We start from the raw sequence: 54,905 nt of genomic DNA, 5'->3' as shown, positions 1-54,905 counted from the left end.
GCGTCGCCATCGACTTGACCTTGACGACCTCCCACTCGCCGGTCTCCTCGACCAGCCGGGCGACGATCTCGTTGGCCTCGTCCGCGTCGGCCGCCCAGTGCACGGTCCCGCCGGCGGCCGTCACCGTCTCCTCCAACCGCACCAGGTACCGGTCCAGATGACGCAGCGTGTGGTCCTTGATCTGCTTCCCGGCCTCGCGCAGCGCCGCCCAGTCGTCCAGCTCGGCGACCGCGCGGGCCCGCTTGTCCCGGATGGTGCGGGTGGCGTGGCGCAGATTGCCGCGCAGCGTCGCGTTGCCCACGGCCGCCCGCGCCGCCTCGGGAAAGGCAGGCATCCCCAGATACGTCCCGCTCATACGGCCACCGCCTCCTCCGTGCTCGCCAGGATCTCCGCGATGTGCACCGGCCGCAGGCCCGTGCGCAGCCGCGTCATGGTGCCGCCGATGTGCATCAGACAGGAGTTGTCGGCCGCGCACAACACGTCCGCGCCGGTCGACTCGGCGTTGCGCACCTTGTCCGCGCCCATCGCCGCCGACACGGCGGAGTTCTTCACGGCGAAGGTGCCGCCGAAGCCGCAGCACTCCTCGGCGCCCGGCAGCTCCACCAGCTCCAGCCCCCGCACCGCCTCCAGCAGCCGCCGCGGCCGGTCGCCCAGCCCCAGACCCCGCAGACCGTGGCAGGCCGGGTGGTACGTCACCGTGCGCGGGTAGTACGCGCCCACGTCGGTCACCCCGAGCACGTCCACGAGGAACTCCGTCAGCTCGTACGTCTTCGGCACCACCGGCGCCAGCGTGGCCGCGAGCGCGTCCCCGCGCCCCTCCGCCCGCGCCCGCTCTCCCATCCGCGGATACAGCTCCCGCACCATCGCCCCGCACGAGCCCGAGGGCGTCACGACGGCGTCGTAGTCCGCGAACACGTCGGCGAAGTGCCGGGCCAGCGGCTCGGCCTCGTGCCGGTAACCGGTGTTGTAGTGCGCCTGGCCGCAACAGGTCTGGGCCATCGGGAAGTCGGCCTCGACGCCCAGTCGGGTGAGCACCTTCACCACGGCACGGCCGGTGTCCGGATACAGCGTGTCGTTGACACAGGTCAGGAACAGGGCGACACGCATCGCGGCTCCTCGTGTTCGGTCATCGGGTGAAGGGTGGGTGAAGGGTAGTCGGCCGAACGGGTCCCGGGCAGGCCCGGTTCACCGGTCGGCGAGTCTGGCCGCGGCCGCCCGCCAGCGTGCCGTGCCGCCGCTCGGTTCGTACCGGGTCAGCGACTGCGTGCGCGCCAGCAGGCGGCGCATCCCGGCGAGGTCGCCGACCGGACCGTGGGCGCGGGCCTGCACGAGGACGTTGCCGAGCGCGGCGGCCTCCGTCGGCCCCGCCACCACCGGCAGCCCGCAGGCGTCGGCGGTCAGCCGGCACAACAGCGCGTTGCGGGTGCCTCCGCCGACGACGTGCACGACGTCGACCGGATGCCCGGCGAGCCGCTGCGCCTCCTCGACGGCGCCGCGGTGGGCCAGCGCCAGCGAGTCGAGGATGCACCGGGTCACCTCGGCGGGCGTTTCGGGCACCGGCTGCCCCGTGGCCCGGCAGGCCTCGGCGATCCGCTCCGGCATCCGCCCCGGCGCCAGGAACGCCGGATCCCCCGCGTCGACCACCGACCGCAGCGCCGGGACCCGGGCGGCGTCGGGCAGCAGCTCGCCCAGACCGGGGCCGCCCCAGGCCCGTACGCACTCCTGGAGCAGCCACAGCCCCATGATGTTGCGCAGGTAGCGGACGGTGCCGTCCAGTCCGAGTTCGTTGGTGAAGTTGGCGGCGCGGCTCTCCTCGGTCAGCACCGGCGCGGTCAGTTCGAGACCGGCCAGCGACCAGGTGCCGGTGCAGATGTAGGCGAACCGCTCGCCCGAGGCCGGCACGGCGGCCACCGCGGAGGCGGTGTCGTGCGAACCGACCGCCGTCACCGGCACGGGCCCCGCCAGTCCCGTCTCCTCCAGCACCTCGGGCCGCAGCAGCCCCGCCGCGTCACCGGGCAGGCGCAGCGGCGCGAACAGGCCGAGGTCGATCCCCAGCCGGTCCGCGACCGTCCGCGACCAGTCCCGGGTGCGGGGGTCGATCAGCTGGGTGGTGGAGGCGTTGGTCAGCTCCGTGCCCTGCTCGCCGGTCAGCCAGTAGGTCAGCAGGTCCGGAACGAGCAACAGCCGCCGGGCCGCCGCGAACTGGGCCGTGCCCCGGGCGGCGACGAGCTGGTACAGGGTGTTGAAGGGCGCGTGCTGCAACCCGGTCGCCGCGTACAGCTCCCCGGCGGGCAGTGTTCTCCACACCTGCTCCGCGGCGCCCTCGGTGCGGGCGTCGCGGTAGTGCACCGGGTTGCCGAGCAGCGCCCCGTCCGCGTCCAGCAGACCGTGGTCGACGGCCCAGCTGTCCACGCCGACCGAGTCCACCGGCCCCGCCGCCCGAAGGCCGTCCAGGACACCGGCGTACAGCGCCAGGATGTCCCAGCGCAGCCCGTCGGGCGTCCGGACGGGCCGGTTGGGGAAGCGGTGGGCCTCGGTCAGCTCCAGCCGGTCGGCCCCCACGCGGCCGACCATGACGCGCCCGCTGGACGCGCCGAGGTCGACCGCGGCGTACGCCCTGGTGCCGGCGCCCTTCGCACCGCCGATCGCACCGCTCATCGCAGGAAGGCGGCGGCGACGCCGGCGTCGACCGGAACGTGCAGACCGGTGGTGTGGGTCAGGTCGCCGCCGGTCAGCGCGAACACGGCGTTCGCCACGTGCTCGGGCAGCACCTCTCGCTTGAGCAGCGTCCGCTGCGCGTAGAACTCGCCGAGCTTCTCCTCCGGCACCCCGTAGACGGCGGCGCGCTCGGCACCCCAGCCGCCCGCGAAGATCCCGGAACCGCGCACCACGCCGTCCGGGTTGACCCCGTTGACGCGGATGCCGTGCTCTCCCAGCTCGGCGGCGAGGAGACGCACCTGGTGGGCCTGGTCGGCCTTGGTGGCGGAGTAGGCGATGTTGTTCGGGCCGGCGAACACGGCGTTCTTCGACGCGATGTAGACGATGTCGCCGCCCAGCTCCTGGGCGGTCATCACCCGGGCCGCCTCGCGCGAGACCAGGAAGGAACCGCGGGCCATGATGTCGTGCTGGAGGTCCCAGTCCCCGGCCGTGGTCTCCAGCAGCGGCTTGGAGATGGAGATACCGGCGTTGTTGACCACCAGGTCGACCCCGCCGAAGGCGAGCACGGCCGCCTCGAAGGCGTCGGCGATCTGCTCCTCGGAGGTGACGTCGACGGTCACGGCGACGGCCTTGTCGGCCCCGCCCAGCTCCGCCGCGACCTCCGCCGCTTTGCCCGCGTTCAGGTCGGCGACGACGACGCACGCGCCCTCGTCGACCAGCCGCCGCGCGATCGCCTTCCCGATGCCGCTGCCCGCGCCGGTGACGACTGCGACGCGCGTGGCCAGCGGCTTGGGCTTCGGCATCCGCTGGAGCTTGGCCTCCTCCAGCGCCCAGTACTCGATGCGGAACTTCTCCGACTCCTCGATCGGCGCGTACGACGACACCGCCTCGGCGCCCCGCATCACGTTGACCGCGTTGACGTAGAACTCGCCGGCCACCCGCGCGGTCTGCTTGTCCCCGCCGAAGCTGAACATGCCGATGCCCGGGACCAGCACGATCGCCGGGTCGGCGCCGCGCATGGCGGGGGAACCGGGCTCGGCGTGGCGGCGGTAGTAGGCGGCGTACTCCTCGCGGTAGGCCGTGTGCAGCTCCTTGAGCCGGGCGACCGCCTCGTCCAGCGGGGCGGACGCCGGCAGGTCCAGGACCAGGGGCCGGACCTTCGTGCGCAGGAAGTGGTCCGGGCAGGAGGTGCCCAGCGCGGCGAGCCGCGGGTGCTCGGCCCGCGCGAGGAAGTCCAGCACCACGTCCGTGTCGGTGAAGTGCCCGACCTGCGGCCGGTCCCGGGAGGCCAGAGCGCGGACGTACGGCGCCAGCGCCGCCGCCCGCTCCCGCCGCTCGCCCTCGGGCAGCGCCGCGTACCCGTCGATCACCGCGCCGAACGGCTCGGCTTTTCCGCGTTCGGCGAGGAAGGCCTCGGCGGTGCGGACGATGTGCAGCGAGTTGCGCTCGCACTCCTCGGAGGTGTCGCCCCACGCGGTGATGCCGTGCCCGCCGAGTACACACCCGATCGCCCGCGGATTGGCCCTTTTGACGGCCGCGATGTCCAGGCCGAGCTGGAAACCGGGCCGCCGCCACGGCACCCACACCACGGTGTCGCCGAAGCACTCGGCTGTCAGCTTCTCGCCGTCCGCCGCGCAGGCCAGCGCGATCCCGGAGTCGGGGTGGAGGTGGTCCACGTGCGCGGCCTCGACGAGCCCGTGCATCGCCGTGTCGATCGAGGGCGCCGCGCCGCCCTTGCCGTGCAGGCAGTAGTCGAAGGCGGCGACCATCTCGTCCTCGCGCTCGACGCCGGGGTAGACGTCGACGAGGGCCCGCATCCGGTCCAGCCGCAGCACGGCGAGGCCCGGTGCGGTGAGCGTCCCGAGATCCCCGCCGGAGCCCTTGACCCACATCAGTTCCACATCACCCCCGGTGACGGGGTCGGTCTCGGTGCCCTTGGCGGACGTGTTGCCGCCGGCGTAGTTGGTGTTGCGGGGATCGGCGCCGAGCCGGTGGGAGCGGGCGAGGAGGGCATCGGCCTGGGGGTGGGCTGCCATGTCTTCAGAGTCCTTCTTGAACGAGGTTCGGGGAGAGCGTCCCTCTGCGAGGGGCGCGGGGGACCGCGCGGTCAACCACGGACGACCCGCGGCCGCGAATAACGGAGACCCGGCAGACGCCTACGCCCCCCACCCGGCCTGCCGCCCGCCAACCCGCTCGGCGGCGATCTCCTCGCCCCAGCCGGACGCGCGGTACGCCTTGGTGGGCTCGGGCTCCAGACCCATCTCCTCGCGCACCTCCCGAAGTAGCGGCCGCACGTCCGTGTCGTACGCGTCCATCAGCACCGCGTTCGCCTCGAGCACATCGCCGGCGGCCTGTGCCTCGGCCAGGGCCGGTCCGTCGACCAGCAGCGCCTTGGCCGTAGCCTCCTGCACGTTCATCACCGACCGGATGATGGCCGGAATCTTCGCCTCGATGTTGTGGCACTGGTCGAGCATGAAGGCCACGTCGGAGGTGAACCCGCCCCCGCGCACCACCTCGTACATGATCCGGAACAGCTGGAACGGGTCGGCCGCGCCGACCATCAGGTCGTCGTCCGCGTAGAACCGCGAGTTGAAGTCGAACCCGCCGAGCTTTCCCTCGCGCAGCAGCGTCGCCACGATGAACTCGATGTTCGTGCCCGGGGCGTGGTGGCCCGTGTCGACCACGACCTGCGCCTTCTCGCCCAGCTTCAGGCAGTGCGCGTACGCCGTGCCCCAGTCCGGCACGTCCGTCGTGTAGAACGCCGGCTCGAAGAGCTTGTACTCCAGCAGCATCCGCTGCCCCTCGCCGAGCCGCTCGTACACCTCGGCAAGGCCCTCGGCCAGCCGGTCCTGCCGGGACCTGATGTCGTCCTGCCCGGGGTAGTTCGTGCCGTCGGCGAACCACAGTTTCAGATCACGCGACCCGGTGGCCGCCATGATGTCGACGCACTCCAGCAGGTGGCCGACGGCCTTCCTGCGCACCACCGCGTCCGGGTGGCAGATGCTGCCCAGCTTGTAGTCGTCGTCCTGGAAGGTGTTGGAGTTGATCGCGCCGATCCGCACGCCCCGCTTCTCGGCGTGCCCGGCCAGCGCGGCGTAGTCCTCGACCTTGTCCCACGGGATGTGCAGGGCCACGGTCGGGGCCACGCCGGTGACCTCGTGCACCTTGGCCGCGTCGTCCAGTTTCTCGAACGGGTCGCGCGGGACACCGGCCTGGGCGAACACCTTGAAGCGGGTGCCCGAGTTGCCGTACGCCCACGACGGCGTCTCGACGGCCTGGGTCTTCAGCGCGGCTTTCACCGCGGCGAGCTCGGTCACTTCGGCGCTCCTGTGGCATCGGGTCGTGGCCGGCTGTGAGCACGACCATCTGTGAAACGATTCAGAACGCGAAGTTATGAGCCGCCCGAAGGGGTGTCAACCCTCCTGGCCGCTCCGGCTCTCTGTGACTCGGTCGTGACCTTCGATTATCGAAACTTTTTCGACCCGGAACCATTGACGCGACACACCCTCGCTGCCTAACGTCCCCGGCAACCGAGTTGAAACCTTTCACGACGTCGTGGGGGCCGTCCCGCCCGGCGTCGTCGAGGAGCCCCCAATGACCCACCCGTCCGACACGGGTACGGCCCCGGTTCTGGCGCTCAGGGACGTCTCCAAGTCCTTCGGCGCGGTCCGTGCGCTGCGGGACGTCTCCCTGGAGCTGTTCCCCGGCGAGGTGCACGCCCTCGCCGGCGAGAACGGCGCCGGAAAGTCGACCCTCATCAAGACGCTGGCCGGAGTGCACCGGCCGGACGCCGGCCAGGTGCTGCTCGACGGCGCGCCGGTCGTCTTCCACGGCCCCGGCGACGCCCGCGACGCCGGCATCGCCGTGATCTACCAGGAGCCCACCCTCTTTCCCGACCTGTCGATCGCCGAGAACATCTTCATGGGCCGCCAGCCGCGCCGCACCCTCGGCCGCATCGACCACAAGGCGACCCACGCGGCCACCGCCGAACTGATGCTGCGACTGGGTGTCGAACTCGACCCCGACCGGCCCGCGCGCGGCCTGTCCATCGCGGACCAGCAGATCGTGGAGATAGCCAAGGCGCTCTCCTTCGACGCCCGCGTCCTCATCATGGACGAGCCGACCGCCGCCCTCACCGGCAGCGAGGTGGCCCGGCTCTTCGGCGTGGTGCGCACCCTGCGCGAACAGGGCGCCGCGGTGCTGTTCATCTCCCACCGCCTGGAGGAGATCTTCCGCATCTGCCGGCGGGTCACCACCCTGCGCGACGGCGCCCGGATCGCCGGCGAGCCCCTGGCGGGCATGACCGAGGACGACCTGGTGCGCCGCATGGTCGGCCGCGACCTCGACGAGCTGTACCCCAAGCGGGAGGTCACGCCCGGCGAGAGAGCCCTCAGCGTGCGCAGGCTGACCCGTGAGGGCGTCTTCACCGACGTCTCCTTCGAGGTGCGGCGCGGTGAGATCGTCGCCCTCGCCGGGCTGGTCGGCGCCGGACGGACCGAGGTCGCCCGAGCCGTCTTCGGCGTCGACCGCTGGGACGCCGGGGAGGTCGAGGTCGACGGGAAGCCACTCGTCAACGGCGCCCCCTCCGCCGCGATCGCCGCGGGCCTCGCCCTCGTCCCGGAGGACCGCCGCGCCCAGGGCCTGGTGATGGACATGTCCATCGAGCGCAACATCGGCCTCACCGGCCTCCGTACGACCGTGAGGGCCGGGCTCATGGACCGCGGCGCCGAGCGCAGCCGCTCCCTCGACTGGGCCGTCAGGCTCCAGGTCAAGTACGCCCGCATCGCCGACACCGTCGCCACCCTCTCCGGCGGCAACCAGCAGAAGGTCGTGCTCGCCAAGTGGCTGGCCACCGGCCCCAAGGTGCTGATCGTCGACGAACCCACCCGCGGCATCGACGTCGGCACCAAGGCCGAGGTGCACCGCCTGCTGAGTCAGCTGGCCGCCGACGGAGTGGCCGTCCTGATGATCTCCTCCGACCTGCCCGAGGTCCTCGGCATGGCCGACCGCGTCCTGGTGATGCACGAGGGCCGGCTGACCGCCGAGATTCCCCGCGCCGACGCCACCGAGGAGACCGTGATGGCCGCAGCCACGGGGAGGGCCGCCGCATGACGGTCACCGCACCCGACCAGGCCCCCGTGGCCGACGCGCCCAAAACCGGCGCCACCCGGCTGGTGGACCGCATCTTCCGGATGCGCGAACTGGCCATCCTGCTGGTCCTCCTGGTGATGATCGCCATCACCCAGGCCGGCAACAGCGCGTTCCTGTCCGAGCAGGGCGTCAAGGACCTGCTGCTGAACGCGACCATCCTGGTCCTGGTCGCCACCGGCCAGTCCCTGGTCGTCATCACCCGCAACGTCGACCTGTCCGTCGGTTCCACCCTCGGCATCAGCGCCTTCGCCGCCGGCACCTACCTCCAGGGCGGCGGCAACCCCGTCGTGGCCGTGCTGCTCGCGGTGCTGACGGGCGTCGGCTTCGGCCTGCTCAACGGCGCGCTGGTCAGCCTCGGCCGGGTACCCGCCCTGGTCGTCACGCTCGGCACGCTCTACATCATCCGCGGCGTCGACTCCATCTGGGTCGGCTCACGCCAGATCACCGCGGCCGACCTGCCGGGCGGCTTCGTCGACTTCGGCTCCGGCGGCATCTCGGCCGTGCCCTGGCCGGCGATGATCGCCCTCGCGGTGCTCGTCGCCACGGCGTACCACCTCAAGCACTTCGGCAGCGGACGGGAGCTGTACGCGCTCGGCTCCAACCCCGAGGCCGCCCGGCTGGCGGGCATCCCCGTCCGCAAGCGGATCCTCGCCGCGTACACCTTCTGCGGCGCCCTCGCCGGGCTCGCCGGCGCCCTCTACCTGGCCCGGTTCGGCAACGTCGACTCCGGTACGGGCAACGGCTACGAACTGACCGTGGTCAGCGCGGTGGTGGTGGGCGGCGTGGTCTTCACCGGCGGCGCCGGCAGCGTCTACGGCGCGGCCCTCGGCGCGCTGCTGCTGACCTCGGTCAACAGCGTGCTGCCCGCCCTCGGTGTCAGCTCCGTGTGGGTGCTGGCGATCAACGGCATCCTGCTCATCCTCGCCATCGCCGTCGACCGGATCGTCGCGCTGCGCGTGGCCGACGCCCTGCAGAAGAGGAACGCCCGCCATGGCTGACAGCTCTCTCGCACGCGCCATCCGCTGGGACACCGTCGTCGGCGCCCTCCTCGGGGTCGTCCTGCTGCTCTCCTTCGGCCTCGTCGACGGATTCGGCAACGCACTCAACCTGTCCTTCCTGATCGGCAACACCCTGCCCATCGCGCTCATCGCCCTGCCGATGACGCTGCTGGTCGTCTCCGGCGAGATCGACCTGTCGGTCGCCTCCACCGCGGGCCTGTCCGGCGCGGTGATGGGCGCCCTGTGGAACCAGGGCATGACCATCGAGGCGATCATCCCGGTCTGTCTGCTGCTCGGCGTGGTCTGCGGGCTGGTCAACGGCCTCCTGGTCACCCGGCTCGGACTGCCCTCCCTCGCCGTCACCATCGGCACGCTGGCCGCCTACCGCGGCATCGCGCAGATCGCGCTCGGCTCCGACTCGGTCACCGACTTCCCCTCGCGGTACCTGGACTTCGCGGCCGGACGCATCGACGGCACCTTCCTCCCGTACGCCTTCCCGCCGTTCCTCGTGCTGCTTGCCGTCGCCGTTCTCGCCCTGCACGCCACGCCGTTCGGCCGGTCGCTGTTCGCCATCGGGGCCGGCGAGGAGGCCGCGCGCTTCGCCGGCGTCCGGGTCAAGCGGCAGAAGCTGGTCCTGTTCACGCTGACCGGCCTGATGTCGTCCCTCACCGGCATCTTCTGGGCGCTGCACTACGCCAGCGCCCGCTACGACAACGCCACCGGCCTCGAACTCTCCGTCGTCGCCGCCGTGCTCCTGGGCGGCATCGACTTCGACGGCGGCAAGGGCACGCTCGGCGGCGCGATCGCGGGCGTGTTCCTGCTGGGTGCGCTGCAGAACGTGATGAGCCTCGTCAACGTCTCCGCACAGTCGCAGATCGTCGTCACCGGCGTCCTGCTCGTCGTCTCCGTGCTGGGCCCCCGGGTCGCACGGCAGATCTCCGTCGCGAGGGCCGGACGCCGGGCGGCATCGGCGCCCCCGTCCAAGGCGCCCGCACCGGCCTCGTAGCACCCCGTAACCGGCTCGGCCCGTCCTCGTAAGGAACCCACCATGCGCAAGTCGTCGATCCGCCGCACCTGTGCGGCCCTCGCCGCAGTCACGTCCCTCGCCCTGGCCGCCACCGCCTGCGGCGGCACCACGAAGGAGGACGTCAAGGACGAGGGCGGCGCGGCCGCCACCGCCGGCGAGGCGGACCCGAACGCCGCCACCAAGAAGGGGCTGACCGTCGGCTTCCTGCCCAAGCAGGTCAACAACCCCTACTTCACCGTCGCCGACAAGGGCGGCGAGAAGGCCCTGAAGGAGCTGGGTTCCAGCTACAAGGAGGTCGGCACCTCCAGCGGCACCGACACCGCCGGCCAGGTCTCCTACGTCAACACGCTCACCCAGCAGCAGGTCGACGCCATGGCCGTCTCCGCGCAGGACCCGGGCGCGCTGTGCACCGCGCTCAAGCAGGCCATGGAGAACGACATCAAGGTCGTCACCTACGACTCGGACACCAGGCCCGAGTGCCGCAACGCCTTCATCTCCCAGGCGTCCGCCGACGACCTCGGCCGCACCCAGGTCCGACTGCTCGCCGACCAGATCGGCGACAAGGGTGAGATCGCGATCCTGTCCGCCGCGCAGACCGCGACGAACCAGAACGCCTGGATCGAGATCATGAAGGACGAGCTCAAGGACCCGAAGTACAAGGACATCAAGCTGGTCAAGGTCGCCTACGGTGACGACGACGCCCAGAAGTCGTTCCAGCAGACCCAGGGCCTGCTCCAGGAGTACCCGGACCTGAAGGGGATCATCTCCCCGACCACCGTCGGCATCAAGGCCGCCGCCCAGTACCTGTCCGGCTCCAAGTACAAGGGCAAGGTCAGGCTGACCGGCCTCGGCACCCCCAACGACATGCGCGAGTACGTCAAGAACGGCACCGTCGAGGCGTTCGAGCTGTGGGACCCGGCCAAGCTCGGCGAACTGGCCGCCCACACCGCCGTCGCCCTGTCCTCCGGGCAGATCAGCGGCAGGGAGGGCGAGACCTTCGAGGCCGGCGCCATGGGCGAGTACACCATCGGCAAGGACGGCGTGATCAACCTCGGCGAGCCGACCGTGTTCACCGCCGAGAACGTCGACCAGTTCACCTTCTAGTCTCGACTTACCCTACGGGAGCGGTACTTCATGCAGCGCGTCTGTTTCCTGCTCAAGGTCCGCCGGGACCGCGTCGCGGAGTACCGCGAACGCCACGCCGCCGTGTGGCCCAAGATGTGCGAGGCGCTCTCCGCCACCGGCTGGCGCAACTACTCGCTCTTCCTGCGGGACGACGGCCTGCTCGTCGGCTACCTGGAGACCGAGGACTTCGCCGCCGCCCGGGCCGGCATGGAGGCCACCGAGGTCAACGGCCGCTGGCAGGCGGAGATGGGTCCCCTGTTCGAGTCCCTCGACGGGGCCCGCCCCGACGAGGCGATGAAGCCGCTCACCGAGGTGTTCCACCTCGCCTGAGAGGGCCTCCCCGGGGCGGCGCGGGTACTGTGTGAAGGTACTGCGGCCGCCCCCACACCCACCCGACCTCGGAGGTCCCTGCCCGATGGCCCATTCCGTGGGTATCAAGGACGTCGCCCGCGCCGCCGGAGTTTCCGTGGGCACGGTCTCCAACGTCATCAACCGCCCCGACACCGTCGCGACCGAGACCCGCGCGCGCGTGCTGTCCGCGATCGACCGGATGGGCTACGTCCGCAGCGAGTCCGCGCGTCAGCTGCGCGCGGGCCGCAGCCGGATCATGGGGCTGCTCGTCCTGGACATGGGCAACCCCTTCTTCGTCGACGTCGCACGCGGTGCCGAGCGGGCCGCGCGCGAGGCCGGGCTCGGCGTGATGGTCTGCAACAGCGCCCAGAACCCGGGCGAGGAGGCCGAGTACCTCTCGCTCTTCGCCGAGCAGCGGGTCCGCGGCGTCCTGCTCACCCCCGCCGACGCCACCGGCCGCAACATCGAGGGCTTCCGGCGCCACAACATCCCCTTCGTGCTGGTCGACCGGGTCGCCGAGGGCACCACCGAGTGCTCGGTCTCCGTCGACGACATCGCGGGCGGCGCGCTGGCCGTGCGCCACCTCGTGGACGCCGGGCACCGCTCCCTCGCCTACGTCAGCGGCCCGCCCGGCCTCAACCAGGTGCGCGACCGCCGCACCGGCGCCCTCGCCGCGCTCGCCGAGGCCGGACTCGGTCCCGACGCGCTGCGCGAACTGCCCACCGAGCGGCTCGACGTCGCCGCGGGCCGCGACGCCGGCGCCCGCCTCCTGGGCCTCGCCGACCGGCCCACCGCCGTCTTCTGCGCCAACGACCTGCTCGCCCTCGGCGTCCTGCAGGCCATGTACGCCGCGGGGGTCGGCGTCCCCGACGACCTCGCGATCGTGGGCTACGACGACATCGAGTTCGCCGCCGCCGCGGCCGTCCCGCTCACCTCCGTGCGCCAGCCCGCCGTCACCATGGGCGCCATGGCCGCCGAGCTGCTCCTGGAGGAGACCGAGCTGGAGGGCACGGACCGGACCCACCCGCACCGGCGGGTCGTCCTCCAGCCCGAACTGGTGGTGCGGCGCTCCAGCCTCGCCGCCCGCTGACCGGGCGTTCAGTGGATCTCTCAACACGATTGCATGATCCCGGGGGCCGGCGGCCGCAGGAGCATGTGCTGAACTGGGACACGGCCGAAAGAATCGGCCGTCACGAACGTCCGACCGGATCCGCACCGCGCATCCGCCCCGTCAGGTCCGCACGGTCGGGGTCCGCCCGGTCAGGTCCGCACCACAGATCCGCACCGTCAGGTCCGTCCGCCCCCGGGAGCCCCGTTGAGCGTCAGCTACCGCCAGCCAGGCGTCGTCCTCACCGACCGCCGTTTCACCGTGCCCCTCGACCACGCCGACCCCACCGGGGAGACGATCGAGTTGTACGCCCGCGAGGTGGTCGCGAGCGGCAGGGCCGACGAGGACCTGCCGTGGCTGGTCTACCTCCAGGGCGGCCCCGGCTTCGGGGCGAACCGTTTCATCGGCCGTCCCGCCTGGCTCGGCCGCGCCCTCAAGGAGTACCGCGTCCTGCTCCTGGACCAGCGCGGCACCGGCGCCTCCACACCGGCCAACCGCCAGACGCTCCCGCTGCGCGGCGGCCCCGCCGAGCAGGCCGGCTACCTCACCCACTTCCGCGCCGACGCCATCGTCCGCGACTGCGAGGCCATCCGCCCCCGGGTCACCGGCGGCGCCCCCTGGACCGTCCTCGGCCAGAGCTTCGGCGGCTTCTGCACCGTCGCCTACCTCTCGCTGGCCCCCGAGGGCCTGAGCACCGCCCTGATCACCGGCGGTCTGCCCTCCCTCGACGCCCACGCCGACGACGTCTACCGGGCCGCCTACCCCCGTATCGAGCGCAAGGTCGTCGCGCACTACGCCCGCTACCCGCAGGACGTCGAGCGCGCCCGCCGCATCGCCGACCACCTCCTCACCCACGACGTGGTCCTGCCGAACGGCTACCGCCTCACCGCGGAGGCATTCCAGTCCCTCGGTATCCTCCTCGGCGGCAGCGAGGGCAGCCACCGCCTGCACTTCCTCCTGGAGGACGCCTTCGTCCGCACCCCGAACGGGCCCGAACTCTCCGACGCCTTCCAGGAACAGGCACAGGGCCTGCTGTCGTACGCGGGCCACCCGCTGTACGCCCTCGTCCACGAGGCCATCTACGGCCGGGACGGGCGTCCCACCGGCTGGTCGGCCGAGCGGGTCCGCACCGAGTTCCCGCGCTTCGACGCCGCCAAGGCCCTCGCGGGCGACGAACCGCTGCTGTTCACCGGGGAGTCCGTCCACCCCTGGATGTTCGACTGCGACCCGGCGCTGCGCCCGCTGCGCGAGACCGCCGAACTGCTCGCCGCCCGCACCGACTGGACACCGCTGTACGACCCCGCCCGCCTCGCCGCCAACGAGGTGCCGGCCGCCGCCGCCGTCTACCACGACGACATGTACGTCGACACCGCCCACGCGCTCACCACCGCCCGCGCCGTCCGGGGCCTGCGCACCTGGGTCACCGACGAGTTCGAGCACGACGGCGTACGGGCCGGCGGCCCCCGCGTCCTGGACCGGCTGCTCGCGCTCGCCCGCGACGAGGCATGAGGCCGAGTCGTGACGGACGTGGCGTGACGGACGCGGCGTGACGGCCGAGTCGTGACGGACGTGGCGTGACGGACGCGGCGTGACGGCCGAGTCGTGACGGGCGAGGCGTGGCGGACGTGGCGTGACGGGCGCGGCGTGACGGGCGAGGTGCGGCGCCTGGGATCCGGGTGGGATGTCAGTGGTGCGGGTTAGTGTGCGGGCATGACGGAGCCGACGATCACGCAACTGGAGCCCATGCCCGGCGACTGGCGGCGCGCCCTCGCCGTCGTGGCTCATCCGGACGACCTGGAGTACGGCTGCTCGGCGGCGATCGCGGCCTGGACCGACGGGGGCCGCGAGGTCGCCTATGTGCTCGCGACCCGCGGCGAGGCGGGCATCGACACCCTGGCGCCCGCCGACTGCGGCCCGCTGCGGGAGCGTGAGCAGCGGGCGAGCGCCGCCGTCGTCGGGGTGAGCGAGGTCGAGTTCCTCGACCACCGGGACGGTGTGATCGAGTACGGCACCGCACTGCGCCGCGACATCGCCGCCGCGATCCGCCGGCACCGGCCCGAGCTGGTCATCACACTCAACCACCGGGACACCTGGGGCGGCGTCGCCTGGAACACCCCGGACCACGTCGCCGTCGGGAGGGCCACCCTCGACGCGGCAGGCGACGCCGGCAACCGGTGGATCTTCCCGGAGCTGACCGAGCGGGGGCTCGAACCCTGGGACGGCGTGCGGTGGGTCGCGGTCGCCGGTTCCTCCTCGCCGACCCACGCCGTGGACGCCGGACCGGGGCTTGAGCGCGCGGTGCGCTCGCTGCTGGAGCACCGCACGTACATCGAGGTGCTGACCGAGGAGGACCCGGAGACGTACGTGCGCGGACTCCTCACCGGCTTCGCCGAAGCCGCGGGGGAGCGGTTCGGCGGGAAGCCGGCGGTGACCTTCGAAGTCTTCGGGCGGTAGGCCCGTGGCGGGGGAGCAGGGCACACGGCGGAAGCAGGACATGCGGGGACGGCGGCGTCTGGCGGAGCGGTTCGAGGAGCACCGCGGGCAGCTCAGGGCGGTCGCCCACCGCATGCTCGGCTCGCCGGCCGAGGCCGAGGACGCCGTGCAGGAGGCGTGGCTGCGGCTCGACCGCACCGGCGGGGACGGCATCGACAACCCGGGCGCCTGGCTGACCACGGTGACCGGCCGGATCTGCCTGGACCTGCTGCGCTCCCGCACCGCGCGCCGCGAGGAGCCGATGCCCGACGGCTTCGGCACCTTCGTGCCCGATCCCGTGGTGCGGGCCCTGCCCCGGGCCGACCCGGAACAGGAGGCCCTGCACAGCGACTCGGTGGGCATCGCCCTGCTGGTGGTGCTGGAGGCCCTGGAACCGGACGAGCGGCTGGCGTTCGTCCTGCACGACATGTTCGCCGTGCCCTTCGCGGACATCGCGCGGATCGTCGAGCGCAGCCCGGCCGCCACCCGGCAGATGGCCGGCCGGGCCCGGCGCCGGGTGCGCGACGCGACCCCCGCCGCCGACCCGGACCTCGGCCGGCAGCGCCGGGCGGTCGAGGCGTTCCTGGCGGCGAGCCGGGCGGGTGACTTCGAGGCCCTGGTAGCCGTCCTCCACCCGGACGTGGTGCTGCGGGTCGACGCCGGCGCCCTGGCCGGCGGCGTCGCGGGGTCGAAGGTGGTGCGGGGAGCGCGGAAGGTCGTCACCGGGGCGTTCCACTTCCGCCACCTCGCCGGGCTCGCCCGCGTCGTCCTGGTCAACGGCGCGGTCGGCACCGTCGCCGTGTCCGAGGGACGCCCGCAGTCGGTCACGTACGCCACGGTCGCCGACGGTCTCATCACGGGCCTGTACATCCTGTCCGACCCGGAGCGGCTGGCCCGGCTGGACCTGTCCGCGCCGGAGGCCTGACCGCGGGGCGCGGGGACGCCGGGGACGTGGGCGGGAGGTGTACCGGCGGCCCGTATCCTCGACGACATGCGAGAACACACGGTGGACCGGGCGGACCCGCCGGCCCTGCGCGGCGACTGCGAGAGCTGCTTCGGCCTGTGCTGCGCCGCCCTGCCGTTCGCCCGCTCGGCGGACTTCGCGATCGACAAGGACGCCGGAACACCCTGCCCGAACCTCCGTGCCGACCACCGCTGCGGCATCCACGCGACGCTGCGGGAGCGCGGCTTCACCGGCTGCACGGTCTACGACTGCTTCGGCGCCGGACAGCGGGTCTCGCAGGTCACCTTCGGCGGCCAGGACTGGCGCACCGGCCCGCCGGAGCGGACCCGCCGCATGTTCGACGTGTTCCCGGTCGTCCGCCAACTGCACGAGCTGCTCTGGTACCTGACCGAGGCACTCACCCTGCCCGCGGCCCGCCCGGTCCACGCCGGTCTGCGCCGCGCCCTCGCCGACACCGAACGCCTCGCCGGCGGGAGCCCCGGGGAACTGGCGGCCCTCGACGTGGCCGCCCACCGGCAGCGGGTCAACGTGCTCCTGCTGCGCACCAGCGAGCTGGTCAGGGCCGGCACCCGTGGCCGCAAGAAGAGCCGTCGCAACGCCGACCTGATGGGCGCCCGTCTGAGGGGTGCCGGTCTCGCCGGCGCCGATCTGCGCGGGGCCTGCCTCATCGCCGCCGACCTCACCGGCGCGGACCTGCGGGGCGCCGACCTGATCGGCGCGGACCTGCGCGACGCCGACCTGACCGACGCGGACCTGACGGGCGCCTTCTTCCTGACCCAGCCGCAGGTCAACGCGGCCAAAGGCGGCCCCGGCACCGGGCTGCCGGACTCAGTCACCCGTCCGGTGCACTGGACAGCGGGACTCTGAGGCGGCGCCCTCGGCGTCACCGGCGCGGACGGCTTCCCCCGTGCGGGGAGCGCGGTCCGGCGCGGAGGCGGTCCGCCGGTCCAGGTGCAGCCGCAGTCCCTCCGGCATCAGGGTCAGCCGCTCGGTCACCCGCAGCCGGTAGCCCGGGTCGGGCCGCAGCTCGTAGCGGCGCAGCAGCAACCCGAGGACCAGCGTGGCCTCGTGCAGCGCGAACTGCCGTCCTATGCACGCCCGTGCCCCCGTCCCGAACGGCTTGAACGTGTGCGGGGGGCGTGACCGTACGGCCCCGGCGTCGAAGCGGTCCGGGTCGAACCGTTCGGCGTCCGGCCCCCACACCTGCGGATCGCGGTGCAGCATGCCCGTGAGCACCAGCGCCCAGGCGCCGCGGCGCATCGGGTACGTGCCGCCGAGCACCGTGTCGTCACGGGCCTCCCGTGCGAAACCCGGGGCCGTCGGCCACAGCCGCAGCGACTCGTCCAGCACCCGGCGCACGTAGCGCAGCCTGGCAACCTGGTCGTAGCCGGGCGCCTCGGTGCCGCCCCACACGCGGTCCACCTCGGCGCGGGCCCTGGCGGCGATCCCGGGGTGCCGGGCGAGGTAGTGCAGGGCGAAGGAGAGCGCGCCCGAGGTGGTCTCGTGACCGGCGACCAGGAAGGTGATGACCTGTCGGCGGACGTTCTGGGGTGACAGCCGCTCACCGGTCTCGGGGTGCGCCGTCGCCAGCATCCGGTCGAGCAGGTCCCCGGCGCCGCCCGCGCCGTCGGCAGCGCGGCGTTCGCGGACGAGGTCGTCGACCGTGCGGTTCAGGTACGCGATGTCGGCGGCGTTGCGGCGGCTCGCGTCGCGCAGCAGCCAGGGGGCGAGCGGCGCGGGGACCGTGTTCAGGCGCTGCGCGTAGCCGAGCGTGCCGACCATCGCGGTGACGAAGGGATGGAGCCGGGAGCGCTCGAAGGAGCCGAAGTCATGCCCGAAACCGGTGCGCGCGATGGTCTCCAGCGTCAGCTTGGTCATGTCACCGGGTATGTCCACCGCCCGGCCCGCCGCCTCGGCCAGGTCCCAGTGGCCGGTGAGGCGCGCGGCCACGTCCAGCATCGTCGTGTGGTACCCCGCCATGGCCTCGCGGCTGAACCCGGGCGCCAGCACGTCGTGCGCGAGCTGCCAGTTGGGCTCGTGGTTGTACGCCGTGAACAGTCCGTCCCCGGCGACCGGCCGCAGGTTGGCCACACCCAGGCCCACGTGCTTGGCGAACCGCGCCTCGTCCGCGAGGTCGGCGGCGAGGGAGGCGCCCCACACGAACACGAACTCCTTGCCGAAGGCCCGCCGCCGGAAGATCGGCCCCAGCTGCCGCGCGTACCGCAGCGAGTCCTGCATCGGGGTGCGCCTGCTCGCCCCCACCACGTCCCCGAGCAGGGGGAGCCGGTACGGCGGGTGCGGGATGCGGTGCAGTTCGGGCCAGCCCAGCTCGGCACCGCGGAAGCCCTTCGGCAGCCCGTCCAGGGCCGTTTCCCTCACTGTCCGGGCCATGACGTGATCTCCCTTGACGCAGCGGCGTGTCGCACGAGCCGAGGCAGGCGTGTTGTACATGGATTCAATAACGCGCCCAGTCTCGTCCCGGTGTTGAACCGTCGTCAAGTAAGGTGCGCGCATGGTGGCGAACCAGGGCGAGCGCACCCGCCGCCGGCTCAGTACGGGGGAGCGTCGGGAGCAGTTGCTGTCGGTGGGTGCGAGGCTGTTCTCCGAGAGCCCCTACGACGAGGTCCGGATCGAGCGGGTCGCCGAGATCGCCGGGGTCTCCCGAGGGCTGCTCTACCACTACTTCCCGGCCAAACGGGACTTCTTCGCGGCGGTCGTCGAGCGCGAGAGCGAGCGCATGCTGCGCATGACGGCAGCCGTTCCGGGTGTACCGGTCCGCGAGCAGCTCACCGCGGGCCTCGACGCGTACCTGGAGTACGTCCGGGCCCACGCGCACGGCTACCGCGCCTTCCATCGCGCCGACGCGACCGGCGACCGGGCGGTGCGCCGGGTCTACCGGCGGGCGCTCGCCGCGCAGGAGCGGCAGATCCTCGCGGCCCTGGCCGCCGACCCGGAGTTCGGTCCGGCCTTCGAGGGGCGCGGCGACGTACGGCTGGCGGTGCGCGGTTGGCTGGCCTTCACCACCGCGGTCTGCCTGGAGTGGCTGCGGGACCCCGAACCCGCCCGCGAGCAGGTGCGGGACCTGTGCGCCCGGGCGCTGTTGGGCGCCATCGCGCCCTGAGGTCGCGAGCCGGGATGCCGCGTCGTGGTTGGCGCACTTCCCGATCTCGGATAAGTTAGGGGAGCCTTACCTAATGAATGCCGAACGGAGGTTGGGATGGGTGACAGCCACACCTGTACGGCCGCGCCCGCCGCGGCGGAGCAGGCCCGCTCCGTACTCGCCGTCGCCTGGTCCTGCGCGGTGACCGCGCAGGGCGGCCGCGAGGAGTTCGCCGGCGCGCACAGTGTGACCGACGACGGCCGGGTGCTCCTGCGCGTCCCCGAGGACAGCGCCCTGCTCGCGGCGGCTGTCTGCGCGCCCCGCGGGGAGCCGTCCGCCGTGCTGGAGTTCGCCGACGTGGCGCCCGTCCCGGTGCGGGACCGGATCAGGGCCCGGCTCTGGCTCGCCGGCCGGTTCGCCGTGACGGACGGGCACCTGGTCTTCCGGCCCACCCGCGTGGTGCTGCGGCGGCCGACCGGTGCCGTGGTGGTCGACGTCGACGAGTTCACGGCAGCCGGGCCCGATCCGCTGGCGCCGGCCGAGGCACGGCTGCTGACCCATCTCGCCGACTGCCACGACGACGCCGTGCGGCGGCTGACCCGGCTCGTCGATCCGGACAGCCTGCACGGCGCGGTCCGGGTGCGGCCGCTCGCCGTCGACCGGCACGGACTGACCCTGCGCGCCGAACGCGTCCGCGATCACGGCGACGTACGTCTGCCCTTCCACGCCCCCGCCGAGGAGATCGCGCAGCTCACGGAGCGGGTGCACGAGCTCCTTGCCCGGGCGGACGCCGTTTCCTCCTGCCCCCGGACGCTACAGCGGCAGCGCGCAGACGGCGACGGGTGAGGCGAACGGCTCGCCCGCGGGGCGCAGTTCGCCACCGTCCTCGGTCACGCGGAACGTGCTGACGGTGCCGGACCGCTGGTTGGCCGCGAACAGCAGTCCGCCGTCCGGGGAGAAGGCGATCTGCCGCGGGTAGCCGCCGCCCACCGGCACCGTGCCCAGCAGCCGGAGCCGGGCGCCCTCCGCCTCCACCGCGTACCGCGTGAGACTGTCGTGTCCCCGGTTGGCGAGGAAGGCGTAAGCGCCGTCGGACGTGACCAGGATCTGCGCCGGGTAGTTGGGGCCGGACCCCGTGCCCGGTTCCGCCCCGGTGGACTGCGCCCCGCCGACGGTCAGGCGTCCCGTCCGGGGGTCGTAGGCGCAGACCGCGACGGTGTTGTCGAGTTCGTTGGCGAGATAGGCGTGGCGGCCGCCGGGGTGGAAGGTGAGATGCCGGGGCCCGGCGCCCGGCCGGGTGCGGGCCCGCGAGACCTCGGTGAGGGTGCCCGCGCTCTCGTCCAGGCGGTAGGTGTACACGGTGTCCGTGCCGAGGTCCACGGCGAGGACGTGGCCCCCGTCCGGGCTGGTGACGACCTGGTGGGCGTGCGGCCCCCGCTGCCCGGGGCCGGGCGGGGGAGCGGAGTGCGCGACCAGGTCGGTACGGTCCCCGAGCGCGCCCGAGGCGTCGATCGGGTGCACGGCGACGCTGCCCGAGCCGTAGTCGGCGGTGAGCAGCCAGCGTCCGCCCGGATGCACCGCCAGATGGCAGGGCGCCGCGCCGCCCGTGCTCCGGGAGCCCAGCACCTTGCGGTCCGACAGCCGCACGGCGGTCACCGCCCCGTCCTCGCGCTCGTTCACCGCGTATACGGTGCGGCCGTCGGGATGCACCGCCAGATACGAGGGATCGTCCACCACGGCGAAGACGCCACGGCCGGTGACCCGGCCCGTGCCGGGGTCGTACTCGGCGAGTCCGATGCCCTCGCCGCCGCCCTCGGCGGAGGTGTAGGTGCCGAGCAGGAGCGGGCGCGGGCCGGCGGAATTCCGTTGCCTGCCCGACACGCCGCTGCTCGCCCCGGGCGCGGTGGGAGCCGTGGACGGCGCCGGTGACGCTTCCGGCTCCGACGGACCGCCGCACGCCGCCGCGGGCAGTGCCGCCGCCGCGGTGGCCGTCCGCGCGAGCAGCCCGGCGAACCGCCGCCTGCTCCAGCCGCCACCGCTCATACCGCGCTCCCGTACCGGTCCCGTCCCCTGCCCATTTCCCGCCCTCTGCCGGTTCCGGCCTCCGCCGGTTCCGGCCTCCGCCGGTTCCGGCCTTCAGCGGTTCCGGCTTGCACCGGCCCTGCCCCTGTTCCCCGCTCCTCAGGAGGAACGCCGCGCGGCGGTGCCGCGGTTCCGCCTGCGCAGCCGCGACCGTGCCCGGTCCCGCGCCCGGGTCAGCCGCGGCCTGCGCTCGCGCTGTTCGCGCGTGTGACGGTCCAGCTCCTCCAGGAGCCGGCGGGAGCGGTGCTCGGTGTCCATCTCGTCGATGATCCGGTTGACCTCGGCCAGCACCGCGCCCTGCAACTGCCACTGCCGGGGGTCGCGCCGGACTTCCTCCAGAAGCAGGGTGGCCAGTCTGTCCCGGGTGCCCGCGGCCTGTCGCAGCTCGGTGGAGAGGCGCTCCTCCGCGGATTCGGCGTTCTCACTGGCGCTCGTGGTGACCAGCACCGCGAAACTCACCACCGCGTCGGCGATCTCGGACAGCAACTGCTGGACGGTGGCGCCCGTCTCGTGCGGGAACAGGGGCTCCGGCTCCCGTTCCTTGGCGAGGTCGGTGAAGCTGCGCGCGAGGACCCGCATGACCACCGTGCAGATCTCCAAGGTGTCCAGGCCGGTACGCAGCACCACCCGGTGGAGCAGCCCCTCGCGCACCCGGGGATTGAACCGCAGACTGTCCTCGGCCTGGCGGAGGTCCTCGTCGACCTCGCCGATGTCGTGGTCGAGCCGCCGGGCCTCGTGCAGCCGGGCCGCCGCCGCGTGGAACGGCGTGCTGTCGGCGGCCTCCTCACCCATGCGCAGCATCAGCTGCCGCACCCGCCGGGCCAGCCCCTCGATCGACTCGCCCGCCTGCTCCACCCACACCGGAGGCGCGAGGATCAGGTTGAAGGCCAGTCCCACGACCGCCCCGATCAGGGTCTCCACCACCCGGGCCCACGCCAGACTCCCGTGCGAGGTGACGCCGAGCACCAGCATCGCGCTGATCGCCACCTCGGCGGTGAACTCGTGCGCCCGCACCAGGTGCCCGACCCCCAGCGCCGCCACGATCAGCAGCGCCAGGCTCCACCAGCTCAGCCCGACCAGCCGGCTGAAGGCGATGGCGACCAGGACACCGGCCACCACGGCGTTCACCCGGCGGAAGCTCATCTTGAGCGTGGCGTACAGCGTGACCTGGACGACCAGCAGCGCGGTCAGGGGCGCGGTGAGCGGCGCCGCCGACTTGTCGGGGGTGAGCCGTACCGCGATGACATAGGCGATCGAGGCGGCGGCGGCCGAGCGCAGGGCCTGTACGACCATGGGGTCCCGCAGCCACTTCACCCGCCGCAGGGCCGACGCCGCGGCCTCACGCACATCCCGCATCCTCGGGCTGTTCCCTTCAGCAAGCGCCTCGAACGTGTCCGAGCAGGACGGTAACCGGACGCGGACGGTCGGGCCCCGTCTCACGCGCCGGGCGCCGCCGGACGGGTCAGGCGGTCACCTTGGCGACGAAGGCGGACAGACGGGCCAGCGTCCGGGCGATCTGTTCCTCCAGGGTGAGGCTCTCCTCGAACCGGGTGCCGTTCCCCGGCACCTTCTTGCCCCGCAGATACAGGGAACAGGCAAGGTCGGTGCACATGTACAGACCGACCGAGTTGCCCTCACGGCCGGCCGCGCCCGCTCTGCGTGCCGTCATCAGCGACACACCGCCCCTGGGATGGGTGGTGAGGCACAGGGCGCACATGCTGCGCTGGAAGTAGCTGCTCCGGGCCGGCTGGAACCGCAGGGCCACACCGGTGAGGTGCCCGCCGTGGTCGGTGACGACATAACCGCGGTCGGCCGCGCCGGGGTCCCGCCAGCCGAGGAAGTCGAGATCGTGCCAGGGCCGCTGGTCGAGATCGCGGGGCACGGCCAGGCGCTTGGCCTCGCCCTTCGAGCAGTTGACGAAGGAGGTGCGGATGTCCTGCTCGACGAGTGCTCTCACGGGGAGCCTCCCCTTATTCGGAGTGAGTTGTCGGAGTGAGTTGTCGAAGTGAACCTAGGATCTCTAGGTTTCCGCCTAGCATAGGTAGCGCAGGAGGGAGGTCGCCAGTGGGTTTCCACCCGGGGACATCGGTACGGCCGCACCCTCGCCGCCCTCGGCCCCGGCGCGTGCCGGTCGTCAGGCCTGGGCCGTGGGGCGGACGACGATCTCGCTGATGTCGACGCCCTCGGGCTGCTCGATCGCGTAACCGATGGCGGAGGCGACGGCCGAGGGCGGCATGGCGATCTCGTCGCGCTGCCGGACCAACTCCGCCACCGCTTCGACGCTTGCGCCCTTGGCCACGCCCTCCGTGTGGGTGAAGCCCGGCGAGACGAGGGTCACGCGCAGGTCGGGGCCCGACTCCTGTCGGAGCCCCTCGGTCAGTACCTTCACCGCCGTCTTCGTGGCCGCGTACACGCCCTGGGGCGCCTTCACGACATGGGCCGCGGTGGAGGCCACGTTGACGAACTGTCCGCGGCGCTGCCGCCGGAAGACGGGCAGCGCCGCCGCGATGCCGTTCAGCAGGCCCGTGATGTGGGTGGCGACCATGGCGTCCCAGTCGTCCTGGCGCAGCTCGTCGAACGGCGAGACCGCCATGGTGCCCGCGTTGGAGACCAGGACGTCGAGCCGGCCGAAGTGCTCGACCGCCGCGTCGGTCAGGCGTTCGAGGTCTTCGCGGAGCGTCACGTCGACCACCATCCCGACGGCTGAGCCGCCCTGTGCCGTGATCCGGTCCACCACCGCCTTGAGCCGGTCCTTGCGTCGCGCTCCGAGCACCAGGCGGGCCCCCTGTGCCGCGAGATGGATCGCCGTCGCCTCACCGATACCGCTGCTGGCGCCAGTGAGGGCGATGACTTTGTCCTTGATGCCCGACATGATCGGTCCTTTCGGCAGGGGATGCGCAGGCCGGCGCTCGTCCGTTGGCCTACAGTGGAAGTGGGGAAGTCTCCACTTAGACGTTAAGTGGGCGCTCCTCCATTTAGCAAGCCGGGCCGGTCCTACGCAGGAGGGAAAGCACACATGACCGAGGGAGCGCGGCGCCCGTTGCGGGCCGACGCGCGGCGCAACCGGGAGAAGATCCTCGCGGCCGCGGTGCGCGTGTTCGCGACGGAGGGGCTGGACGCCCACCTGGAGCGCATCGCCAAAGAGGCGGGGGTGGGCAGTGCCACGCTGTACCGCAATTTCCCGACCCGCGAAGCGCTGGTCGAGGCCGTCTACCGCAATGAGGTGGCCCAGCTGTGCGACGCGGTCCCCGCCCTGCTCGCGGCGCAGCCGCCCTTCGCGGCGCTGCGTGCCTGGACCCGGCTCTTCCTGGACTACGTGACCGCCAAGTACGGCATGATCGACGCCCTGCGCGCCATCGCCGCGACAGGGGGCGACCCGTACGGTCACAGCCGGGAGATGATCCAGGCCGCCCTGGGCGCCCTCATGGAGGCGTGCGCGGCCGCCGGGGCGATCCGCACCGACATCGGCCCCGCCGACCTGGCCGCCGCCCTCGAAGGTATCGCCCTCACCTCGGGGGGCCGGGAGCGGCGGCAGCAGGCGGAACGCCTTCTCGACCTCACCCTGGACGGGCTGAAGGTCCGTCCGTGAGGATCGGCGTGCTCCCGAATCGCCTTCGGCCACGCGAGTTCATAGCGTGAATTAAGCGCAAAGGGAAGTCGCGTGCGGCAGTCCGCCAGAGGTATGTTGCAGACCGGGCAGGGTAGGGGAGGAGCCACATGGCGGGGCGGAACGGTCGCACGGTGCGTGACCTCAGGAGGGCCAACCGTACGGCCGTGCTGCAACGGCTCTACTTCGACGGACCGCTCAGCCGCTTCGAGCTGGGCCCGGCGACCGGCCTCAGCTCCGGTTCGGTCAGCAACGTGGTCGCCGACCTGGTCGCCGACGGACTGGTGGAGGAGGCCGGCAGCGTCGACTCCGACGGCGGCCGGCCCCGCACCCTGCTGCGCGTGGCCCCCGCCAGCGGCCACATGATCGGCGTGGACGTCGGCGAGACCCGGGTCCGGGTCGAGCTGTTCGACCTGACGCTCACCGAACTCGCCCGCGCCGAACGCCCGCTGGTCCAGCAGCGCTACGACGTCGACGTCATCGTCGGACACATCCGCGACGGCATCGCCGAGGTGCTGGCCACGGCCGCGCTCCCGCCCGAGCGGCTGCTCGGCGCCGGGATCGGCGTGCCCGGCATCGTCGAGCACACCGCCGACCGGGGTGCCGTGGTACACGGTCAGACCATCGGCTGGGACGCCGTCCCGCTGGAGGCCCTGCTCCGCGCCGGCTCCCCGCTGCCCGACACGGCCCCCTATCTCATCGACAACGGCGCCAAGACCCTGGGCCAGGCCGAGATGTGGTTCGGCGCCGGACGGGGCGCCCGCAACGCGGTCGTCGTCCTCTTCGGCTCCGGCGTCGGCGCCAGCCTCGTCACCCCCGAGGCCGAGCAGGGCCGGGCGGTCGAATGGGGGCACCTGACGGTCCGGGTCAGGGGCCGCCGCTGCCGCTGCGGAGCACTCGGCTGCCTGGAGGCGTACGCGGGCGCCGAGTCGCTGCTGGCCCGCTGGCGGGAGGAGGGCGGCCGGGTGCCGCAGGGCACCGACGAGGAGACCGCTCTCACCACGATGCTCGCCGCCGCCTACCCGGCCGGGGGCGAGGCGGCCGACCCGGTCGCGCTCGCGGTTCTGGAGGAGACCGCCGAGTACCTGGGCGCCGGACTCTCCGACCTGATCAACCTCTTCCAGCCCGAGCGGATCCTCATCGGCGGCTGGGCCGGCCTCCAGCTCGGCACGCGTTTCCTGCCCGCCGTTCGCCGCCACGCCGTGTCGTACGCGCTGCGCCATCCCGCCCAGAAGGTGACGGTCGAGCTGGGCCGGCTCGGCCCGGACGCGGTCACCGTCGGCGCCGCGATCCTGCCCCTGGCCGACTTCTTCGCGCGCGGCGGCAGGCACCCCGAGCCGGTACCCGACTACCCGGTCCCCGCCTGGCGCACGGCGCTCCAGGAGCGGACACCGCACTGAGGTTTCGCCGGTCACCGAGGAGGTACCCGACGCCGCTCGGACGATCACCGGACGACCCGAGGACCACGGGAAGGAGCGCGCCGTGTCCTACCACCGCCACGAAGGACCGGGTGAGAACGGTGCCCCGGTCCCGCGCGACATGCCGGACCAGCAGGCCGGGGACCACGAGGACCCGTGGGAGGCGGCCTCGCCCACCCGCGAGCAGCGCGAACACCTCCAGGGTCTGGAGGACGAACGGCCCGACGGCGACGACGCGGCCGGCGCCGACGACGACACCGCCGACGACGACGACACCGCGGATGACGGGGACACCGCGGATGACGGGGACACCGCGGACCGCCGGAAGACGGGGCCCGCGGCCGACGTGCCCGACACCGACGAGGCGGGCACGGGCAGGCGGGGCGAGCCGCACTCGGGCGCAGTGCACCCCGAGCACCCGGTGCCCGACGAGTCCTCCGGCTGAACGGGATCACGCGTGGGGGGCGGCGGGCACCCGCCGCCCCCCGCCCTCGTGTGCCGGTCTCAGCCGACCTTGCGCCCGCGCATGGGCTCCGTGTCCGCCCCCGCGCCTTCCCGCAGGCCCCGCAGGAACTCCTCCAGCACCTCCGTGGCCGTGCGTGTCGCGCGCCAGCCCAGTTCCTCCCGCGCCCGCGCGCAGTCCATGAGGGGCAGCCGCAGCACCGCGTCGAACAGGTGCGGGGAGGCGGGCAGCAGCCGCAGCCCCCAGGCGGCGGCGATCGCCGAGCGGGCCGCGGTCCGGGGCAGCCGCACCGGGCGCACCCCGATCAGCTCGCCCAGCAACTCGGCGTCCACCGGCGGTTCGGCCGCGAGGTTGTACGCGCCCCGGGCGTTCTCGGAACGCGCCGCCAGCCGGTAGGCGTGGGCCGCGTCGTCGGTGTGCAGGGCCTGCACGCGCAGGCCGGGAATGTCCGGCAGGAAGGGGAGGAGCTCCGGACGCGCCGCCGGACCCGGCAGGAACCGGCCGCCGAAGATCCGGCGCTGCTCGCTGGCCGACTCCCGCTTGAAGAGGAAGGCCGGCCGCATCCGCACCACCCGGGTCCCCGGGTGATCGCGTTCGAAGGTGTCCAGAGTCCGTTCCAGATAGGCCTTCTCCCGGCAGTACGCGGCGTCCGGCCAGCCGTGTGTCGGCCACGACTCGTCCACCGCGTGGTTCTTCGGTCCCGGCGAGTACGCACCGACCGACGAGGCGTGCACCAGTGCCGGCACCCCCGCCGCGGCCACCGCGTCGAAGACCCGGATGGAGCCGAGTACGTTCGTCCGCCAGGTCGTCGCCGGGTCGTGCGTGGGCTGGAACGCCCAGGCCAGATGGACCACGGCGTCCGCGCCGGCGAAGTGGCCGGCCAGGTCGGTCTGCTCCGACGCCAGGTCGACCGCGGCCCACTCCGTCTTCGCGGGCGACCACTCGGGAACCCGCCGGGCCAGCCCCCGTACGGACCCCACCTCCGGATCCTCCGAGAGAAGCCGCACCACGCTGGTGCCCACATTGCCCGTGGCACCCGTGACCACGACCCTGCTGCCCGTTGCGCTGCTCACCCTGTGCTCCTCTCGGCCGCTTGCCCGTGCGGAGAGCGACGGGTACCCGCGGCCCGGGAAAGGCACGCTCCGGAAAGGCTGCGAAAGGCACGCTCCGGACCGGCACGCCCCGAAGGGCACGCTCCGGACCGGCACGCCCCGAAGGGCACGCTCCGAAAAAGGCGCGCACCCCGAAAACGCACAACGCGCACCCCGAAAGCGCACAAGGGGAAGCCCCGGCCGCGACGGGGGAATCACGACCGGGGCGGTCAAACGCGGATACGGATGGCGGTCGCCTCTCGGCGAAAGGCTCCACAGGGCTTCAGCCGAACGATCGTCCCTGTGGGCGCATGGTGAGGCCCGGGGACACTGTCCCATCCGTACCCACGGTCTCTTCAACGGCGCGGGGCCCGCCGGTGTTCCACCGTCTGTCGTGGTTTGAGGTGATCTGTGTCACGGCTCACTGGTCTCGGCGGACTTGCCGGCCCCGTCGGCCTCGCCGACCTCGGTCATGACCTCCGCCCAGAGATCCTCCGCCTGCAGGAGCAGCCCGCCGAGGACCGCCGTCGGCGCCGCTCCCTGCCCGGCGTGATCCCGCAGCCCTTCCTGCAACCGCCGGTGCAACTCCTCCATCGTCCCCTCGGTGGCCGACTCCGGATCGTCCCCGGCCCGCCGGCCGACCAGCCGGCCCGCCTGGGCGTGGCAGGCGTCGCCGATCAGCCGCAGCAGGCGCGCGTACAGCTCCAGCACCGGCCCCTCGGGCGGCGCGGGCGTCCGTCGCTCGTCGGCCGCCACCGCCAGCGTCCGGGTCAGCGCCGTGATGTTCCCGGTGACCCGGCTCCACCGCTGGTCCTCGGCCACCGGCGGCACGCCGGTGGGTGCGCGGTACAGCCACCGCAGCGGCCCGGAGGTCAGCCGCAGGCTCTCCCGGCTCCAGGACCGGGCCGAGTACAGCGCGTCCAGCCGCCGCCGGAGCCGCGCGGCGTCGTTGGACCAGCCGGCCGCGCTCTGCGCGTCCCACTGGGTCTCCCGCAGGTCGGCGGCGACGGAGTGCAGGAGGTCTCCCGACTCCCGGGCCAGCGCCGCGAGGTTCTCCCGTACGTCCCTCAGATGGATCGGCGGCAGAACCAGGGCGTTGACCGCCACGCCGATGACCGCCCCGAGCGCCGCCTGTCCCACCCGGTGCCCGACCGCGGCGGCCGACACCGCCGTGCCGGAGGCCAGGACGAACACCGCCGTGGTGGCCGCGTAGATGCCCTGTCGGCCGAAGCGGGACCAGTTCGCCATCAGCATCAGTACGGGCAGGGACAGTGCCAGCGCCACGGTGTGGTCCTCCGTGACCGCCTGCGTCGCCGAGGCCGCCAGCGCACCGGCGCAGATCGCCGAGAACTGCTGGCCGGCCTGGCGCACCGAGCTGTAGACGGTAGCCTGCACGAGGACCAGCGCCACCCAGGGCGCCATCAGCGCCATCGGGTCGCCCAGCCACACGCCCGCCACGGTCCAGGCGATCAGGGCAGCGCCCGCGGCCTTGAGCGACTGGACGACCAGGTCGCGTTCCCGCCCCGGTCCCCGCCAGGCGGCACGGGCTGACCGTCCGACGGCGGCCACCTCCCACCGCACCGCGGCCACGGGCCGCCGTCCCCGGAGCGCTTCCCGGAGTGTGTGTGTCACTGCGGTCATGCGGTGCCGGGTGTCCGCGTGACCGGCGGACTCGTCTCGTCGAGGCGGAATGCGCGGGATACGGTCCGGGACCTCATGCCAGCGGGCTCCGCTCCAGGGAGGCCAGCAGGTCGGCCGGATCGGCGTAGACCGCCTCCGCCCCCGCCTTCTCCAGATCGGCCCGGGGCAGTCCGCCGCAGAGCACGCCCACGCAGCGCACCCCGGCCCGGTCGCCCGCGCGCATGTCCCACACGGTGTCGCCGACGAAGACCGACCGCTCGGCCGTCGCCCCGGCCAGTTCCAGGGCGTGCTCGACCGGCTCCGGCGCCGGTTTGCCCGCGTCCACGTCGTCGGCGCTCGCGGTGGCGGCGATCGCGTCGTCCGCGTCGATCGCCCGCCGCAGCGCGCCCAGCTCCGGGCCGCCCGCCGAGGTCGCGAGGACCACCGTCCAGCCGTCGCCGGCCAGCCGGCGCAGCAGTTCCCCGGCACCCGGCAGCGCCGGCAGACGGTCGAAGTACTGGGCGTACAGCGCCTTGTGGGCGGCGCTCAGCTCCGCGTCCTGATCCGTGTCCCGGTCCTCGCCCAGCAGCCGCGCGACGAGGTCGCCCGAGGGCAGGCCCACGGCCCGGTGCACCGCGTGCATCGGGACCTGGTGACCCGCCTGCCGGAACGCCTCCCACCACGTCGTGACATGCAGGTGATTGGTGTCGACGAGGGTTCCGTCGACGTCGAACACGGCCGCCCGTTCCATGCACTGTTCCTTTCCTGGTCCGTTGTCCGGCAGACGGGTACCACGTCAGGGCTCCGTCACTCCGGACGGTGTACGGCCCTCGCGCGTCCAGGCCAGCAGCTCGCCCAGGGACCAGGTGGTGACCACCCGCTCCGCGGGCACCCCGCAGTCCTCGGCCCGTGCGCACCCGTGGATCTGCCAGTCCAGCTGACCGGGCGCGTGGGCGTCGGTGTCGACCGAGAACAGCACGCCGGCCGCCACCGCCCGGCGCAGCAGCCGTCGCGGGGGGTCGAGCCGCTCCGGACGGCTGTTGATCTCCACGGCCGTGCCGGACTCGGCGCAGGCGGCGAACACCTCGTCCGCGTCGAACCCGGACTCGGGCCGCCCCCGCCCGGTCAGCAGCCGGCCGGTGCAGTGCCCGAGCACGTCCGCGTGCGGGTCGCGGACCGCGGTGACCATCCGACGGGTCATCGAGCGGGTGTCCATCCGCAGCTTCGAGTGCACGGAAACGACGACCACGTCGAGCCGCTCCAGCAGCTCCGGCTCCTGGTCGAGCGAGCCGTCGTCGAGGATGTCGCACTCGATGCCGGTCAGCAGCCGGAACGGTGCCCAGGTCGCGTTGAGTCCCGCCACCACGTCCAGCTGCTCGCGCAGCCGCCCGGGGGAGAGACCGCGGGCCACGGTCAGCCGCGGGGAGTGGTCGGTCAGCGCCGCCCACTCGTGCCCGAGCGCCGCCGCCGCCCGGCCCATCTCCTCGATCGGGCTGCCGCCGTCCGACCAGTCGGAGTGCAGATGGCAGTCACCGCGCAGCCGGGCCCGCAGCGCCTCACCGCCGTGGGCGAGCGGGGTCCCGGCCTCGCCCTCCAGCTTCTCCAGGTAGCCGGGCAGCTGCCCGGCCAGGGCCTCCCGCGCGACCTGCGCCGTCTTCGGACCGACCCCCTTGAGGGACTCCAGCGAACCGGCCGCCACCCGCTCGCGCAGCTCGGCGTCGGACAGCTCGCCCAGCTCCCGGGCCGCGGTACGGAAGGCGCGGACCCGGTATGTCGGCGCCTGCGACCGCTCCAGCAGGAAGGCGATCCGGTCAAGCGCCTGAACGGGATCCATCGCCACCTCCTCCTCCTGCACCTCCAGGGTTCCCCAGCGGGCCGGGGACCGCACGACGGCTCCCGGCGGTTTGTCCGCGCGGTCCCCGGGTACGGCGATGCCCTGTCCCCCGCCCGCGCCCACGAGGAGGCCCGTCGTGCCCAGTCCCACGCCGACCGACACCAAGACGGCCGTCATCACCGGCTCCGACTCCGGCATCGGCCGCGCCACCGCCGTGCGCCTGGCCGAGGCGGGCATGGACGTCGGCATCACCTGGCACACCGACGAGAAGGGTGCCGAGCGGACCGCGGAGGAGGTCCGTGCGCTGGGACGCCGGGCCGAGACCGCCCGCGTGGACCTGAGCCGGCTGCCCGAGGCCGCCGACACCGTCGACGAACTGTGCGAGCGGCTCGGCCGGATCGACGTCCTGGTCAACAACGCCGGCACCGGCACGGCCACGCCCTTTCTGGAGCTGGGCCTCGACGACCTGCGGCACGTCCTGGACGTCGACCTGGCCGGGCCGTTCCTGTGCGGGCAGAAGGCGGCCCGGCGCATGATCCGGCAGGGGGAGGGCGGCCGGATCGTCAACGTGACGTCCGTCCACGAGCACCAGCCGCGCGTGGGGGCCGCCCCGTACTGCGCGGCCAAGGGCGGGCTCGGCCTGCTCACCCAGGTGATGGCGATCGAGCTGGCCGAACACGGCATCACCGTCAACGCCGTGGCACCCGGTGAGATCGCCACGCCCATGACCGGCCAGGAGGACACCGACCCGCGGCGCGAGCACCGCCCCGGCGTCCCGCTCGGCCGACCCGGCGACGCCCGCGAGGTCGCCGCCGTGATCGCCTTCCTGGCCGGGCCCGACGCCTCGTACGTCACAGGCGCCTCCTGGGGCGTGGACGGCGGCATGCTCCGGATGGGACCGATGGCCGGGTCCCATCTCACGGGCGACGACTGGCGGCGGCCCTGAGCGGGCGGTCGTGCGCCTGCGCGCCACCGTCCGCGACCGACGGGGATTCCGCCGCCTCCGCCACGGCCCGGTTGTCGCCACCCGGACCGGGACGGCCACTCACCTTCCGGGGCGAGCGCGGGAACTTCGGGCGGCGCGCGACCGCTGACCGGACGCTCGCCCCGGGTGGCGGCCTACCCTCGACGCATGACCGAAATCGACAGCCCGTACCTCGGCAGGCCGCGCATCCTCGTGCTCCGCGTGCAACCGGGTACGCCCCCGTTCCGGATCGTGGAGATCGACGGCCAAGTGGTCGGTCGGGCCAGGGACGTCACCGACGTACTGCAGGCGGCCGTGGCCTTCGGCATCACGGTCCACGACCTGGACGACCCGGACGTCGTCCGCTGGGTGGGCGGGGACAAGTTCACCTGGACCCTGCACTAGGACGCGCGCCTGCCCCCGCCCGGTGCCTCAGCCGACCGTCCACTTCTGGTTGGCGCCGCCCGTGCACGTCCAGATCTGCAGCCGGGTGCCGTTGGCCGAGCTGTTGCCGGCGACGTCGAGGCACTTGTCGGCCTGGGGATTGACGATGTCGCGCGCGGCGGTGACCACCCATCGCTGGGCGGCGCTGCCGTTGCAGTCCCACAGCTGGACGACCGTGCCGTCCGCGGTGCCCCCGGCGTTGACGTCCAGGCACTTGCCGAGCGCGCGGATCGTGCCGTCGGAGCCCACCGTCCACTGCTGGGCGGCGGTGCCGTTGCAGTCGTAGAGCTGTACGGGGGTGCCGTTGGCGGTGTTGGCCGCGGCGACGTCCACGCACTTGCCGGCCAGGCCCCGGATCGCGCCGCCGGCCGGAGAGTCGGCCGTCGTCACCGAGACGTGGTCCACCACCAGCGCCTGGGGGAAGGCCGTGGAACCGTCCGGGTCACCGGGCCAGTAGCCGCCGACCGCCAGATTCAGGATCAGGAAGTACGGCCTGTTGAACACCCACTGCTTTCCGCCCAGGTCGGCCGGGGTGCGCCGCTGGTAGACGTTGCCGTCGACCGACCAGGTGATCGAGTCGGGCGCCCAGTCGACGGCGAAGGTGTGGAAGGCGTCCGCGAAGGCCTGGCCGCCGGGCAGGGTGTAGCCGGCGCCGATGCCGCCGGAGCCGGAGTAGCCGGGGCCGTGGATGGTGCCGTGCACGGTGGAGGGCTCGAAGCCGACGTTCTCCATGATGTCGATCTCGCCGGAGTCCGGCCAGTTCACCGGGGTGCCCAGCATCCAGAACGCGGGCCACATGCCCTGCCCGCGCGGCACCTTCATCCGCGCCTCCACGTGCCCGTACTGTGCCGTGAACTTCCCCGAGGTGTTGAGCCGGGCGGACGTGTACTGGCAGCTGCCGTACCAGCACTGGTAGTTGGCCGGGTTCTCCTTGCGGGCTGTGATGACCAGGTGGCCCTGGCCGTCCAGGGCCGCGTTCTTGTTGCCGGAAGTGTAGTACTGGCGTTCGTGGTTGTTGACGTTGTCGCCGGTCTCGATCTGCCACTTCGAGGAGTCGACGGCCGCACCGGCCGGGCCGTCGAAGGTGTCGGAGAACGTCACGGCGGCGGCCGCGGCGTCGGCGGCCCCCGAGGCTTCGGACTTCGCGTGGGCGGGACCGGTCACGAGGGACGCTGCGAGCCCGGCGGACAGGGCGGCGGCGAGGAGACATCTGCGGAGCAGGCGCGGGCGGGCCACGGCTCTCCCTTCCGTGCGGCGTCCCCGAGGGGAGCACCGACCGAGGTGGGGGGTTGGGGGGTGTCGCCTCTTTATTCAAGTAGTGAGATAAGGGGCGGGTCAATACCTTGGTACGGACCGGATGCCCCACTCTCAACTCCGTGCCCGGCGCGCGTGCACCGCGCGGCTCATCCGTCGGCCGAGGAGCAGGTAACCGATCAGTGCGCCAGTGGTGTTGAGGATGACGTCGTCGATGTCGAAGGCCCGCCCGGTGATCAGGGCGCCTTGCGCGAACTCCACCAGCAGCATCACGACGGCCGTCAGCAGCAGCACCCGCAGCGGCCCGCGCGTGCGCGGCGCGACGACCGGGACCAGCACGCCGAACGGCACGCCCAGCAGGATGTTGCCGCCGATCTGCTTGACGGCGTCCCGCAGCGCGGGCTGGTCCAGATAGGCCCTCACCGAGCGGCCGGGATGCATGTTCGTGTGCGTCAGGGCCTCGGACGCGGGGGAGGGCTGCAGGGTCAGCCGCGCCAGCACCACCGCGAACGCCACCATGAAGACGAACGCGCACGCCGTCGCCAGCAGGCGCAACGGGAGGGCCAGCGCGTGCCGTTCGCGACGATCGGCCTCCGGCGCCTTGGGGGCGCGGGGGCGCGGCCACAGACGCAGTCCTGAGACAGCACGAGCCATGTCGGTCCTCCAGTCGTCAACTTCCCCGCGTGGTAGGGCGGTTACCCGCCGAACCGCCGAGGATGCCCGGCGACTCCCCGCAGCCGGCGGTGCGTCCCGTCTGTCTTCCCGTGTCCGGTTGTTCCGCGCCCCGTGAGTCTTTGCGCGCCCGGTTCCCTCTTCTCCCGGCCGGTGACTCCCGCCGGGGGGAGCCATCGCCATCGTGCGTCGCCGTCGGCCACCACTCGCACGGTTGCGGCCCGTCGCCCCCTACGAGGCGGGCGACGTGCTCGCCGCCTCCGCCCACCTCGTCACCGGCCTCGCCGCCCCGCCCGGCGGCTCCGCCACCCTCGCCGACACACTGCTCCCGTACGGCACCGTCAGCACTCTCCTCCGCCGGTGCCGTCCCCCGCTGAACGCCGCGGCCGGTCCACACCTCCGTGCGCCGGACACCGCCGGGCGTCGGTCCGTGGCCGCTGTCGGCCGTCCTGGCCGTGGCCCCGGCCGCCGTCGGCGCCATCCGCCCGTGACTGTTCGACGCGCCGGTCCGGGCGCCGCCGCGACGGCGCCCGCGACTTAGGGCACGTCGGCACTACGCCGCGTGGCTGCTGGCGCGCACCACCGCGCCGAATGCCGACCCTCCCGGGGGCGCTGTCCGGGTGAGCGGGGCGGCCCCCACGGCCGGGGCCTACGCCCCGTACGTCACCCGGACCTTCTCGAAACCGAGGGAGTTCAGCAGGCCCCGGAGCATCGCGGTGGTGTTGCTCTCGGCGCGCGTCTTCAGCTCGCTGTCCTTCGCCGCGTCGGCGATGTGCCGGGCCGCGAGCTTCTGCACGGCCTGTTCGCCGTTCGGGTTGTCGGAGAACAGGTCACCGAGGCGGTCGAGCAGTCCGCGCTGCTTGGAGACCGCGTAGGAGCGGTCGGGGTCGAGGGCCGGTTCGCCGAGCGCGGCATGCGGCAGCCGCAGCGTGGCCGAGGTCCGGTCGGCGTTGACCGTCACGTCGTCCTCGCCCACCTTCCCGAGGTCGACGAAGGCGTCGACGGTGCCCGCCCCGACGTACAGGGTGCGGGTGCCGCGGATCGCGTCGGGCAGGAACCTGGTGTCCTTCTCCAGGTCCACGACGACCTGGAAGTTGCCCGAGGCGGCGTCGTAACGGCTGATGTCCTGGACGGACTCCAGCAGCGCGGGACCGGAGCGGTCCCGGGTCTCGGAGCCGAACAGGTCCTTCAGCCCCGGCAGGACGCTCAGCCGCAGCCCCGCGAACAGCACGACGAGCACCAGCACCAGCGCGGTCAGCGCCTTCGCCCAGCCGGGCATGCGCCTCGCGGGCCTCTCGACGGGACTCGCGGGCTTCTTGACGGGAGTCGTCATGGCGACGGCCCTCCTTCCTACTGACCCGGATGCCCCTCATCTCCCCTGTCAGACACGGCGGTTGGCGCAGGGGGTGGCGAGAGGGGGCACACAGGGCGTACGGCGGCGGCTCAGCGCCCAGGCTTCAGCGGACGGTCCTCGCAGGGGCGCGACGACCACACCGCCTCCCCACGCGTGAGCCCGGGGGGCAGCCGCAGGCCGGCCTCCCGCACCCGTCGGGCCGGCAGCTCGCCGGTGACGGTCCAGGCCGGGACGCCCCCCGACGTACCGGTGAAGTCCGTACCCGGCGAGGACGGCAGGGCCGCCACCGGCGCCGGCGCGTCCGGCGGGTCACCCGGCCCGAGACCTCGGTGGTCCGCCCGTCGGTCTCGCGCGCAGGAACGTCGGCCGCCGGCGCCGGCGCACCTCACCGTCGTACAGCCGCAGGCACGCCGGGCGTTCGCCGGCGGGTGCGGGGCGTACGGCGAAGACGGTGCCGCGCGGTGCTCGCCGTTCCGTTCGTGCCGGCCGTTTCGGGCGCGGCGGCCGGGACCGGTCCGACCAGGCCCTCGACCAGCTCCGCGACGCCCTGGCCGCCGAGCGCGGGGCCGTGGTACAGCGGGTGGAACGAGCCGTCGGCGGTACGGGCGGCGAGGACGGCGGCCAGGTTCTCGGCGGTCGGCCAGGGAGCGTCGACCAGCGCGGCCAGGAGGTCCGGGTCGACCTCGGCGAGCGCCTCCGCGGCCCGTCCGTGCGGCGGACCGCTTGGTCATGGCGCGTGACCCCGGGCGCGGCGCAACGGGATGTCCGTAAGCTGAGGGTCCCGGCCGGACAGGATCACGCGAGGAGCGGTCCGTGCGAGACATCGCCGTGTTCAGCGGTAGTGCCCACCCCGAGCTGGCCGAGGAGGTCTGTGCCCACCTGGGTGTGCCGCTCAGCCCCACCCGGGTCAGCCGGTTCGCCAACGACTGCCTCGAGGTGCAGCTGATGGCCAACTGCCGCGAGAGGGACGTCTTCCTCGTCCAGCCGCTGGTCAAGCCGGTCCAGGAGCACCTCGTCGAGCTGTTGCTGATGTGCGACGCCGCCCGCGGGGCGTCGGCCGGCCGCATCACCGTGGTCATGCCGCACTACTCCTACGCCCGCTCCGACAAGAAGGACGCCCCGCGCATCTCGCTGGGCGGGCGGCTGGTGGCGGACCTGCTGGTGGCGGCGGGAGCGAGCCGGGTCCTCGCCATGACCCTGCACTCGCCCCAGGTGCACGGCTTCTTCTCCGTCCCGGTCGACCACCTCCACGCGCTGCGCGAACTGGCCGCGCACTTCCGGCGGTACGACCTCTCCCGCACCACGGTCGTCTCGCCGGACCTGGGCAACGCCAAGGAGGCCGCCGCGTTCGCCCGGATGCTCGGTGCCCAGGTGGCGGCCGGCGCGAAACAGCGGTACGCCGACGACCGGGTCAGCATCAGCTCCGTGATCGGGGACGTGGCGGGGCGCGACGTCATCGTGCTCGACGACGAGATCGCCAAGGGGAGTACGGTGCTGGAACTGCTGGACCGGCTGCGGGAGTCGGGCCCGCGCACCATCCGCCTCGCCTGTACGCACGGGCTGTTCGCGGCCGGCGCGCTGGGGCGGCTCAGCTCGCAGCCGGACGTGCTGGAGATCGTGTGCACCAACACCGTGCCGGTGCCGGCCGACGACCACACCGACAAGCTGCGGATCCTGTCCATCGCCCCGGCGCTCGCCGAGGCGGTACGCCGTATTCACAACGGCGAGTCGGTCAGCGCCCTGTTCGACGCCCGCCCGGCCGGCTGACGCCGAGTGCCTCGTCCAGGGTCCGGCAGGGCGGCAGCAGCCCTGCCAGACCCGTGATCCTCAGCATGCGCAGGGTCAGCGGGTGGGTGCACACCAGGCGCACCTGTCCGCCCCGGTCGAGCACCTGGTTGCGGGCCCGGTACAACAGCCGCAGTCCGGAGCAGTCGAAGAACTCGATGCCGCCGAGGTCCAGCACGACCAGGGCGCCGGGACGCCCCGTCTCGTGGTCCAGGCGCGGGGCGATCTCCGCCGCCGAGGCGATGTCGATCTCGCCCCGGAACTCCAGCACCGTGTGCCCCCGGTCGTGGCGCACCCGCAGATGCCGGGTGGGCGACGCGGATTCCTGCCGCACGAACCATGCCTCCAGCCTGTTCCGGCCTGTTCGGTCCTGCTTCCGGGGGCTCAACTACCCAGTCCGCTGCGAAAGTTACCTCGATCGAGCGAGTTTGAGCATGTTCGATTGACATATGTCATCGAAAGCTCACGGCCGCGCCGCCGGGGCCGCGGCACCGGCCGGTCGGTCCACCGGTCGGTCCACCGGTCGGTCCGCCGATTGGTCCGCCGGCCGGTCAGTCGACCACGAGGACGAGCTTGCCCGTGGTACGCCCGGTCTCGCCGAGCGCGTGCGCCTGCGCGGCCTCCGACAGCGGGAACGTCCGCGCGACGGTGGCCCGCAGCTTCCCCGAATCGACCAGGCCCGCGATCTCCTCCATCCCGGCCCGGTCGGCGTCGACCAGCATCCGCACCGCCCGTACGCCGAGCCGGTCGGCCTCCTCGTAGAACTCGTCCGATCCGACCGGCAGGATCGACACCACCACCCCGCCCGGGCGCAGTACGCGCAGGGACCGCAGGGTCGTGTCGCCGCCGATCGTGTCCAGGACGACGTCGACGTCCCGCACGGTCTCGGCGAAGTCCGTCTCCCGGTAGTCCACGGCCTCGTCCGCCCCGAGCGAGCGCAGGAACTCGTGCTTGCCCGCGCTGGCGGTGCCGATCACATGGGCGCCCAGGGCCTTGGCGATCTGCACCGCCACATGGCCCACGCCGCCGGCCGCCGCGTGGATCAGCACCCGCTGCCCCGACCGGACGCCCGCCCGCTCCACCAGCGCCTGCCACGCCGTCAGTGAGACCAGCGGGAGCGCGCCCGCCCGGACATGGTCGACACCGGCGGGCTTGTGGGTGAAGGTGCGCGCCGGAGCGGTGACGTACTCCGCGTGGGAACCGTGGCCGAAGGGATAGGACAGCATGCCGAAGACCTCGTCGCCCGGCCGGAACGCCGCGACGCCGATCCCCACCGCCTCCACCACGCCCGACACGTCCCAGCCCAGTACGAAGGGCGGCTCGCCCAGGAAGCCGCCGTTCGCCCGGTGCTTCCAGTCGGTCGGGTTCACCCCGGCGGCACGTACCCGCACCAGCACCTCGTTCGGGCGCGGCTCGGGACGCTCCTGCCGTACCTCCTTGAGGACCTCGGGACCACCGAGGACGTCCTGGCCGATGGCGCGCATGGTGTTCATCGAGACCTCGCAACTGGGGGAGGGGCGGGTGGCACGGTCTGCAACCTCCGACGCGATGGTGCCATTCCCGGGGCCCTCCCGCACCCGGGGCGAGGCAGTCGGGGGACGGGCGCCAACTTGTCCTTGGGGCAAGGTCGTTCGCCACCCCGGAGCGCGCGTCGGGTCGTGACGGAATCCTCACTTCCGCCGGGCCGTGAAATTGATCTTTTAGGCTTCCCAACCGATAAGCTCCCCAGCGGCGCTGCGAGTTGACGCGGATCGCGACGGGTCGGCTCACGGCGCGTACCCATGCGTGCGGTCCCCCTTGCCCGCCCCTGCTTGACCACCCCCCTGTTCGATCGTTTTGCTTCGAAGGATGCAGATGGAACTCGCCACTCCGCCACCGGCGGCGCGGGCCCCTGTCGCCTGGTACAGCTGGTGGCTGATGCCACTGGGCCTGGGAGGCGGGACGGCAGCCGCCACGTTCATGAGCTCGGAGCGAATAACCGTGGCCGTCGCCGGTGCGGCGGCCACGGCGGCCGGCACCGTGTGCGTACGTCTCCTCCTGCGCACCCGCGCCCAGCTGGGCCGGGCCGAGGAGACCCACCGCGGCGCGCGGGCCGAACACTCCCAGCAGTGGCAGCAGCACGTGGCCGCCCTGGAACGCAAGTTCTCCGCCGAGCGAACCGCCCTGGACGCCCAGCTCACCGAGCAGGCGCAGACCTACGAGGCGCAGCTGACGGAACACTCCCGGGCCTACGAGGACCGGCTCGCGGAGCAGGCCACGGCCTACGAGAGCCGCCTCGCCGAGCAGGCCGCGGCAGGGCGGGAGCGGCTGGCACACCAGCTGGCCGCCGTGTCCCGGCTCGCCGACGAGCAGCTGCCCGACGCGATGCGCGCGCTGCGCGCCGGCGAGGCAATCGACGACATCCTGCCGACCGTCGAGCAGTGTGCGAAGGTCGGGGCCGACCTCCAGGCCGAACTGCGCAAGGTGCTCAGGACCGCGCTGATCGGCGTCGAGGCGGAGTTCGACCGCTCCACCTCCGCCGAGCAGGCCGTGATCAGCGTCGGCAACCGCATCCACGTCCTGACCAGCAAGCTCCGGGGCCGCCTGCACGAGCTGCAGGGCGAGCACGGCCGGCTGCCCGCCGTCGCCCGGGGCCTGATGGAACTCGACCAGGCCATCGGCCCGGCCGACTGCCTCGCCGCCAGCATCGGCGTCCTCGGCGGCTCCGACCGCCCGGGCCGCCAGTGGCAGGAACCGCAGCGGCTGCTGAGCGTGATGCGCGGCGGCATCGGCCGGATCAAGGACTTCCACCGCGTCCAACTGCGCCACCTGCCCGAACTCGGCGTCGACGGCGGCATGGTCGACCACCTCACGCTGATCTTCGCCCACCTGCTGGACAACGCCGCCCGCTACTCGCCGCCCAGCGAGCCCGTGGTCGTCTCCGGCAAGGAGGTCCCCAACGGCGTCGGCATCGAGATCCAGGACTCCGGCAAGGGACTGAGCGAGGAGAAGAAGCACGAGGCCGAACACGCGCTGGCGGGCACCTCTCCCGGGGCGGGACTCGGAGGCATCTCGGAGGATGCCAGCATCGGTCTGCGCGTGGTCGGCGCCCTCGCCCGCCGCTACGGCATCCGCGTCACCTTCGCCGACTCGCCGTGGCTGGGCACCTCCGTCGTGGTCGTCGTACCCCACAAGTACTTCAGTCCGCTGCCCGCGGCCGCCGCCCCCGTGACGACAGCCCCTGCCAAGCCCCCGCCGGCCGTCACCGCGTCCCCGCCCGCCGCCGCGCTCCCGGCCGCCATCGCCACCGCGGCCCCGGCCTCGGACCCCGGACCGGCGGCCGGCCCGGCCCCCACGGGCGGGACCGCCGTGGAGACCACCCCGGGCGGCCTGCCCCGGCGCCGGAGCAGGCGCACCGAACCGACCGCCGAACCTGCCGCCGGGCCGTCCACCGCCCCGGCCACGGACGCCGGGGACGACGCGCACGGCGCCGCGGGCGAACCCGCCGAACGGGCCCAGGTCCCGGCCGTTCCGCCGGACACGTCCTTCGCCGGTCTCGCCGCCTTCGCCACCGCGGGCCGCGACCTCGGCATCCCCGACACGACCACCGGTGGCGTGTCCACCGAGCACCGCACTGAAGAGAGCGACTAGTCCCCATGACGCACCAGGGAACCGACGTGAGCTGGGCGCTCCGTGACCTTGTGGAGAGCATCCAGGAGATCCGCTTCGCCCTCGTGGCCTCCAGCGACGGCAAGGCCATCACCTCCTACGGCGCCGAAGACCCCGACGACGTGGACCGCTTCGCCGCCGTGGTGGCCGGACTGCAGGCGCTGGCCCAGCCGGTCGCCGAGCAGTTCCCGCAGCACGCGGGGCAGCTGCGGCTCGCCATGGTCGAGGTGGACGGCGGGCATCTCTTCGTCGTCCGCGCGGGCCTGGAGACGTACCTCGGCGTCCTCGCCCGCGAGGGCCTCGACCAGGGCCTGCTCGGCCATCAGATGCGCGACCTGGCCCGTCGGATGGGTGAACTCCTCGGCACCACTCCGCGCCAGGAGGAGCACTCTGGATGAGTGCGCCCCGCCGACCGACCGATCCGTCCGGTCTCGAGCGCTACTACGTCCTCACCGGAGGGCGCAGCGGGCCGGGCGGTTCGGCGTCGACCCTCGACGTGGCGACCCTCGTGGTCTCCCGCGCCGTCCCCTTACCGGGCATGCAGCACGAGCACGAGGAGATCCTCCGGCGCTGCCGCGAACCGCTTTCGGTGGCCGAACTCGGCGCCCACCTTCATCTGCCGTTCAACATTCTCGCGGTGCTGCTGTCCGACCTGCTCCAGGCGGGCCGCGTCGAAGCCCGTGATCCCATCCCGGCGCACGACGCCGGTCGCGGGCCCGACCTCGCGCTCCTTGAGGAGGTACTCAGTGGACTTGAAAGGCTTTGACCGACCGGGGTCACCGACGTCGGGGGACACCCGCTCGGTGAAGGTGATGATCGCCGGCGGCTTCGGCACGGGCAAGACCACCATGGTCCGTTCCGTGAGCGACATCAAACCGCTGACCACCGAGGAGACCCTCACCCAGGCCAGCGCCGACGTCGACCACCTCATCGGCGTGGCCGACAAGACCCAGACCACGGTCAGCCTGGACTTCGGCAAGATCGGTCTCAACGACAGGCTGATGCTGTACCTGTTCGGCACCCCGGGCCAGGAGCGCTTCTGGTTCCTGTGGAACGGCCTGTTCAAGGGCGCGCTCGGCGCGGTGGTCCTGGTGGACACCCGGCGGCTGGCCTCCAGCTTCCGGGCGATCGAGGAGATGGAGCGGCAGAAGGTCCCCTTCGTCATCGCGCTCAACGTCTTCCCCGACTCCCGGGACTACCCGGTCGAGGAGATCCGCGACGCCCTCGACATCCCCCCGCACACGCCGGTCGTGTCCTTCGACGCCCGCGACCGCACCGCCAGCCGCGATGTGCTGGTCACCCTGATACGACATCTGAAGGACCGCTCGGCCGCCGCCCTGGAGCCCCGATGAACGACGACCAGACCCCGCCCGCTTCCACGGGCGGCGGCTGCCCCGTCGCCCACGGCGAGGGCGTCACCCGGCTCTACGGCGGCGAGGCGGCGACCGACCCGCACGGCATCTACGCGCGGCTGCGCGAGGAGCACGGCAGCGTCGCGCCGGTGCTGCTGGAGGGCGACGTCCCCGCCTGGCTGGTGCTCGGGTACCGGGAGAACCGGCGGGTGCTGGACAACCCCCTGCAGTTCAGCCGCGACTCGCGCGGCTGGCGGGACTTCCGGGACGGCCGCGTCGAGGCGACCTCCCCGCTGATACAGATGCTGGGCTGGCGTCCCGACTGCGTCTCCCAGGACGGCGAACCGCACCGCAGGCTGCGTGGGGCCGTCACCGACAACCTGTACGCCGTCGCGGGGCGGGGCATCCGCCGTCATGTCACGCACTTCGCCAACAAGCAGATCGACGCGTTCGCCCAGGCGGGCCGTGCCGACCTGGTGGCCGACTTCGCCGAGTACCTGCCCATGCTGGTCCTCACCCGCGTCTTCGGGCTCGCCGAACGGGAGGGCCGTACGCTCGCCGAGTCCAGCAGCCAGGTGATCAAGGGAGGCGCGGACGCCCTCACCCACAACGAACGCATCATGGGCATCCTCGGCGAACTCGCCGCACGCAAGCGCGAGGAGCCCGGGTCCGACTTCGCCTCGGGGCTCATCGAGCACCACTCCGGCCTCGACGACGACGAGATCGTCAACCACCTGCGCCTGGTGCTGATCACCGCCCACACCACGACCAGCAACCTGCTGGCCCGTGCGCTCCAACTCGTCCTCAGCGACTCGTCATGGCTGTCCGGCCTGGTCAGCGGTCAGCTGAACATGTCGGCGGTGGTGGAGGAGGTGATGTGGAACTCCCCGCCGCTCGCCGTGCTGCCGGGCCGGTTCGCCACCGCCGACCTCGAACTGGGCGGTTGCCCGGTCAAGGAGGGCGACCTGCTCGTGCTGGGCCTCGCGGCCGGCAACCACGACCCCGATATCCGTCCCGACACCGCCGTGTCGGTCCAGGGCAACGCCTCGCACCTCGCCTTCAGCGCGGGCCCCCACGAGTGTCCGGGGCAGAACATCGGGCAGGCCATCATCGAGACCGCCGTCGGCCTCCTGCTGCACCGCCTGCCGGGCCTGCGCCTGGCCGTGCCGGCGGCCGACCTCACCTCCACGGCCTCCACCTGGGAGTCACGTCTGGACAGCCTGCCGGTGGAGTTCGACGCCTGACGCCTGACGCCTGACGCCTGACGCCTGACGCCGGGCGGAGTCGCACGGCGCGCGCCGGGCCGCGGGGCGCCGCCCGGGTAACGGCGCCGCCCGGCCGGAGGGGCCCGGCCGGGCGGCGCCCCGCGGCTCAGACGCCCAGCAGGTCGTCCACCGACCCCCGCCCGGCCAGTTCCGCCATGGCCACCGGGCCCTCCTTGGCCGCCGCGTACCGGCCCGTGGTCAGCGCCCACTCGTAGTTGCCGTTGATCCAGTGCTGGATGGCCTCCACCCCCATCCGCACCCGCGTCCGTTCGTCGGTGTCCAGGTCCAGCTCGTCGCACATCCCCGGCACCCGGGCCTCGAGGGCGATGTACTCGTCGAGGCAGGCGGTCGTCATGCGGTACGCCTCGTCGGCGGCCTCCTGCCACGAGCAGCCCCGCTCCCGGTGCAGGACGGCGATGAGGTTGTGGCCGTCACCGCGGCGCCGCTCGCGCTCGAAGGAGTGGATGTCGTTCATGAACCCGATGGTGTCCGCGGCGAGGTCCCGCATCCGCTCCATCACCGGGTGTGCCATGGCCGCGGCCGGCACCTCGAAGCCGCGGCTGCGCTCACCCGCGTCGATGCTGTGGTGGATGCCGACCGTACGGCGCCGGAAGAGGGCGTACTCCTGGAGACCGAGGGTGCCGGCCCGGCCGCGGGCCGCCAGGTCGACCTCCTCGCAGTGCGCCACCAGGAACCGGCCCCAGGAGGCGGCGAACCGCGACTTCCAAGTCAGGGACATGCCATATGAGAGGTGGTCCCAGACCTCCGCCCAGGCCAGCGTGACGGGGCACTCCACCCGTGGCGGGGTCCCCGTCGGCCGGAGCGGTGTGGCGATGAGCTCGCGCGCCACCTCCGCTATGCGCTCCGCGCGGTCGGGCCGGCCGGCGTCGAACTGGTCGTCGAAGAGGAAGGCCAGGGAGAACCAGTTCATCAGGACGACCATGTCGTCCGCCGACGCGTGGGGATAGGTGCGTGCCGCGGCCTGCGAGAGGTCCCAGGACCGGTACTCCTCGAACCCGGCCCGGCTGCGTACCAGTCCCCGCTCCCGCACCCAGCGCAGATGCCGGTCGCGGGCGTAGGCGAGATGCGGACTGACGGGGGTGTCGAAGGGGAGGTCGAAGCGGACGTCCTGAGACATGTGGTTCCTTTCGGGAGACGGGACGCAGAGTCCCCCGGCCCTGCGGGCGGACGGTCGTCGGACCGCCCGCACACCTGAACGTGCTGTCCCGGAGCAGAAGTTGAACCGAGAAGCGCTTCGAGGCTGCCCCGACCCTAAATGATCTACACGGGGTCCGTTGGTGATCTTCGCAACTGCCCCGCGGGGGCACGGCGCGTGCCTTTCACACGCGCGGCTCGCCACCTCCGGCGTTCACACGGGCACCATCGACGATCGCACCCGGCGTGGCACGGCCGCACCCGGCGTGGCACGGCCGCACCCGGCGTCGCACGGCCGCACCCGGCGGCACCGGACCGCCCGCGACGCGCTCAGGCCCGGCGTACTGCCGACGAAGTCGGGGGAGGTGAACACACGCGCCACGGCCGGTGGTTGCTCGCCGACTGAATCGGCCGGGCGGGGATATCCGCAAGGAAGAGGGCGCGGGTCACGATCGCCTCGCGCCCAGAACCCTTCGGAGGAGACATGGCACTGGTCAACACGGGCGTCGTGGTGCTGGACTGCGCCGAGCCCGAGAAGCTCGCCGAGTTCTACAAGCGGCTGCTGGGCGCGGAAGAGACGGAGGCGACGGCCAACCGGATCGAGATCAGGTCGGCCGACGGCTTCCGCATGGCATTCCGGCGGGACGTCAACGCCACCCCGCCCAGCTGGCCGCGGCCCGAGAACTCCCTCCAGGCCCACCTGGACTTCTGGGTGGACGAACTGGACGAGGCGGAACGCGGCGTCGTCGAACTCGGTGGGCGTCCCGTGGACGCGAAGGACGCACTCGGCGTGCACGAGGAGCGTGGCTACGCCGACCCGGCGGGCCACTCGTTCACGCTGCGCCGTACCGCGCCGACGGCACCCAAGCAAGGCTAGCGCTCGGGTGCCGTCGGCGGTGGGGGAGGGGCCGGGCCTCCGGTGCGGTCAGTCCCGGCCGCCCTTCTCACCGACCGGCCAGACACCGGTCGAGCGTTCGACGGCCTTGGCACCCGTCCGGTCCACGGCGCTGCGCACCGCGGCGAAGATGGCGCCCTGGATCGCGGCGGCCAGCAGGATCTCGCCCCAGCCGCGGTCCGGGTCCAGGGCGTCGGGCGCGTCGTCCTCGTGCCGGACCAGCTTCCAGGTCTTCTGGAACGCCATCCCGGCCAGCGTGCCGCCCAGCCAGCCGAGCGCGAACCCGACGGGCTTGTAGGCGAGAGGGAGCTTGTTCTTCTTGTTCTTCTTGTTCTTCGCCATGAGGATCTCCTTGCCTGGTGTGCGCTGAGTAGTCGTAGTGCGTCCCGGTCAGGGCCTGCCCCGCACCGGTACCTCCTCGTCGGCCCGGACCGGTCCCGGCGGGGTGCCGTCGCCGAACGGACGGCCGCCCAGCTCCTGCCGGTGGTGGGGGGTGAGCCAGCCGGAGAGGTCAGGGCCCAAGGGCACGATGCCGGTCGGGTTGATGCCGGTGTGCACCTGGTAGTAGTGCCGCTTGATGTGGTCGAAGTCGACGGTGTCCCCGAATCCGGGCGTCTGGAACAGATCGCGGGCGTACCCCCACAGCACCGGGTTCTCCGTCAGCTTCCAGCGGTTGCACTTGAAGTGACCGTGGTAGACCGCGTCGAAGCGGACCAGCGTCGTGAACAGCCGGATGTCCGCCTCGGTGAGCGTGTCACCGACCAGATAGCGCCGGCGTTCCAGCCGGGGCGTCAGCTGCTCCAGCCGCCGGAACACACCCGCGCACGCGGCCTCGTACTCCTCCTGGCCCGTGGCGAAGCCCGCCCGGTACACGCCGTTGTTGACGTCCTCGTAGACCCCCGCCATCACGTCGTCGATCTCGTCTCGCAGTGCCTGCGGATACAGGTCGGGCGCACCCGGCCGGTGCAGGGAGGTCCACTCGGTCGCGAGGTCGAGCGTGATCTGCTGGTAGTCGTTGGTGACGAGCGCCCCGCCGGGCACGTCCACGACCGCGGGCACGCTCACCCCGCCCGGATAGCCCGTCTCCCGCCGGTCATAGGCCTCGCTGAGGTAGCGGATGCCGAGGACCGGGTCACGTCCGTCCGGGTCCAGCGTGAACCGCCAGCTGCGGTCGTCCTGGACCGGATCGGTGACCGCCAGGGACAGAGCGTCCTCCAGACCGAGCAGCCGCCGTGAGACCAGGGCCCGGCCGGCCCATGGACAGGCGCGGCTCACCACCAGCCGGTAGCGGCCGGCCTCCACCGGCCAGCCGTCCCGGCCGTCCGCCGTGATCCGGTCCGCGAAGTGGCTGCGGGACCGTTTGAACGCCTTCTTCCCATAGCCGCTGTTCCCGGCCGTCCCGTCGTCACCGCTCATGGCCCTGCCTTCCGCCGTCCGTCTGTCCGCAAATCCGTCTGTCCGTGTGGCCTCGTACCGGTGCCCTTGTAGAGGCGTTCCCCGATTTCGGCCATCGGCACTGGTGGCCACCCGCAAGGCGGGTGTGAGTCGCGCCGGCAGGGGCAGTCGGGCCCTCGTGACTGAGACAGCCGAGGAAGAGAAGCAGGACTCGAAAGCCGACCGCAGGACACGCGTCACCGTGCTGGTGGCCCTGGCGGCCAACCTGGTGATCGCCGTCGCCAAGGCGGTCGGCGGGTTCCTCGCGGGATCGCCCGCACTGCTGTCGGAGGCGGCACACTCGGTGGCGGACAGCATGAACGAGATCTTCCTCCTCGCCGCCCTGCGCCGCAGCCGCCGCCCCGCCGACCGGAGGCACCCCTTCGGCTACGGCAAGGAGCGGTTCTTCTGGTCGCTCCTCGCGGCCGTCGGCATCTTCGTCATGGGCGGCTGCTTCTCCTTCTTCCAGGGTGTCGAGGCCCTGCGCACGGGCGCCCAGGAGGAGCTGAGCGGCTACGTGGCCGGACTGATCGTCCTCGGTGTCGCCCTGCTGGCCGAGGGCGGCTCGCTGCTGCGGGCCCTGCACCAGGTCCGGGGCCAGGGCGGGATGGCCGAGGGGCTGCGTGATCCGGCGCTGCGCACGGTCGTCGCCGAGGACGGCACCGCGGTGCTCGGCGTCACCCTCGCCATGGGCGGCATGGTGCTGCACATGGTCACCGGGCAGGTGGTGTGGGAGGCCTGCGCCTCGCTCGCGATCGGAGCCCTGCTCGTCTTCGTGGCCTACCGGCTGGGCCGCGAGGCCCGCGACCAGCTGATCGGAGAGGCCGCCGACCCCGAGGCCAGCGGCCGGATCCGCGCCCTGCTGGGTGCCCAGCCGGAGATCGACAGCGTCGAGGCGCTGTTCACCATGAAGACCGGCCTCGACTCCACCCTGGTGGCCGCATGCATCGACCTGGTGCCGGGGCTGGACAGCGAGCGGGTGGAGGAGGTCGCCGTGCGCATCAAGAGGTCGATCGCGAGCACCGTTCCGGAGGCTCAGCAGGTCTTCCTCGACGTCACGGACCGGCTCGCGCGGGAGGCAGCGCAAAGCCCCGCCGCGACGGGGGAACGCGGCGGGGCCTGAACGGCGTGTTCCCGGCACACACCGGTCCATGCGCGCCGGTCGGGGCGGACCTTCCGCGCGGGCTTCAGCTCCCGTCGGAGGGCTCCAGGACGAAGACGGGGATCTCCCGGTCCGTCTTCTCCTGGTACTCGGCGTACGGCGGGAACGCCGCGACCGCGCGCTCCCACCACTCGGCCTTCTCCGCGCCCGTGACCTCACGGGCCGTCATGTCCCGCTTCACGGGGCCGTCCTGCAGCTCCACCCGGGGATCGGCGGTCACGTTGAAGTACCAGACCGGGTGCTTGGGAGCCCCGCCCAGGGAGGCGACCGCCGCATAGCGGCCCTCGTGCTCGACGCGCATCAGCGGCGTCTTGCGCAGCCTGCCGCTCCGCGCGCCCCGGGTGGTCAGCACGATCACGGGCAGGCCGGTGTCCCTCAGGGTCGTGCCCTTGGTCCCGCCCGAGCTCTCGTACAGCTCCACCTGTTCGCGCACCCACTGCGTCGGGCTGGGCTCGTACTCGCCGTCAAGAGGCATGTGTGCATCCGTCCCATCGTCGCGTCCTACGGCCTGCCGGCCGGTGGGCACCACCGGCCGGCGCGTAACCATCCTTACCGCATCCTGCCCCTCGCCCCCCGTGGCCGCGCGGACATCCGGACCCGGCGGGTCCGGTCGACGGCCGCCACACCGCCCGCTCGGCCAGTTCCGGCGGGCGGCCGGGGCCGCGGGAGGGCCCGATCGCGCCACTCCCGCCGCACGCCCGGCCGCACGGACGGGACGTGACGTCCCCGACCCGGTGCACCCCGGCCAGTCTGCCCCCGGCACGGATCTGGCCGAACTTGGTGTCGTCCTATAGATGCCCGAGGCATCTAATGAAGATCGGTAAGACGCACTCTTCGTCTACGAGGTCTTCCATGACGGACACCGACACCACGGACACCGACACCACGGACACCGACACCACGGACGCCGACGCCACGATGGCGACGGACACCGACGCCACGACGGCGACGGACGCCGACAACACCCCGACGGACAGGGACACGGCGCGGCCCGTCGCCTTCCCGCAGGACCGGACCTGTCCCTACCACCCGCCCGCCGCCTACGACCCGCTGCGCGCCGTCCGGCCGCTGGCCCGGGTCACGCTCTTCGACGGCCGCCCGGCCTGGCTGGTGACCGGGCACACCGCCGCCCGCCGGCTGCTGGCCGACCAGCGCCTGTCGACCGACCGCAACCGCGACGGCTTCCCCGCCACCTCGGCGCGGCTGGCCGCCGTACGCGGACGCAGGACCGCCCTGCTCGGCGTGGACGACCCCGAACACCGCGCCCAGCGCAAGATGGTGCTCCCGGAGTTCACCCTCAAGCGCGCCGCCGCACTGCGCCCGCACATCCAGCGGATCGTGGACGAACGGCTCGACGCGATGATCGCGCAGGGCCCGCCCGCCGATCTGGTGACGGCCTTCGCGCTGCCCGTGCCCTCGATGGTGATCTGCGCGCTGCTCGGGGTCCCCTACGCCGACCACGACTTCTTCGAGGAGCAGTCCCGCCGGCTGCTGCGCGGCCCCCTGCCCGCCGACACCCGCGACGCCCGCGACCGGCTGGAGGCGTATCTGGGGGAGCTGGTCGACCGCAAGCGGAAGGCACCCGGCGACGGCCTGCTGGACGACCTGGTCCGGCAGCAGCTGAGCGAGGGCGCGACCGACCGCGAACAGCTGATCGCCTTCGCGGTGATCCTGCTGGTCGCCGGTCACGAGACCACCGCCAACATGATCTCGCTGGGCACCTACACCCTCCTGACCAACCCCCGGCGGCTGGCCGAACTGCGCGAGGACGCCACGCTGCTGCCCGGCGCCGTGGAGGAGCTGATGCGCGTCCTGTCGATCGCGGACGGGCTGCTGCGGATGGCCACCGAGGACATCGAGGTGGACGGGCAGACCATCCGGGCCGGCGACGGGGTCGTCTTCTCGACCTCCGTCATCAACCGCGACGAGACCGTCTACCCCGAGCCGGACGCCCTCGACTGGCACCGCCCGGCCCGCCACCATGTCGCTTTCGGCTTCGGCATCCACCAGTGCCTCGGGCAGAACCTGGCCCGCGCGGAACTGGAGATCGCCCTGCAGACCCTCTTCGACCGGCTGCCCACGCTGCGCCTGGCCGCTCCGGCGGACGAGATCCCCTTCAAGCCCGGCGACACGATCCAGGGGATGCTGGAACTCCCCGTGGCCTGGTAGGAGAGTCCGGACATGCATATCGGTATCGAGAAGGACACCTGCGTCGGCGCGGGCCAGTGCGCCCTGACCGCTCCCGACGTGTTCACGCAGGACGACGACGGCTACAGCACGATCCGACCAGGGCGGGAGGACGGCGGCGGCAGCCCGCTGGTGCGGGAGGCGGCCCGGGCCTGCCCCGTGGGAGCCATCACCGTGTCGGAACGGGTGGGCTGACACCGGGCACACCGCCGCGCGGCGGCGCGAGCGTGGAGGGCGGCCCGCGCACCACCGCACGAGCCGGTCGGACCGCCCGGTTGAGTAGGGTTTCCGGGTGAGCGAACAGGCCGTCACCGCCAACTCCGGAAAACCCTTCCTCTACGTCGTCGTCTGCGCCGCCGGTGTGGCCCGCGACGTCGGCAGGCTGATCACCGCGGCGCGGCGACGCGGCTGGGAGGTGGGCGCCTTCGCGACGCCCGTCGCCATGAGCGGCTTCTTCGACCCGGCTGCCGTCGAGACACTGACGGCCCGCCCCATACGCTCGGCCTGGCGCCGCCCGGGTGATCCGCGGCCGTTCCCCGCACCGGACGCCGTCGTGGTCGCGCCCGCCACCTGCAACACGGTCAACAAGTGGGCCGCCGGGCTGGCCGACACCCTCGCCGTGGCCACCCTGTGCGAAGCCTGCGGCGCCGGCGTCCCGGTCGCCGTGCTGCCGTGCGTCTCCGACGCCCTGGCGTCCCACCCCGCGTACCGGGAGAGCCTGGCCCGGCTGCGCGGGATGGGCGTGCGCTTCGGCGACCCGTACGCAGGGGACGCGGGGGAGGGAGGCGGCCGCCCGGAATTCGGCTGGGAACGGGCCCTGGACCTGCTCGAACGGCACTGACACCGCCGGCGTCCGAGCCCGCGCGAAGACGCACGCTCGCCCTGGTACCGATGATCCCGCAGACAGGTGCGGCAACGATGCGGTACGTGAAGCTCGGTTCGACGGGCCTGGACGTGTTCCGGGTCTGCCGGGGCTGCATGACCTACGGCGTTCCCGAGCGCGGCACACACGAGTGGACCCTCGGCGAGGAGGCCTCGCGCCCGCTGATCCGGCAGGCGCTGGAGGCAGGCGTCACCTTCTTCGACACGGCCAACGTCTACCCCGACGGCACCAGCGAGGAGATCGTCGGCAAGGCGCTGCGCGACTTCGCCCGCCGGGACGACATCGTGCTCGCGACCAAGGTGCGCGGCCGGATGCGGCCCGGTCCGAACGGCGGGGGACTCTCCCGCAAGGTGATCATGACGGAGATCGAGCACAGCCTGCGGCGCCTGGGCACCGACTACGTCGGCCTCCACCAGCTCCACCGCTTCGACCCGCACACTCCGGTCGAGGAGACGATGGAGGCCCTGCACGACCTGGTCAAGGCGGGCAAGGTCCGCTACATCGGGGCCGGTTCGACGTACGCCTGGCAGTTCTCCAAGGCCCAGTACACCGCCGAGCGGCACGGCTGGACGACATTCGTGTCCATGCGGGACCACTACAACCTCGTCTACCGCGAGGAGGAGCGCGAGACGCTGCCCCTCTGCGCGGACCAGGGCGTCGGCGTGCTGCCCTGGAGCCCGCTCGCCCCCGGGCGCCTCACCCGCGACTGGGACACCGCCACCGAGCGCAGCGTCCGCGACGACTTCGGCGGCACCCTCTGCCAGGAGGGCGACCGTGCCGTGGGCGAGGCCGTCACCCGCATCGCCGGTGAACGCGGAGTCCCACGCGCCCAGGTGGCCCTGGCATGTCTGCTGCATCAGGACACGGTGACCGCGCCGATCGTCGGCGCCTCGAAGCCCGGCCACCTCGAGGAAGCCGTGGCGGCGGTCGACCTGCCGCTCAGTGAGAAGGAGACCGAGGAGCTGGAGCGGCCCTGCGCGCCGCACCCGATCGCCGGTCACCGAGCACGGGACCGGAGCCCCGCAGGACCGGCCCGTGCGGACCGGCACCGGCGCGGACCGGCCTCAGGGGCCCGTGCCCGCGTCCAGGGCGGTGACGGACACCGACGACTCGTTGCCGCCCACCGGGACCTCGCCGGCCGTCCACTTCACCTTGAGGGGCTCCCGCTCGTCGGGCGGGGTGACGAGCAGCGCCGCCGGAGTGGCCGTGCGGGCGCCGCTGATCTGCGGGCTGGAGAACGACAGCCCGGACCACGCGCTCTTGCCCGGCGCCAGCGTCACCGTCTGCGGGGATGCGGGCGTGCGCTCGGGGTCCGGGCCCAGTTGCTCGCCGGACGCGTCCACGAAGGCTGCGCCCGGATAGCCGTACATGGTGCAGGTGCGGTCGGACGTGTTGGTCAGTACGACGGGGAAGTTGCGCTGGCCGGCCCCCGGACTCACGCGGCCGACGGCGGCCCGCAGCTCGGAGGTGTGGCAGCGGCCGTCGGCGCGGGCCGAGGCCGAGGCCGACCCCGCGGTGTCGCTGGGCGCGGCACCGACCGCCGGCGCGGTGTCGGTGGGCGTCGCGGTGCCGCTGCCGGGATCGTCGGACGTGGGGGCGGATTCGCTCGGCCGCTCGGTGCCGCTCGACGTGGCGCCCTCGTTGCCGCAGGCGGTCAACAGGCCGAGGAGCGCGACCGCGCTCGCGAGCAGGGCCGTCCGGCGCACCGGCTGGGACGTGTTCGCCATCGGTTATTTCTCCACACTCCCGTCGGGTTCGCGTACGGCCCCGGCGTGACCGGCACCGTACGCCCTGCCCTGTCGAGTGTCCCGCCGCGGGGCCGGGAAAACGGGGAGCGGACTCCTCGTCCGGGTGAAGGGCGCACCTCTCGCCGGAAGAAGGCGGGCGTTCCTCACCGCGCCCACCGGGACGAGGGGCTCACTCCTCGTCGTCGAGCAGGCCCAGCTCCGCCCAGATCGTCTTGCCCTCGGTCGTGTGCCGGCTGCCCCAGCGCTGGGTGAGCTGGGCCACCAGCAGCAGGCCGCGCCCGCCCTCGTCCCAGGTCCTGGCCCGGCGCAGATGCGGCGCGGTGTGGCTGGTGTCGGAGACCTCACAGATCAGCGTGGTCGTGTCGTGGATGAGCCGGAGCCGGATGGGCGGGGAACCGTACCGGATCGCGTTGGTGACCAGCTCGCTCACGACCAGCTCGGCGGTGAAGGTCGCCTCCAGCAGATCCCACCTGGACAGTTGTTCGATGACCTGCTTGCGCACCGGGGCGACCAGCGACGGGTCGGCGGGGATGTCCCAGGTGGTGACCTGCCCGGCGGGCAGTCCCAGGGTCCGGGCCAGCAGCAGGGCCACGTCGTCCGCGGCGCCGCCCGACGGGAGGAGCGTGCGCAGGACGCGGTCGCAGGTGGTGTCCAGGGAGTCGGCGGGGGCGGCGAGCGCCTCGCGCAGCAGCGCCCGGCCGGCGTCGGCGTCCCGGTCCCGGCCCTCGACCAGCCCATCGGTGTAGAGCGCCAGCACACTGCCCTCGCGCAGCTCCATCTCGGCCGACTCGAACGGCAGCCCGCCCACGCCCAGCGGTGGCCCGGAGGGCAGCTCGACCTGCCGGGGCGCGCCGTCCGGCGGGACCAGCACCGGCGCCGGATGCCCGGCCCGGGCCATGGCGCAGTGCCGCGACACCGGGTCGTACACCACGTACAGACAGCTCGCCCCGACCTCGCCCGCGCGGTCGTCACCGGACTCCTCGGAAAGCCGTACGACCAGGTCGTCGAGGTGGGTGAGCAGCTCCTCGGGCGTCAGGTCGATGTCGGCGAGGGTGCGCACGGCGGTACGCAGCCGGCCCATGGTGGCCGAGGCCTGGATGCCGTGGCCCACGACGTCCCCGACGACCATGGCGACCCGCATCCCGGACAGCGGGATGACGTCGAACCAGTCACCGCCGACGCCCGAACGGGCCGCCGGAAGATAACGGGATGCCGCCTGCACCGCGGCGGTGGACGGCAGCCACCGGGGCAGCAGGCTGCGCTGCAGGGTGAGCGTGGCCTCGCGCTCGCGGGAGTAGCGGCGGGCGTTGTCGACGCAGACGGCCGCGCGGGCGCTGACTTCCTCGGCCAGCAGGACGTCGTCGTGCGTGAACGGGTCGGGACGCCGGAACCGGGTGAAGACCGCGACCCCCAGGGTGGTGCCGCGGGCCTGGAGCGGCACCGACATCGTGGAGTGAACGCCGTACTCCTTCACCCGCCCGAGGCGGGCGGGGTCCCACTCCATCCAGCGCTCGAGGTCGCCGTGGGCCTCCGCGGCCACGATCGCCTGTCCCGAGAGCAGACACTCGGCCTGGGGGGAGCCGGCCGGGTAGACGTCCAGCTGCCCGGTTTCGGCCACCGCCTGCGGGCAGTCG

General features: G+C 73.0%; 53 protein-coding genes and 1 pseudogene (2 of these 54 cut by a window edge). 29 read left to right on the top strand and 25 right to left on the bottom strand.

The annotated features are described in order from the left end of the window. From ACGFYH_RS13110 to rhaI, 5 genes are all read right to left on the bottom strand, one after another. A protein-coding gene (locus ACGFYH_RS13110) for a lactate utilization protein B (RefSeq protein WP_393803213.1) crosses the window boundary here: on the bottom strand, positions 1-355 show its start. It extends 1,124 nt beyond the left edge of the window; the window shows 355 of its 1,479 coding nt (coding positions 1-355); the start codon lies at positions 353-355; the stop codon falls past the left edge of the window. Then, complete coding sequence (locus ACGFYH_RS13105) at positions 352-1,107, bottom strand: (Fe-S)-binding protein (RefSeq protein ID WP_393803212.1); 756 nt, start codon at positions 1,105-1,107, stop codon at positions 352-354. The genes ACGFYH_RS13110 and ACGFYH_RS13105 overlap by 4 nt, the downstream gene beginning before the upstream one ends. Before the next feature lie 78 nt (positions 1,108-1,185). Further along, positions 1,186-2,658: a rhamnulokinase family protein gene (locus ACGFYH_RS13100; RefSeq protein WP_393803211.1), complete on the bottom strand. Its 1,473-nt coding sequence runs from the start codon at positions 2,656-2,658 to the stop codon at positions 1,186-1,188. Further along, positions 2,655-4,694: a bifunctional aldolase/short-chain dehydrogenase gene (locus tag ACGFYH_RS13095; RefSeq protein WP_393803210.1), complete on the bottom strand. Its 2,040-nt coding sequence runs from the start codon at positions 4,692-4,694 to the stop codon at positions 2,655-2,657. The genes ACGFYH_RS13100 and ACGFYH_RS13095 overlap by 4 nt, the downstream gene beginning before the upstream one ends. 120 nt (positions 4,695-4,814) lie before the next feature. Next, positions 4,815-5,975 (bottom strand): L-rhamnose isomerase, encoded by a 1,161-nt coding sequence (rhaI, locus tag ACGFYH_RS13090; RefSeq protein WP_393803209.1) that lies wholly within the window; start codon positions 5,973-5,975, stop codon positions 4,815-4,817. Positions 5,976-6,252: 277 nt separating this feature from the next. On the opposite strand from rhaI, the gene ACGFYH_RS13085 reads away from it, so the two are divergent. The 10 genes from ACGFYH_RS13085 (at position 6,253) to ACGFYH_RS13040 (ending at position 16,721) form a co-directional block, all read left to right on the top strand. Next, positions 6,253-7,770 carry a sugar ABC transporter ATP-binding protein gene (locus ACGFYH_RS13085; RefSeq protein ID WP_393803208.1) on the top strand — a complete coding sequence of 506 codons (1,518 nt, stop codon included), beginning with the start codon at positions 6,253-6,255 and terminating at the stop codon, positions 7,768-7,770. Continuing rightward, complete coding sequence (locus ACGFYH_RS13080) at positions 7,767-8,807, top strand: ABC transporter permease (protein ID WP_393803207.1); 1,041 nt, start codon at positions 7,767-7,769, stop codon at positions 8,805-8,807. The genes ACGFYH_RS13085 and ACGFYH_RS13080 overlap by 4 nt, the downstream gene beginning before the upstream one ends. Further along, on the top strand, positions 8,800-9,813 hold the full coding sequence (locus ACGFYH_RS13075) for an ABC transporter permease (protein ID WP_393803206.1): 1,014 nt from the start codon (positions 8,800-8,802) through the stop codon (positions 9,811-9,813). Before ACGFYH_RS13080 ends, ACGFYH_RS13075 begins: the two co-directional genes overlap by 8 nt. A 42-nt stretch (positions 9,814-9,855) precedes the next feature. Then, a complete protein-coding gene (gene rhaS, locus ACGFYH_RS13070; protein WP_393803205.1) occupies positions 9,856-10,938 on the top strand; it encodes a rhamnose ABC transporter substrate-binding protein in 1,083 nt (360 codons plus the stop codon). A gap of 30 nt (positions 10,939-10,968) precedes the next feature. After that, positions 10,969-11,289 (top strand): L-rhamnose mutarotase, encoded by a 321-nt coding sequence (locus tag ACGFYH_RS13065; RefSeq protein ID WP_393803204.1) that lies wholly within the window; start codon positions 10,969-10,971, stop codon positions 11,287-11,289. Between the two features lie 85 nt (positions 11,290-11,374). Further along, positions 11,375-12,400 carry a LacI family DNA-binding transcriptional regulator gene (locus tag ACGFYH_RS13060; RefSeq protein ID WP_393803203.1) on the top strand — a complete coding sequence of 342 codons (1,026 nt, stop codon included), beginning with the start codon at positions 11,375-11,377 and terminating at the stop codon, positions 12,398-12,400. Positions 12,401-12,625: 225 nt separating this feature from the next. Further along, positions 12,626-13,927, top strand: a complete 1,302-nt coding sequence (locus tag ACGFYH_RS13055) for an alpha/beta fold hydrolase (protein WP_393803202.1) — start codon at positions 12,626-12,628, stop codon at positions 13,925-13,927. 201 nt (positions 13,928-14,128) lie between these two features. After that, complete coding sequence (locus ACGFYH_RS13050; protein ID WP_393803201.1) at positions 14,129-14,872, top strand: PIG-L deacetylase family protein; 744 nt, start codon at positions 14,129-14,131, stop codon at positions 14,870-14,872. A gap of 40 nt (positions 14,873-14,912) precedes the next feature. Beyond that, the gene (locus ACGFYH_RS13045) at positions 14,913-15,815 is read left to right on the top strand and encodes a sigma-70 family RNA polymerase sigma factor (RefSeq protein WP_393803200.1); all 903 of its coding nucleotides are present in this window, start codon (positions 14,913-14,915) and stop codon (positions 15,813-15,815) included. 66 nt (positions 15,816-15,881) lie between these two features. Beyond that, the gene (locus ACGFYH_RS13040; RefSeq protein WP_393803199.1) at positions 15,882-16,721 is read left to right on the top strand and encodes a pentapeptide repeat-containing protein; all 840 of its coding nucleotides are present in this window, start codon (positions 15,882-15,884) and stop codon (positions 16,719-16,721) included. Here ACGFYH_RS13040 and ACGFYH_RS13035 read toward each other — a convergent pair. Beyond that, positions 16,683-18,245: a cytochrome P450 gene (locus ACGFYH_RS13035; protein ID WP_393803198.1), complete on the bottom strand. Its 1,563-nt coding sequence runs from the start codon at positions 18,243-18,245 to the stop codon at positions 16,683-16,685. The genes ACGFYH_RS13040 and ACGFYH_RS13035 overlap by 39 nt on opposite strands. 121 nt (positions 18,246-18,366) lie before the next feature. Between ACGFYH_RS13035 and ACGFYH_RS13030 the strand changes: the two genes are divergently transcribed. Both ACGFYH_RS13030 and ACGFYH_RS13025 read left to right on the top strand, forming a co-directional pair. After that, a complete protein-coding gene (locus tag ACGFYH_RS13030) occupies positions 18,367-18,975 on the top strand; it encodes a TetR/AcrR family transcriptional regulator (protein WP_393803197.1) in 609 nt (202 codons plus the stop codon). Positions 18,976-19,071: 96 nt separating this feature from the next. Next, the gene (locus ACGFYH_RS13025) at positions 19,072-19,800 is read left to right on the top strand and encodes a DUF2470 domain-containing protein (RefSeq protein ID WP_393803196.1); all 729 of its coding nucleotides are present in this window, start codon (positions 19,072-19,074) and stop codon (positions 19,798-19,800) included. On the opposite strand, the gene ACGFYH_RS13020 is transcribed toward ACGFYH_RS13025, so the two are convergent. From ACGFYH_RS13020 to ACGFYH_RS13005, 4 genes are all read right to left on the bottom strand, one after another. Further along, entirely contained in the window at positions 19,768-20,997 is a 1,230-nt protein-coding gene (locus ACGFYH_RS13020; RefSeq protein ID WP_393803195.1) for a lactonase family protein, read from the bottom strand. The genes ACGFYH_RS13025 and ACGFYH_RS13020 overlap by 33 nt on opposite strands. Before the next feature lie 138 nt (positions 20,998-21,135). Next, positions 21,136-22,392: an aromatic acid exporter family protein gene (locus ACGFYH_RS13015; protein WP_393803194.1), complete on the bottom strand. Its 1,257-nt coding sequence runs from the start codon at positions 22,390-22,392 to the stop codon at positions 21,136-21,138. 106 nt (positions 22,393-22,498) lie between these two features. Further along, on the bottom strand, positions 22,499-22,993 hold the full coding sequence (locus tag ACGFYH_RS13010; RefSeq protein ID WP_393803193.1) for an FBP domain-containing protein: 495 nt from the start codon (positions 22,991-22,993) through the stop codon (positions 22,499-22,501). Positions 22,994-23,170: 177 nt separating this feature from the next. Then, the gene (locus ACGFYH_RS13005; RefSeq protein ID WP_393803192.1) at positions 23,171-23,908 is read right to left on the bottom strand and encodes an SDR family oxidoreductase; all 738 of its coding nucleotides are present in this window, start codon (positions 23,906-23,908) and stop codon (positions 23,171-23,173) included. A gap of 144 nt (positions 23,909-24,052) precedes the next feature. Here ACGFYH_RS13005 and ACGFYH_RS13000 point away from each other — a divergent pair, with 144 nt between their 5' ends. The 3 genes from ACGFYH_RS13000 (at position 24,053) to ACGFYH_RS12990 (ending at position 26,506) form a co-directional block, all read left to right on the top strand. Continuing rightward, positions 24,053-24,625, top strand: a complete 573-nt coding sequence (locus tag ACGFYH_RS13000; RefSeq protein ID WP_393803191.1) for a TetR/AcrR family transcriptional regulator — start codon at positions 24,053-24,055, stop codon at positions 24,623-24,625. A 128-nt stretch (positions 24,626-24,753) separates the two neighbouring features. After that, positions 24,754-26,043, top strand: coding sequence for an ROK family protein (locus tag ACGFYH_RS12995; protein WP_393803190.1), 1,290 nt, complete (start codon positions 24,754-24,756; stop codon positions 26,041-26,043). Between the two features lie 82 nt (positions 26,044-26,125). Continuing rightward, positions 26,126-26,506 (top strand): hypothetical protein, encoded by a 381-nt coding sequence (locus ACGFYH_RS12990; protein WP_393803189.1) that lies wholly within the window; start codon positions 26,126-26,128, stop codon positions 26,504-26,506. A 59-nt stretch (positions 26,507-26,565) separates the two neighbouring features. Here ACGFYH_RS12990 and ACGFYH_RS12985 read toward each other — a convergent pair whose 3' ends face one another. From ACGFYH_RS12985 to ACGFYH_RS12970, 4 genes are all read right to left on the bottom strand, one after another. Continuing rightward, entirely contained in the window at positions 26,566-27,597 is a 1,032-nt protein-coding gene (locus tag ACGFYH_RS12985; RefSeq protein ID WP_393803188.1) for an SDR family oxidoreductase, read from the bottom strand. A 432-nt stretch (positions 27,598-28,029) separates the two neighbouring features. After that, entirely contained in the window at positions 28,030-29,256 is a 1,227-nt protein-coding gene (locus ACGFYH_RS12980; RefSeq protein ID WP_393803187.1) for an aromatic acid exporter family protein, read from the bottom strand. A 73-nt stretch (positions 29,257-29,329) separates the two neighbouring features. Next, positions 29,330-29,986, bottom strand: a complete 657-nt coding sequence (locus tag ACGFYH_RS12975) for an HAD family hydrolase (protein ID WP_393803186.1) — start codon at positions 29,984-29,986, stop codon at positions 29,330-29,332. Positions 29,987-30,031: 45 nt separating this feature from the next. Further along, a complete protein-coding gene (locus ACGFYH_RS12970; RefSeq protein WP_393803341.1) occupies positions 30,032-31,069 on the bottom strand; it encodes a PHP domain-containing protein in 1,038 nt (345 codons plus the stop codon). Between the two features lie 136 nt (positions 31,070-31,205). On the opposite strand from ACGFYH_RS12970, the gene ACGFYH_RS12965 reads away from it, so the two are divergent. Both ACGFYH_RS12965 and ACGFYH_RS12960 read left to right on the top strand, forming a co-directional pair. Continuing rightward, positions 31,206-32,015, top strand: coding sequence for an SDR family oxidoreductase (locus ACGFYH_RS12965; protein ID WP_393803185.1), 810 nt, complete (start codon positions 31,206-31,208; stop codon positions 32,013-32,015). 186 nt (positions 32,016-32,201) lie between these two features. Beyond that, the gene (locus ACGFYH_RS12960) at positions 32,202-32,438 is read left to right on the top strand and encodes a hypothetical protein (RefSeq protein WP_393803184.1); all 237 of its coding nucleotides are present in this window, start codon (positions 32,202-32,204) and stop codon (positions 32,436-32,438) included. Between the two features lie 27 nt (positions 32,439-32,465). Here the strand turns inward: ACGFYH_RS12960 and ACGFYH_RS12955 are convergent, their stop codons facing one another. From ACGFYH_RS12955 to ACGFYH_RS12945, 3 genes are all read right to left on the bottom strand, one after another. Further along, a complete protein-coding gene (locus tag ACGFYH_RS12955) occupies positions 32,466-33,713 on the bottom strand; it encodes a ricin-type beta-trefoil lectin domain protein (RefSeq protein WP_393803183.1) in 1,248 nt (415 codons plus the stop codon). Between the two features lie 132 nt (positions 33,714-33,845). Further along, a complete protein-coding gene (locus ACGFYH_RS12950) occupies positions 33,846-34,385 on the bottom strand; it encodes a VanZ family protein (RefSeq protein ID WP_393803182.1) in 540 nt (179 codons plus the stop codon). A gap of 667 nt (positions 34,386-35,052) precedes the next feature. Then, the gene (locus tag ACGFYH_RS12945) at positions 35,053-35,736 is read right to left on the bottom strand and encodes a DUF4230 domain-containing protein (protein ID WP_393803181.1); all 684 of its coding nucleotides are present in this window, start codon (positions 35,734-35,736) and stop codon (positions 35,053-35,055) included. An 834-nt stretch (positions 35,737-36,570) separates the two neighbouring features. Between ACGFYH_RS12945 and ACGFYH_RS12940 the strand changes: the two genes are divergently transcribed. Further along, on the top strand, positions 36,571-37,524 hold the full coding sequence (locus ACGFYH_RS12940; protein WP_393803180.1) for a ribose-phosphate diphosphokinase: 954 nt from the start codon (positions 36,571-36,573) through the stop codon (positions 37,522-37,524). Here ACGFYH_RS12940 and ACGFYH_RS12935 read toward each other — a convergent pair. Next, positions 37,490-37,876, bottom strand: a complete 387-nt coding sequence (locus ACGFYH_RS12935; protein ID WP_393803179.1) for an anti-sigma factor antagonist — start codon at positions 37,874-37,876, stop codon at positions 37,490-37,492. The genes ACGFYH_RS12940 and ACGFYH_RS12935 overlap by 35 nt on opposite strands. A gap of 217 nt (positions 37,877-38,093) precedes the next feature. Continuing rightward, the gene (locus ACGFYH_RS12930; RefSeq protein WP_393803178.1) at positions 38,094-39,035 is read right to left on the bottom strand and encodes an NADP-dependent oxidoreductase; all 942 of its coding nucleotides are present in this window, start codon (positions 39,033-39,035) and stop codon (positions 38,094-38,096) included. Positions 39,036-39,396: 361 nt separating this feature from the next. Here ACGFYH_RS12930 and ACGFYH_RS12925 point away from each other — a divergent pair, with 361 nt between their 5' ends. The 5 genes from ACGFYH_RS12925 to ACGFYH_RS12905 are packed head-to-tail and all read left to right on the top strand — an operon-like array spanning position 39,397 to position 43,786. Further along, entirely contained in the window at positions 39,397-41,172 is a 1,776-nt protein-coding gene (locus tag ACGFYH_RS12925) for an ATP-binding protein (RefSeq protein ID WP_393803177.1), read from the top strand. A 5-nt stretch (positions 41,173-41,177) separates the two neighbouring features. Beyond that, positions 41,178-41,588: a roadblock/LC7 domain-containing protein gene (locus tag ACGFYH_RS12920; protein ID WP_393803176.1), complete on the top strand. Its 411-nt coding sequence runs from the start codon at positions 41,178-41,180 to the stop codon at positions 41,586-41,588. Beyond that, on the top strand, positions 41,585-41,956 hold the full coding sequence (locus ACGFYH_RS12915; RefSeq protein ID WP_053140784.1) for a DUF742 domain-containing protein: 372 nt from the start codon (positions 41,585-41,587) through the stop codon (positions 41,954-41,956). The genes ACGFYH_RS12920 and ACGFYH_RS12915 overlap by 4 nt, the downstream gene beginning before the upstream one ends. Then, entirely contained in the window at positions 41,937-42,542 is a 606-nt protein-coding gene (locus tag ACGFYH_RS12910; RefSeq protein WP_393803175.1) for an ATP/GTP-binding protein, read from the top strand. Before ACGFYH_RS12915 ends, ACGFYH_RS12910 begins: the two co-directional genes overlap by 20 nt. Continuing rightward, positions 42,539-43,786 (top strand): cytochrome P450, encoded by a 1,248-nt coding sequence (locus tag ACGFYH_RS12905; protein WP_393803174.1) that lies wholly within the window; start codon positions 42,539-42,541, stop codon positions 43,784-43,786. The genes ACGFYH_RS12910 and ACGFYH_RS12905 overlap by 4 nt, the downstream gene beginning before the upstream one ends. 127 nt (positions 43,787-43,913) lie before the next feature. Here the strand turns inward: ACGFYH_RS12905 and ACGFYH_RS12900 are convergent, their stop codons facing one another. Continuing rightward, on the bottom strand, positions 43,914-44,945 hold the full coding sequence (locus ACGFYH_RS12900) for a 7-epi-alpha-eudesmol synthase (protein ID WP_393803173.1): 1,032 nt from the start codon (positions 44,943-44,945) through the stop codon (positions 43,914-43,916). Between the two features lie 501 nt (positions 44,946-45,446). Between ACGFYH_RS12900 and ACGFYH_RS12895 the strand changes: the two genes are divergently transcribed. Continuing rightward, positions 45,447-45,839: a VOC family protein gene (locus tag ACGFYH_RS12895; RefSeq protein ID WP_393803172.1), complete on the top strand. Its 393-nt coding sequence runs from the start codon at positions 45,447-45,449 to the stop codon at positions 45,837-45,839. Between the two features lie 48 nt (positions 45,840-45,887). On the opposite strand, the gene ACGFYH_RS12890 is transcribed toward ACGFYH_RS12895, so the two are convergent. After that, positions 45,888-46,199: a DUF4235 domain-containing protein gene (locus tag ACGFYH_RS12890; protein WP_393803171.1), complete on the bottom strand. Its 312-nt coding sequence runs from the start codon at positions 46,197-46,199 to the stop codon at positions 45,888-45,890. Positions 46,200-46,247: 48 nt separating this feature from the next. After that, the gene (locus ACGFYH_RS12885) at positions 46,248-47,273 is read right to left on the bottom strand and encodes a glutathione S-transferase family protein (protein WP_393803170.1); all 1,026 of its coding nucleotides are present in this window, start codon (positions 47,271-47,273) and stop codon (positions 46,248-46,250) included. A gap of 220 nt (positions 47,274-47,493) precedes the next feature. Between ACGFYH_RS12885 and ACGFYH_RS12880 the strand changes: the two genes are divergently transcribed. Beyond that, a complete protein-coding gene (locus tag ACGFYH_RS12880; protein ID WP_393803340.1) occupies positions 47,494-48,414 on the top strand; it encodes a cation diffusion facilitator family transporter in 921 nt (306 codons plus the stop codon). 64 nt (positions 48,415-48,478) lie between these two features. Here the strand turns inward: ACGFYH_RS12880 and ACGFYH_RS12875 are convergent, their stop codons facing one another. Next, the gene (locus ACGFYH_RS12875; RefSeq protein WP_393803169.1) at positions 48,479-48,928 is read right to left on the bottom strand and encodes a nitroreductase family deazaflavin-dependent oxidoreductase; all 450 of its coding nucleotides are present in this window, start codon (positions 48,926-48,928) and stop codon (positions 48,479-48,481) included. A 443-nt stretch (positions 48,929-49,371) separates the two neighbouring features. On the opposite strand from ACGFYH_RS12875, the gene ACGFYH_RS12870 reads away from it, so the two are divergent. The 4 genes and pseudogenes from ACGFYH_RS12870 to ACGFYH_RS12855 all read left to right on the top strand — a co-directional run. Beyond that, complete coding sequence (locus tag ACGFYH_RS12870) at positions 49,372-50,622, top strand: cytochrome P450 (RefSeq protein ID WP_393803339.1); 1,251 nt, start codon at positions 49,372-49,374, stop codon at positions 50,620-50,622. 12 nt (positions 50,623-50,634) lie between these two features. Then, positions 50,635-50,835, top strand: coding sequence for a ferredoxin (locus ACGFYH_RS12865; RefSeq protein WP_393803168.1), 201 nt, complete (start codon positions 50,635-50,637; stop codon positions 50,833-50,835). Positions 50,836-50,932: 97 nt separating this feature from the next. Next, on the top strand, positions 50,933-51,481 hold the full coding sequence (locus ACGFYH_RS12860; protein WP_393803167.1) for a flavoprotein: 549 nt from the start codon (positions 50,933-50,935) through the stop codon (positions 51,479-51,481). A 77-nt stretch (positions 51,482-51,558) separates the two neighbouring features. Further along, positions 51,559-52,524, top strand: a pseudogene (locus ACGFYH_RS12855) (aldo/keto reductase); the annotation flags it as partial. Between the two features lie 63 nt (positions 52,525-52,587). Here the strand turns inward: ACGFYH_RS12855 and ACGFYH_RS12850 are convergent. Beyond that, positions 52,588-53,250, bottom strand: a complete 663-nt coding sequence (locus ACGFYH_RS12850; RefSeq protein ID WP_393803166.1) for a DUF4232 domain-containing protein — start codon at positions 53,248-53,250, stop codon at positions 52,588-52,590. Positions 53,251-53,440: 190 nt separating this feature from the next. Next, positions 53,441-54,905: the 3' portion of a SpoIIE family protein phosphatase gene (locus ACGFYH_RS12845; RefSeq protein ID WP_393803165.1), read on the bottom strand. It continues 917 nt past the right edge of the window; 1,465 of the gene's 2,382 nt are visible here — the last part of the coding sequence; its start codon lies beyond the right edge, outside the window; it ends in the stop codon at positions 53,441-53,443.

This window comes from Streptomyces sp. NPDC048392 (genome assembly GCF_043200575.1).
GTDB lineage: Bacteria > Actinomycetota > Actinomycetes > Streptomycetales > Streptomycetaceae > Streptomyces.
The sequence above is the reverse complement of the archived record's forward strand: the minus strand, read 5'-3'. Positions and strand labels throughout refer to the sequence as shown.

What these genes read in the sequence shown, in the direction of transcription:
- ACGFYH_RS13105 (WP_393803212.1), bottom strand. Translation starts at nt 1,107, where the DNA reads ATGCGTGTCGCCCTGTTCCTGACCTGTGTCAACGACACGCTGTATCCG.
- ACGFYH_RS13100 (WP_393803211.1), bottom strand. Translation starts at nt 2,658, where the DNA reads ATGAGCGGTGCGATCGGCGGTGCGAAGGGCGCCGGCACCAGGGCGTAC.
- ACGFYH_RS13095 (WP_393803210.1), bottom strand. Translation starts at nt 4,694, where the DNA reads ATGGCAGCCCACCCCCAGGCCGATGCCCTCCTCGCCCGCTCCCACCGG.
- ACGFYH_RS13085 (WP_393803208.1), top strand. Translation starts at nt 6,253, where the DNA reads ATGACCCACCCGTCCGACACGGGTACGGCCCCGGTTCTGGCGCTCAGG.
- ACGFYH_RS13080 (WP_393803207.1), top strand. Translation starts at nt 7,767, where the DNA reads ATGACGGTCACCGCACCCGACCAGGCCCCCGTGGCCGACGCGCCCAAA.
- ACGFYH_RS13075 (WP_393803206.1), top strand. Translation starts at nt 8,800, where the DNA reads ATGGCTGACAGCTCTCTCGCACGCGCCATCCGCTGGGACACCGTCGTC.
- rhaS (WP_393803205.1), top strand. Translation starts at nt 9,856, where the DNA reads ATGCGCAAGTCGTCGATCCGCCGCACCTGTGCGGCCCTCGCCGCAGTC.
- ACGFYH_RS13065 (WP_393803204.1), top strand. Translation starts at nt 10,969, where the DNA reads ATGCAGCGCGTCTGTTTCCTGCTCAAGGTCCGCCGGGACCGCGTCGCG.
- ACGFYH_RS13060 (WP_393803203.1), top strand. Translation starts at nt 11,375, where the DNA reads ATGGCCCATTCCGTGGGTATCAAGGACGTCGCCCGCGCCGCCGGAGTT.
- ACGFYH_RS13050 (WP_393803201.1), top strand. Translation starts at nt 14,129, where the DNA reads ATGACGGAGCCGACGATCACGCAACTGGAGCCCATGCCCGGCGACTGG.
- ACGFYH_RS13045 (WP_393803200.1), top strand. Translation starts at nt 14,913, where the DNA reads ATGCGGGGACGGCGGCGTCTGGCGGAGCGGTTCGAGGAGCACCGCGGG.
- ACGFYH_RS13040 (WP_393803199.1), top strand. Translation starts at nt 15,882, where the DNA reads ATGCGAGAACACACGGTGGACCGGGCGGACCCGCCGGCCCTGCGCGGC.
- ACGFYH_RS13035 (WP_393803198.1), bottom strand. Translation starts at nt 18,245, where the DNA reads ATGGCCCGGACAGTGAGGGAAACGGCCCTGGACGGGCTGCCGAAGGGC.
- ACGFYH_RS13030 (WP_393803197.1), top strand. Translation starts at nt 18,367, where the DNA reads ATGGTGGCGAACCAGGGCGAGCGCACCCGCCGCCGGCTCAGTACGGGG.
- ACGFYH_RS13025 (WP_393803196.1), top strand. Translation starts at nt 19,072, where the DNA reads ATGGGTGACAGCCACACCTGTACGGCCGCGCCCGCCGCGGCGGAGCAG.
- ACGFYH_RS13020 (WP_393803195.1), bottom strand. Translation starts at nt 20,997, where the DNA reads ATGAGCGGTGGCGGCTGGAGCAGGCGGCGGTTCGCCGGGCTGCTCGCG.
- ACGFYH_RS13015 (WP_393803194.1), bottom strand. Translation starts at nt 22,392, where the DNA reads ATGCGGGATGTGCGTGAGGCCGCGGCGTCGGCCCTGCGGCGGGTGAAG.
- ACGFYH_RS13005 (WP_393803192.1), bottom strand. Translation starts at nt 23,908, where the DNA reads ATGTCGGGCATCAAGGACAAAGTCATCGCCCTCACTGGCGCCAGCAGC.
- ACGFYH_RS13000 (WP_393803191.1), top strand. Translation starts at nt 24,053, where the DNA reads ATGACCGAGGGAGCGCGGCGCCCGTTGCGGGCCGACGCGCGGCGCAAC.
- ACGFYH_RS12995 (WP_393803190.1), top strand. Translation starts at nt 24,754, where the DNA reads ATGGCGGGGCGGAACGGTCGCACGGTGCGTGACCTCAGGAGGGCCAAC.
- ACGFYH_RS12980 (WP_393803187.1), bottom strand. Translation starts at nt 29,256, where the DNA reads ATGACCGCAGTGACACACACACTCCGGGAAGCGCTCCGGGGACGGCGG.
- ACGFYH_RS12975 (WP_393803186.1), bottom strand. Translation starts at nt 29,986, where the DNA reads ATGGAACGGGCGGCCGTGTTCGACGTCGACGGAACCCTCGTCGACACC.
- ACGFYH_RS12970 (WP_393803341.1), bottom strand. Translation starts at nt 31,069, where the DNA reads ATGGATCCCGTTCAGGCGCTTGACCGGATCGCCTTCCTGCTGGAGCGG.
- ACGFYH_RS12960 (WP_393803184.1), top strand. Translation starts at nt 32,202, where the DNA reads ATGACCGAAATCGACAGCCCGTACCTCGGCAGGCCGCGCATCCTCGTG.
- ACGFYH_RS12950 (WP_393803182.1), bottom strand. Translation starts at nt 34,385, where the DNA reads ATGGCTCGTGCTGTCTCAGGACTGCGTCTGTGGCCGCGCCCCCGCGCC.
- ACGFYH_RS12945 (WP_393803181.1), bottom strand. Translation starts at nt 35,736, where the DNA reads ATGACGACTCCCGTCAAGAAGCCCGCGAGTCCCGTCGAGAGGCCCGCG.
- ACGFYH_RS12930 (WP_393803178.1), bottom strand. Translation starts at nt 39,035, where the DNA reads ATGAACACCATGCGCGCCATCGGCCAGGACGTCCTCGGTGGTCCCGAG.
- ACGFYH_RS12925 (WP_393803177.1), top strand. Translation starts at nt 39,397, where the DNA reads ATGGAACTCGCCACTCCGCCACCGGCGGCGCGGGCCCCTGTCGCCTGG.
- ACGFYH_RS12920 (WP_393803176.1), top strand. Translation starts at nt 41,178, where the DNA reads ATGACGCACCAGGGAACCGACGTGAGCTGGGCGCTCCGTGACCTTGTG.
- ACGFYH_RS12915 (WP_053140784.1), top strand. Translation starts at nt 41,585, where the DNA reads ATGAGTGCGCCCCGCCGACCGACCGATCCGTCCGGTCTCGAGCGCTAC.
- ACGFYH_RS12905 (WP_393803174.1), top strand. Translation starts at nt 42,539, where the DNA reads ATGAACGACGACCAGACCCCGCCCGCTTCCACGGGCGGCGGCTGCCCC.
- ACGFYH_RS12900 (WP_393803173.1), bottom strand. Translation starts at nt 44,945, where the DNA reads ATGTCTCAGGACGTCCGCTTCGACCTCCCCTTCGACACCCCCGTCAGT.
- ACGFYH_RS12895 (WP_393803172.1), top strand. Translation starts at nt 45,447, where the DNA reads ATGGCACTGGTCAACACGGGCGTCGTGGTGCTGGACTGCGCCGAGCCC.
- ACGFYH_RS12890 (WP_393803171.1), bottom strand. Translation starts at nt 46,199, where the DNA reads ATGGCGAAGAACAAGAAGAACAAGAAGAACAAGCTCCCTCTCGCCTAC.
- ACGFYH_RS12885 (WP_393803170.1), bottom strand. Translation starts at nt 47,273, where the DNA reads ATGAGCGGTGACGACGGGACGGCCGGGAACAGCGGCTATGGGAAGAAG.
- ACGFYH_RS12875 (WP_393803169.1), bottom strand. Translation starts at nt 48,928, where the DNA reads ATGCCTCTTGACGGCGAGTACGAGCCCAGCCCGACGCAGTGGGTGCGC.
- ACGFYH_RS12870 (WP_393803339.1), top strand. Translation starts at nt 49,372, where the DNA reads ATGGCGACGGACACCGACGCCACGACGGCGACGGACGCCGACAACACC.
- ACGFYH_RS12865 (WP_393803168.1), top strand. Translation starts at nt 50,635, where the DNA reads ATGCATATCGGTATCGAGAAGGACACCTGCGTCGGCGCGGGCCAGTGC.
- ACGFYH_RS12850 (WP_393803166.1), bottom strand. Translation starts at nt 53,250, where the DNA reads ATGGCGAACACGTCCCAGCCGGTGCGCCGGACGGCCCTGCTCGCGAGC.